52 protein-coding genes and 1 tRNA gene (2 of these 53 cut by a window edge) are annotated in these 57,671 nt (G+C 36.9%); 35 read left to right on the forward strand and 18 right to left on the reverse strand.

Going from position 1 to position 57,671, the window contains the following annotated elements; translation table 11 throughout:
- Nucleotides 1-260, forward strand: the 3' portion of a protein-coding gene (locus tag DEU40_RS00495; RefSeq protein WP_034694983.1) for a GlsB/YeaQ/YmgE family stress response membrane protein. The gene continues 1 nt to the left of window position 1, outside the view; the window shows 260 of its 261 coding nt (coding positions 2-261); the start codon is cut by the window's left edge — 2 of its three bases fall inside, at nucleotides 1-2; the stop codon is at nucleotides 258-260.
- Nucleotides 261-337: 77 nt separating this feature from the next.
- On the opposite strand, the gene sppA is transcribed toward DEU40_RS00495, so the two are convergent.
- Nucleotides 338-2,095: a signal peptide peptidase SppA gene (gene sppA / locus DEU40_RS00500; protein ID WP_110008042.1), complete on the reverse strand. Its 1,758-nt coding sequence runs from the start codon at nucleotides 2,093-2,095 to the stop codon at nucleotides 338-340.
- 20 nt (nucleotides 2,096-2,115) lie between these two features.
- On the opposite strand from sppA, the gene folK reads away from it, so the two are divergent.
- The 6 genes from folK to fmt all read left to right on the forward strand — a co-directional run bounded on the left by folK (nucleotide 2,116) and on the right by fmt (nucleotide 9,975).
- A complete protein-coding gene (gene folK, locus DEU40_RS00505; protein WP_110008043.1) occupies nucleotides 2,116-2,532 on the forward strand; it encodes a 2-amino-4-hydroxy-6-hydroxymethyldihydropteridine diphosphokinase in 417 nt (138 codons plus the stop codon).
- Between the two features lie 17 nt (nucleotides 2,533-2,549).
- Entirely contained in the window at nucleotides 2,550-3,665 is a 1,116-nt protein-coding gene (locus DEU40_RS00510; protein WP_110008044.1) for a flagellar motor protein MotB, read from the forward strand.
- Between the two features lie 53 nt (nucleotides 3,666-3,718).
- Nucleotides 3,719-5,245 (forward strand): OmpA family protein, encoded by a 1,527-nt coding sequence (locus tag DEU40_RS00515; protein WP_110008045.1) that lies wholly within the window; start codon nucleotides 3,719-3,721, stop codon nucleotides 5,243-5,245.
- Nucleotides 5,246-5,454: 209 nt separating this feature from the next.
- Entirely contained in the window at nucleotides 5,455-6,894 is a 1,440-nt protein-coding gene (locus tag DEU40_RS00520; protein ID WP_110008046.1) for an OmpA family protein, read from the forward strand.
- A gap of 78 nt (nucleotides 6,895-6,972) precedes the next feature.
- On the forward strand, nucleotides 6,973-8,880 hold the full coding sequence (locus tag DEU40_RS00525; RefSeq protein ID WP_110008047.1) for an ATP-dependent DNA helicase RecQ: 1,908 nt from the start codon (nucleotides 6,973-6,975) through the stop codon (nucleotides 8,878-8,880).
- Between the two features lie 147 nt (nucleotides 8,881-9,027).
- Nucleotides 9,028-9,975 carry a methionyl-tRNA formyltransferase gene (fmt, locus tag DEU40_RS00530; RefSeq protein ID WP_110008048.1) on the forward strand — a complete coding sequence of 316 codons (948 nt, stop codon included), beginning with the start codon at nucleotides 9,028-9,030 and terminating at the stop codon, nucleotides 9,973-9,975.
- Nucleotides 9,976-10,049: 74 nt separating this feature from the next.
- On the opposite strand, the gene DEU40_RS00535 is transcribed toward fmt, so the two are convergent.
- The 3 genes from DEU40_RS00535 to DEU40_RS00545 form a co-directional block, all read right to left on the reverse strand.
- Nucleotides 10,050-10,631: a Crp/Fnr family transcriptional regulator gene (locus tag DEU40_RS00535; RefSeq protein ID WP_110008049.1), complete on the reverse strand. Its 582-nt coding sequence runs from the start codon at nucleotides 10,629-10,631 to the stop codon at nucleotides 10,050-10,052.
- Between the two features lie 103 nt (nucleotides 10,632-10,734).
- On the reverse strand, nucleotides 10,735-11,856 hold the full coding sequence (gene ribB / locus DEU40_RS00540) for a 3,4-dihydroxy-2-butanone-4-phosphate synthase (protein ID WP_062676210.1): 1,122 nt from the start codon (nucleotides 11,854-11,856) through the stop codon (nucleotides 10,735-10,737).
- 67 nt (nucleotides 11,857-11,923) lie between these two features.
- Complete coding sequence (locus DEU40_RS00545) at nucleotides 11,924-12,928, reverse strand: LLM class flavin-dependent oxidoreductase (protein ID WP_110008050.1); 1,005 nt, start codon at nucleotides 12,926-12,928, stop codon at nucleotides 11,924-11,926.
- Between the two features lie 261 nt (nucleotides 12,929-13,189).
- On the opposite strand from DEU40_RS00545, the gene DEU40_RS00550 reads away from it, so the two are divergent.
- Nucleotides 13,190-14,038, forward strand: coding sequence for a M12 family metallopeptidase (locus DEU40_RS00550; RefSeq protein WP_110008051.1), 849 nt, complete (start codon nucleotides 13,190-13,192; stop codon nucleotides 14,036-14,038).
- Nucleotides 14,039-14,074: 36 nt separating this feature from the next.
- Here DEU40_RS00550 and DEU40_RS00555 read toward each other — a convergent pair whose 3' ends face one another.
- Nucleotides 14,075-16,201, reverse strand: a complete 2,127-nt coding sequence (locus DEU40_RS00555) for a helix-turn-helix domain-containing protein (RefSeq protein ID WP_110008052.1) — start codon at nucleotides 16,199-16,201, stop codon at nucleotides 14,075-14,077.
- Between the two features lie 82 nt (nucleotides 16,202-16,283).
- Between DEU40_RS00555 and DEU40_RS00560 the strand changes: the two genes are divergently transcribed.
- Nucleotides 16,284-16,736: a hypothetical protein gene (locus tag DEU40_RS00560; protein ID WP_110008053.1), complete on the forward strand. Its 453-nt coding sequence runs from the start codon at nucleotides 16,284-16,286 to the stop codon at nucleotides 16,734-16,736.
- 277 nt (nucleotides 16,737-17,013) lie between these two features.
- On the opposite strand, the gene DEU40_RS00565 is transcribed toward DEU40_RS00560, so the two are convergent.
- On the reverse strand, nucleotides 17,014-17,550 hold the full coding sequence (locus DEU40_RS00565; RefSeq protein ID WP_034694954.1) for a gamma carbonic anhydrase family protein: 537 nt from the start codon (nucleotides 17,548-17,550) through the stop codon (nucleotides 17,014-17,016).
- A 162-nt stretch (nucleotides 17,551-17,712) separates the two neighbouring features.
- Between DEU40_RS00565 and DEU40_RS00570 the strand changes: the two genes are divergently transcribed.
- The 3 genes from DEU40_RS00570 to hemH are packed head-to-tail and all read left to right on the forward strand — an operon-like array spanning nucleotide 17,713 to nucleotide 20,173.
- Nucleotides 17,713-18,591 (forward strand): NifU family protein, encoded by an 879-nt coding sequence (locus tag DEU40_RS00570; protein ID WP_110008054.1) that lies wholly within the window; start codon nucleotides 17,713-17,715, stop codon nucleotides 18,589-18,591.
- 10 nt (nucleotides 18,592-18,601) lie between these two features.
- Nucleotides 18,602-19,129: an NADPH-dependent FMN reductase gene (locus DEU40_RS00575; protein WP_110008055.1), complete on the forward strand. Its 528-nt coding sequence runs from the start codon at nucleotides 18,602-18,604 to the stop codon at nucleotides 19,127-19,129.
- 15 nt (nucleotides 19,130-19,144) lie between these two features.
- Nucleotides 19,145-20,173 carry a ferrochelatase gene (gene hemH / locus DEU40_RS00580; protein WP_047434959.1) on the forward strand — a complete coding sequence of 343 codons (1,029 nt, stop codon included), beginning with the start codon at nucleotides 19,145-19,147 and terminating at the stop codon, nucleotides 20,171-20,173.
- Nucleotides 20,174-20,253: 80 nt separating this feature from the next.
- On the opposite strand, the gene DEU40_RS00585 is transcribed toward hemH, so the two are convergent.
- Both DEU40_RS00585 and DEU40_RS00590 read right to left on the reverse strand, forming a co-directional pair.
- Nucleotides 20,254-22,206, reverse strand: coding sequence for a M4 family metallopeptidase (locus tag DEU40_RS00585; RefSeq protein WP_171006336.1), 1,953 nt, complete (start codon nucleotides 22,204-22,206; stop codon nucleotides 20,254-20,256).
- Between the two features lie 352 nt (nucleotides 22,207-22,558).
- Nucleotides 22,559-23,779: a DUF5103 domain-containing protein gene (locus DEU40_RS00590; protein WP_110008057.1), complete on the reverse strand. Its 1,221-nt coding sequence runs from the start codon at nucleotides 23,777-23,779 to the stop codon at nucleotides 22,559-22,561.
- Between the two features lie 70 nt (nucleotides 23,780-23,849).
- Here DEU40_RS00590 and DEU40_RS00595 point away from each other — a divergent pair, with 70 nt between their 5' ends.
- Nucleotides 23,850-24,488, forward strand: coding sequence for an MBL fold metallo-hydrolase (locus DEU40_RS00595; RefSeq protein WP_110008309.1), 639 nt, complete (start codon nucleotides 23,850-23,852; stop codon nucleotides 24,486-24,488).
- Between the two features lie 488 nt (nucleotides 24,489-24,976).
- Here the strand turns inward: DEU40_RS00595 and DEU40_RS00600 are convergent, their stop codons facing one another.
- Genes DEU40_RS00600 through DEU40_RS00610 form a run of 3 tightly spaced genes read right to left on the reverse strand, consistent with a single transcriptional unit; the run spans nucleotide 24,977 to nucleotide 30,143 of the window.
- Nucleotides 24,977-27,406, reverse strand: a complete 2,430-nt coding sequence (locus tag DEU40_RS00600) for a TonB-dependent receptor (protein ID WP_110008310.1) — start codon at nucleotides 27,404-27,406, stop codon at nucleotides 24,977-24,979.
- Nucleotides 27,407-27,429: 23 nt separating this feature from the next.
- Entirely contained in the window at nucleotides 27,430-28,911 is a 1,482-nt protein-coding gene (locus tag DEU40_RS00605; protein ID WP_110008058.1) for a trehalase family glycosidase, read from the reverse strand.
- Nucleotides 28,912-28,913: 2 nt separating this feature from the next.
- Nucleotides 28,914-30,143: an MFS transporter gene (locus tag DEU40_RS00610; RefSeq protein WP_110008059.1), complete on the reverse strand. Its 1,230-nt coding sequence runs from the start codon at nucleotides 30,141-30,143 to the stop codon at nucleotides 28,914-28,916.
- 123 nt (nucleotides 30,144-30,266) lie between these two features.
- Here DEU40_RS00610 and DEU40_RS00615 point away from each other — a divergent pair, with 123 nt between their 5' ends.
- On the forward strand, nucleotides 30,267-31,172 hold the full coding sequence (locus DEU40_RS00615) for an AraC family transcriptional regulator (RefSeq protein ID WP_110008060.1): 906 nt from the start codon (nucleotides 30,267-30,269) through the stop codon (nucleotides 31,170-31,172).
- Nucleotides 31,173-31,421: 249 nt separating this feature from the next.
- Here DEU40_RS00615 and DEU40_RS00620 read toward each other — a convergent pair whose 3' ends face one another.
- Entirely contained in the window at nucleotides 31,422-31,976 is a 555-nt protein-coding gene (locus tag DEU40_RS00620) for a thioredoxin family protein (protein ID WP_110008061.1), read from the reverse strand.
- 291 nt (nucleotides 31,977-32,267) lie between these two features.
- Here DEU40_RS00620 and DEU40_RS00625 point away from each other — a divergent pair, with 291 nt between their 5' ends.
- The 4 genes from DEU40_RS00625 to DEU40_RS00640 all read left to right on the forward strand — a co-directional run bounded on the left by DEU40_RS00625 (nucleotide 32,268) and on the right by DEU40_RS00640 (nucleotide 39,196).
- Nucleotides 32,268-32,864, forward strand: coding sequence for a TetR/AcrR family transcriptional regulator (locus DEU40_RS00625; RefSeq protein WP_034694942.1), 597 nt, complete (start codon nucleotides 32,268-32,270; stop codon nucleotides 32,862-32,864).
- A 365-nt stretch (nucleotides 32,865-33,229) separates the two neighbouring features.
- Nucleotides 33,230-34,390: an efflux RND transporter periplasmic adaptor subunit gene (locus DEU40_RS00630; RefSeq protein WP_110008062.1), complete on the forward strand. Its 1,161-nt coding sequence runs from the start codon at nucleotides 33,230-33,232 to the stop codon at nucleotides 34,388-34,390.
- A 40-nt stretch (nucleotides 34,391-34,430) separates the two neighbouring features.
- Nucleotides 34,431-37,613 (forward strand): efflux RND transporter permease subunit, encoded by a 3,183-nt coding sequence (locus tag DEU40_RS00635; protein WP_110008063.1) that lies wholly within the window; start codon nucleotides 34,431-34,433, stop codon nucleotides 37,611-37,613.
- A gap of 170 nt (nucleotides 37,614-37,783) precedes the next feature.
- Nucleotides 37,784-39,196 (forward strand): efflux transporter outer membrane subunit, encoded by a 1,413-nt coding sequence (locus tag DEU40_RS00640; protein ID WP_062676226.1) that lies wholly within the window; start codon nucleotides 37,784-37,786, stop codon nucleotides 39,194-39,196.
- 233 nt (nucleotides 39,197-39,429) lie between these two features.
- Here DEU40_RS00640 and miaA read toward each other — a convergent pair whose 3' ends face one another.
- A complete protein-coding gene (miaA, locus tag DEU40_RS00645) occupies nucleotides 39,430-40,350 on the reverse strand; it encodes a tRNA (adenosine(37)-N6)-dimethylallyltransferase MiaA (RefSeq protein WP_110008064.1) in 921 nt (306 codons plus the stop codon).
- A gap of 291 nt (nucleotides 40,351-40,641) precedes the next feature.
- Here miaA and DEU40_RS00650 point away from each other — a divergent pair, with 291 nt between their 5' ends.
- From DEU40_RS00650 to DEU40_RS22250, 4 genes are all read left to right on the forward strand, one after another.
- Nucleotides 40,642-41,499 carry a YicC family protein gene (locus DEU40_RS00650; RefSeq protein WP_082798853.1) on the forward strand — a complete coding sequence of 286 codons (858 nt, stop codon included), beginning with the start codon at nucleotides 40,642-40,644 and terminating at the stop codon, nucleotides 41,497-41,499.
- An 82-nt stretch (nucleotides 41,500-41,581) separates the two neighbouring features.
- Nucleotides 41,582-42,145, forward strand: a complete 564-nt coding sequence (gene gmk / locus DEU40_RS00655; protein WP_110008065.1) for a guanylate kinase — start codon at nucleotides 41,582-41,584, stop codon at nucleotides 42,143-42,145.
- Between the two features lie 104 nt (nucleotides 42,146-42,249).
- The gene (gene nadA, locus DEU40_RS00660; protein ID WP_002976710.1) at nucleotides 42,250-43,269 is read left to right on the forward strand and encodes a quinolinate synthase NadA; all 1,020 of its coding nucleotides are present in this window, start codon (nucleotides 42,250-42,252) and stop codon (nucleotides 43,267-43,269) included.
- 51 nt (nucleotides 43,270-43,320) lie between these two features.
- The gene (locus tag DEU40_RS22250; protein ID WP_157885796.1) at nucleotides 43,321-43,482 is read left to right on the forward strand and encodes a bacteriocin-like protein; all 162 of its coding nucleotides are present in this window, start codon (nucleotides 43,321-43,323) and stop codon (nucleotides 43,480-43,482) included.
- Nucleotides 43,483-43,538: 56 nt separating this feature from the next.
- Here the strand turns inward: DEU40_RS22250 and DEU40_RS00665 are convergent, their stop codons facing one another.
- The 4 genes from DEU40_RS00665 to DEU40_RS00675 are packed head-to-tail and all read right to left on the reverse strand — an operon-like array spanning nucleotide 43,539 to nucleotide 44,421.
- The gene (locus DEU40_RS00665; RefSeq protein WP_110008066.1) at nucleotides 43,539-43,748 is read right to left on the reverse strand and encodes a bacteriocin-like protein; all 210 of its coding nucleotides are present in this window, start codon (nucleotides 43,746-43,748) and stop codon (nucleotides 43,539-43,541) included.
- 24 nt (nucleotides 43,749-43,772) lie between these two features.
- On the reverse strand, nucleotides 43,773-43,970 hold the full coding sequence (locus DEU40_RS00670) for a hypothetical protein (protein ID WP_110008067.1): 198 nt from the start codon (nucleotides 43,968-43,970) through the stop codon (nucleotides 43,773-43,775).
- Nucleotides 43,971-44,009: 39 nt separating this feature from the next.
- Nucleotides 44,010-44,180: a bacteriocin-like protein gene (locus DEU40_RS22255; protein ID WP_157885797.1), complete on the reverse strand. Its 171-nt coding sequence runs from the start codon at nucleotides 44,178-44,180 to the stop codon at nucleotides 44,010-44,012.
- A 46-nt stretch (nucleotides 44,181-44,226) separates the two neighbouring features.
- On the reverse strand, nucleotides 44,227-44,421 hold the full coding sequence (locus DEU40_RS00675; RefSeq protein WP_110008068.1) for a bacteriocin-like protein: 195 nt from the start codon (nucleotides 44,419-44,421) through the stop codon (nucleotides 44,227-44,229).
- A 335-nt stretch (nucleotides 44,422-44,756) separates the two neighbouring features.
- Here DEU40_RS00675 and thrA point away from each other — a divergent pair, with 335 nt between their 5' ends.
- The 10 genes from thrA (at nucleotide 44,757) to DEU40_RS22745 (ending at nucleotide 53,741) form a co-directional block, all read left to right on the forward strand.
- Nucleotides 44,757-47,204 carry a bifunctional aspartate kinase/homoserine dehydrogenase I gene (thrA, locus tag DEU40_RS00685; protein ID WP_110008070.1) on the forward strand — a complete coding sequence of 816 codons (2,448 nt, stop codon included), beginning with the start codon at nucleotides 44,757-44,759 and terminating at the stop codon, nucleotides 47,202-47,204.
- Between the two features lie 10 nt (nucleotides 47,205-47,214).
- On the forward strand, nucleotides 47,215-48,141 hold the full coding sequence (locus DEU40_RS00690; protein WP_110008071.1) for a homoserine kinase: 927 nt from the start codon (nucleotides 47,215-47,217) through the stop codon (nucleotides 48,139-48,141).
- A 15-nt stretch (nucleotides 48,142-48,156) separates the two neighbouring features.
- Entirely contained in the window at nucleotides 48,157-49,461 is a 1,305-nt protein-coding gene (gene thrC / locus DEU40_RS00695) for a threonine synthase (RefSeq protein WP_110008072.1), read from the forward strand.
- Nucleotides 49,462-49,465: 4 nt separating this feature from the next.
- Nucleotides 49,466-49,834 carry a dihydroneopterin aldolase gene (folB, locus tag DEU40_RS00700; protein WP_110008073.1) on the forward strand — a complete coding sequence of 123 codons (369 nt, stop codon included), beginning with the start codon at nucleotides 49,466-49,468 and terminating at the stop codon, nucleotides 49,832-49,834.
- Between the two features lie 34 nt (nucleotides 49,835-49,868).
- Nucleotides 49,869-51,233, forward strand: a complete 1,365-nt coding sequence (locus tag DEU40_RS00705; protein ID WP_110008311.1) for a DUF4403 family protein — start codon at nucleotides 49,869-49,871, stop codon at nucleotides 51,231-51,233.
- 42 nt (nucleotides 51,234-51,275) lie between these two features.
- Nucleotides 51,276-51,785 carry an RDD family protein gene (locus DEU40_RS00710; RefSeq protein WP_110008074.1) on the forward strand — a complete coding sequence of 170 codons (510 nt, stop codon included), beginning with the start codon at nucleotides 51,276-51,278 and terminating at the stop codon, nucleotides 51,783-51,785.
- 58 nt (nucleotides 51,786-51,843) lie between these two features.
- A tRNA-Cys gene (locus tag DEU40_RS00715) sits at nucleotides 51,844-51,914 on the forward strand.
- An 88-nt stretch (nucleotides 51,915-52,002) separates the two neighbouring features.
- On the forward strand, nucleotides 52,003-52,446 hold the full coding sequence (locus DEU40_RS00720; protein WP_110008075.1) for a CPBP family intramembrane glutamic endopeptidase: 444 nt from the start codon (nucleotides 52,003-52,005) through the stop codon (nucleotides 52,444-52,446).
- Nucleotides 52,447-52,993: 547 nt separating this feature from the next.
- Nucleotides 52,994-53,221, forward strand: a complete 228-nt coding sequence (locus tag DEU40_RS00725) for a glutathione synthase (RefSeq protein WP_110008076.1) — start codon at nucleotides 52,994-52,996, stop codon at nucleotides 53,219-53,221.
- Nucleotides 53,222-53,618: 397 nt separating this feature from the next.
- Complete coding sequence (locus tag DEU40_RS22745) at nucleotides 53,619-53,741, forward strand: hypothetical protein (RefSeq protein WP_262510390.1); 123 nt, start codon at nucleotides 53,619-53,621, stop codon at nucleotides 53,739-53,741.
- 133 nt (nucleotides 53,742-53,874) lie between these two features.
- Here the strand turns inward: DEU40_RS22745 and DEU40_RS00730 are convergent, their stop codons facing one another.
- Nucleotides 53,875-54,315 carry a hypothetical protein gene (locus DEU40_RS00730; protein WP_110008077.1) on the reverse strand — a complete coding sequence of 147 codons (441 nt, stop codon included), beginning with the start codon at nucleotides 54,313-54,315 and terminating at the stop codon, nucleotides 53,875-53,877.
- A gap of 242 nt (nucleotides 54,316-54,557) precedes the next feature.
- On the opposite strand from DEU40_RS00730, the gene DEU40_RS00735 reads away from it, so the two are divergent.
- The 3 genes in view from DEU40_RS00735 to aroC are tightly spaced (at most 55 nt apart) and all read left to right on the forward strand, a layout consistent with a single transcriptional unit that may run on beyond the window.
- On the forward strand, nucleotides 54,558-55,106 hold the full coding sequence (locus DEU40_RS00735) for a glycine zipper domain-containing protein (RefSeq protein ID WP_110008078.1): 549 nt from the start codon (nucleotides 54,558-54,560) through the stop codon (nucleotides 55,104-55,106).
- A gap of 55 nt (nucleotides 55,107-55,161) precedes the next feature.
- Nucleotides 55,162-56,796, forward strand: a complete 1,635-nt coding sequence (locus DEU40_RS00740; protein ID WP_228406416.1) for an LIC_10190 family membrane protein — start codon at nucleotides 55,162-55,164, stop codon at nucleotides 56,794-56,796.
- Nucleotides 56,797-56,846: 50 nt separating this feature from the next.
- Nucleotides 56,847-57,671, forward strand: the 5' portion of a protein-coding gene (gene aroC, locus DEU40_RS00745) for a chorismate synthase (protein ID WP_110008079.1). The gene runs 246 nt beyond the window's last position; the window shows 825 of its 1,071 coding nt (coding positions 1-825); the start codon lies at nucleotides 56,847-56,849; the stop codon falls past the right edge of the window.

Consider the following 57,671-nt stretch of genomic DNA (forward strand, 5'->3'; position numbering starts at 1 on the left):
TGGGAATTATTACATGGATCTTATTCGGTCTTATTGCAGGTGCTATCGCTAAAATGATCATGCCTGGAACTCAGGGAGGAGGATGGCTTATCACTATCATCCTTGGAATTCTGGGAGCATTTGTAGGAGGAGCTATAGGAGTTTACGTTTTACACTGGGGTGATGTCACTTCATTCTGGAATCCGAGAAGCTGGATTCTCTCCATCGGAGGCGCTTTAATCATTCTCTGGATTTATGGAATGGCCACAAAGAAAAGCTGATAGTAACGCTGATAAAAAATAAAATCCCGGATCTGAAATTTCAGGTCCGGGATTTTTGTATACAATATAAAATTTAGTTAGTTGTTGATTCTGATCTGATAAGGCATTTCCATTTTCACCTCAGACTGTAGTTTTTTGTTTGTGATCTGCTGTAAAATCTCATAGTTGGACTTCCCTATCTTATTTTTAATAATTCTTGCCGAAACATCTTCCTCATTCAGGTCTTTAAAGATTTGTTCGAACGGGGTCATTCTCTTAGGGAAAGCCTCTACGTGGTAAGATTTCATTCCTGCTTTCTGAGCGGCAAATTTCACAGCATCAGCTAAAGTACCCAATTCATCCACCAATCCAATTTGCTTGGCACGAACACCACTCCATACTCTACCGCCTCCTACATTATCAATCTGCTCAAAAGTTTTCTTTCTGTTCTGAGTTACAAAATGTACAAATCTCTTATAGGTACCTTCCACACTTCTTGTCATCATATTGACTCCGTAAGGGGTCACTCCGTTTAATCCGGAATAATACATAGAGTTGGCATTGGTAGAAACAATATCCGCACGAATTCCGTTTTTAGCAGCAATATCTTTATAGTAAGGCATCACCCCGAACACTCCGATAGAACCGGTAAGTGTATTAGGCTCTGAATAAATTTTATCTGCAGCCATTGCTACATAATATCCTCCTGATGCTGCATAGTCTCCAAAAGAAACGATCAGTGGCTTTTTCTTTTTCAGCTGCTGTAATTCAAATAAAATTTCATCTGAAGCATTGGCACTTCCTCCCGGAGAGTTGATTCTGAACACAACCGCTTTCACTTTATCATCCTCCTGAAGTTTTTTGATGTACTTCACATATTTCTCGGAATGAATATCATTGTATTCATCTCCGTTATTAATAGATCCCGAAGCATAAAGTACAGCGATCTTTTCACCGGATTTATCTTCATCTGCATAAGAATTGATATAGCTTGTCAAAGAAATCTTGTTCAGCTTTTCTTTATCTTTTACATTAAGCTTCGCTTTCAGAAGATCTTCATATTCGGATTTCTGGATCAGCTTATCCGCAAGTTTATATTGTAAACTCTGCTCAGGAATCATTCCGTATAAGCTGTCTGTAATTGTTCTGAACTGAGCAGTATCAATTTTTCTTGAAGCAGCCATTTTATTGGATGTATTTTTCCAAAGATCATTCAAAAGAGTACTTAACTGTTCTTTATTTTCAGGAGAAATATCATTTCTTAAAAAGGGTTCTACCGCAGACTTGAATTTACCGTGACGGATTACTTCGATTCCGATTCCGTATTTATCTGCAAAATCTTTGAAGAAAGTAACCTCAGTAGAAAGACCTTTTAATTCGATCATTCCTGCCGGATGCAGATAATATTGATCAGCAACAGATCCTAAATAATAAGCAGACTGTGATACTCCGTTTCCATAAGCGTATACAAACTTTCCGCTTTTTTTGAAATCCTCAATTGCATTTCTTAGATCATCAATCTGCGTAAGGCCTGCAGACAAGTCATCAGCTTCTATACTGATTCCTTTAATATTATCATCAGTTTTTGCTTTGTTGATAGCCTCTAATGCATCATATATAAGAATACTTTTATTTTGGGCGCCTATCCCGAATAATCCCATCTCTTCTTCGGTAGGACTATCGATGATATTGGTCTTTAAATTAATCGTAAGAACTGAGTTCTTTTTCACCGCCACCGACTTATCATTCCCCATTGCACTGAACACAAGCATCATGATGAAAAAGATGAAAAATAGAGCGCAAAGTATGATAATTGCGACTATATTTGCCAAAACATTTTTGAAGAAACTTCTCATAAATCAATCAATTTTCTAATATGTCGCAGCATAAGGTCGTTTTGTTACTGGGAAGTAACTTAGGAGAGCAAAAAAAAAATGTAGAGCTTGCATTAAAAAAAATCAGTGAAGCCGGAAATTACATTTCACAAACCAGCGAATTTTTAATGTCTGACCCTGTAGAGTTTGCCAGTTCCAATATTTTTTGTAATATTGCAGCAATAATATTCACACATCTTTCACCCATTCAACTGCTTGATTGTATTAAGAATATAGAAGTTGAGATGGGAAGAATTAATGATTCAAAAGTATCCGGAGGTTACAAAGACAGGATAATTGATATTGATATCATTAAGTATAATGAGTTGAATTTTAAATCAGAAAGATTAGAAATCCCTCATAAAAAACATCTTTTTGAAAGGGATTTTTCCAGGATATTATTAAAAGATTTTATTTAAAACATAAAACATATTGTATGAAATTAGGTTTATTATTATTGGCTACGTCATTGCCAATTGCAGCTTTCGCACAGAACAGCGGCACAACAGTAAACTCTTCCACAGAGTACCCTAATACATTCTCCTCAGGTTCCGCTAATGTAAAACCCTTTGACAATAAATCCAGACGTTTCAGAGACTGGTCTATTTCTGTTGGAGGAGGTCCTGCATTTATGGTACACTCCGATTTAAAATCTATCCGCAAGGATAAGACTAATTGGGGATACAATGCTTACGTAAGCGTGGACAAACAAATCACACATGCATTCGGGCTAAGCCTTATGTATATGAGAGGAGAAACAAAACAGACAGCCCAGCTTCCTGGTGCTGAAGGTGTAAAATCAGGAATAGCTACTGCAACAACACAGTTTGACAACATCTCTTTATTGGGGGATATCAACTTCTCGAACTTATTCAGAAGAGTAGATAACCACTCTCCATACAGATGGGCTTTCCATGGATATATGGGTATCGGACTTCAAGGGTTCAGAACATCACTGCATGATAACGACGAATTCAGATGGAGCAATACGCCAAGAAGAACTCCTTTATTCATTAAACAGGACATTGATATCAACTCTATCTTCTATCAGGGAGGTGTGGGAATCAAGTACAATGTTTCAAAACTTATTGACGTTGAGGCAAGAACCATGTACATTATCAGTGGTGATGATGAATTCGATGGCGGCGGATGGGCAGATCCTAATGATTATGATCCTTCCACTCCAGGTTCAAAATATAACATGTTAAATTCCAGAAGATCTGATAATGCCTGGACAGTAAGTTTAGGAGTATCTTTCAAACTAGGAAAGCATGAATCTCATCTGGCATGGCATGACCCGCTTCAGGAAGCTTACTACAGAACCAGCGTTCTTGAAAATGCAAGTACAGACCTTGTTGTCTGCGAAAAAGGAGATGCAGACAATGACGGAGTATGTGATGACTGGGACAGACAGCTTGATACTCCTGCAGGAGCAAGAGTAGATGGAGCCGGAGTTGCTTTGGATATGGATCTTGATGGAGTTATTGACCTTTACGATAAGTGCGTAACTGTACCAGGACCTGTTGAAAATAACGGATGCCCGATTAAATAATTAAAACAGCCTTACAATTCTTTTTCAAAAAAGAAATCAAATAATAATACACGATGAAATTAAGTTTAGCAATTGTTGCATTAGCTTTGGCAATTCCTTCTGCCGCTTATGCACAAGACTCAACAGCAGTTTCCAATGGAAAATATCCCAATACATTTTCCTCAGGATCTGCCAATGTTACACCATTTACCAACCAATCCAAGAGATTTAATGATTGGTCTGTTTCAGTAGGAGCAGGTGTTCCGCTTCTGCAGTCAGCAGATTTAACCTCTATCAAAAATGGTAATGGTAAAAACCTTTTTGGCTATTCAGCGTATGTAAGTATTGATAAAGCGATTACCCATGCTTTTGGGATCAATTTACAGTATGACAGAGGTGAAACCAGACAAGGATGGTTCAATACTAAAAATGCAGCACCGGATGCAACAGCAGTAGGAGCAAGAACTCAGTATGACGCGATCTCTATCTTAGGAGATATTAACTTCTCAAACCTGTTAAGAAGAGTTGACAACCATTCTCCTTACAGATGGGCACTTCACGGATATGCAGGTATCGGTACTATTGCGTACAGAGCATATCAGAAAGACGGAAGCAACAGACAGAGATTGATGACTGAAATCAAACCTTTCGAATTAGGTTCTATGTTCTTCCAAGCTGGTACAGGTCTGAAGTTCAAAGTGAACAGAAGAATCGATATTGAAGGTAGATTAATGTATGTAGTAACCGGTGATGATGAATTTGACGGTGGAGGTGATGCTTACAGCGCTATCAACAAGCGTTCTGAGCAGGTTTCAGACAACTTCTTTAATGCTACTTTAGGTCTTTCTTTCAAACTAGGTAAGCACGAGTCTCACGTAATGTGGCATGACCCGCTTCAGGAAATCTATTATAAACTTGATGTACTGGCTAACAAAAACCAGGATATTGAAGTATGTAAAAAAGGTGATGCTGATAACGACGGAGTATGCGACGATTGGGACAGACAGCTTGATACTCCTGCAGGGGCAAGAGTGGACGGTGCCGGAGTTGCACTTGATACTGACTTAGACGGTGTAATTGACCTTTACGATAAGTGTGTAACTGTTCCGGGACCTGTTGAAAACAACGGATGTCCAGTTGTTAAAGATAATAAGCAAACTGCTGTAGAAGTAGAGAAAACCCTTAAAGATATTTATTTCAACTTTAATAAAGCAACCATCAGACCTGAATCTAATGAGAAACTGGATCTGGCTGCTTCAATTATCAAAGAAAACGGAGGTAATTACCTGTTAACAGGACATACCGATATCAAAGGAAATGCAGCATATAACCTTAGATTGTCTAAAGAAAGAGCAGCAGCTGTAGTTGGAGCTCTGGAAAACAGAGGCATCAATGAAAATGTGCTGAAATCAAGAGGAGTAGGTTCTGCTGAAGCTACTATCCCTGCATCAGCTTCAGATGCTGAAAGAATGGCGGACAGAAAAGTTACTGTAAGATTTATAGAAAGTTCAGAATGGGATTCTATCAAAAAGAAAGACTATGAAGATGCTCCTGTAAAAAAAACAGTCAAAAAAGCTCCCGCTAAGAAAAAGAAGAAATAATTTCAAATACTTCATAAACCGAAAAGAATTGTTCTTTTCGGTTTATTTTTTTTCTACTACGAATTTTTTTACATACCTTTATCATTATTTTCAGGACAATTGTACAAACACATTAGTAATCAGTACGTTTGTTTTGAAAAAAATTAACACAATATCACTTTTTAGCGTAAAAAATCATTTAAAATAACTTAACTTAAAAAAATAACACTATGAAATTAAGTTTAGCAATTGTTGCATTAGCTTTGGCAATTCCTTCTGCCACGTATGCACAAGACTCAACGGCAGTTTCAAAAGGAGAATATCCTAATACATTTTCTTCGGGATCTGCTAATGTTTCCCCATTCACCAATCAATCTAAAAGATTTAACGATTGGTCTATTTCTGCCGGGGTGGGTGTTCCACTTCTCCAGTCTGCGGATTTAACCTCTATCAAAAATGGTAACGGTAAAAACCTTTTTGGCTATTCAGCGTATGTAAGTATTGATAAAGCGATTACCCATGCTTTTGGGATCAATTTACAGTATGACAGAGGTGAAACCAGACAAGGATGGTTCAATACTAAAAATTCAGCACCGGATGCAACAGCAGTAGGAGCAAGAACTCAGTATGACGCGATCTCTATCTTAGGAGATATTAACTTCTCAAACCTGTTAAGAAGAGTTGACAACCATTCTCCTTACAGATGGGCACTTCACGGATATGCTGGTATCGGTACTATTGCGTACAGAGCATATCAGAAAGATGGTAATAACAGACAGAGATTAATGACAGAAATCAAACCTTTCGAATTAGGCTCTATGTTCATGCAGGCTGGTACAGGTCTTAAATTCAAAGTGAACAGAAGAATCGATATTGAAGGTAGATTAATGTATGTAGTAACCGGAGATGATGAATTTGACGGTGGAGGTGATAAATACAGCGCTATCAACAAGCGTTCTGAGCAGGTTTCAGACAACTTCTTCAACGCTACTTTAGGTCTTTCTGTTAAACTTGGAAAACACGAATCTCACTTAATGTGGCATGATCCGCTTCAGGAAATCTATTATAAACTTGATGTACTGGCTAACAAAAACCAGGATATTGAAGTATGTAAAAAAGGTGATGCTGATAACGACGGAGTATGCGACGATTGGGACAGACAGCTTGATACTCCTGCAGGGGCAAGAGTGGACGGTGCCGGAGTTGCGCTTGATACTGACTTAGACGGTGTAATTGACCTTTACGATAAGTGTGTAACTGTTCCGGGACCTGTTGAAAATAACGGATGTCCTGTAGCTACAACAGGACCTGTAGTAGAAACAGAAACTAAATTGGAAGGAATTGAGTTTGACCTGAATTCTGACAGAATTTTACCTTCAAATACTCCAATTTTAAATAATGCAGTAAACTATATTAATTCTTCAAATGGTTCTTACAATGTAATCGGAGCTACAGATACAAGAGGTACTGATGCTTACAACCAGAAACTATCTGAAAGAAGAGCAAACAACGTTAAGAACTATCTGATCAAAAACGGTGTTCAGACAGGTAAACTACAGGCTATAGGAAAAGGTGAAAAAGACCTTAAATATCCTGAATGTGAACCGGCAACGAAGTGCCCTGAATGGAAAAACAGAGCCAACAGAAGAGTATACTTCGAAGCTAAATAATAAACATATTGATATATTATATGAAAGTCACGCCCTGCGTGACTTTTTTTGTCCTAATTCTTTCCTTATTTTTACAACATGATTTCTCCGCAGGATTTTCAAAAGCTAAAATATGATACTCTTAAGTATTTCTGGGGTTATACCGACTTCAGAGATTCTCAGGAAGAAATTATCAATGCTGTTATTAATGAAAAAGATACCCTGGTTCTCTTACCTACAGGAGCAGGAAAGTCTTTATGCTATCAACTACCAGCCTTACTGAAAGAAGGAACCTGCCTTGTTGTTTCTCCTTTGCTGGCATTGATGAAAGACCAGGTGAATCAGCTTAAAGCCCGCGGTATAGAAGCAGAATATCTTTCCTCCGAATTGGATGAATATGATGCTGAAACCATTTATGACCGCTGTAAAGAAGGGCTTACCAAGCTGCTCTATGTTTCTCCTGAAAGGCTTACCAATACTCAGTTTATTCAAAATATGGAAGAAATACAGCTCTCCTTCATTGCCGTTGATGAAGCGCACTGTATTTCAGAATGGGGACAGGATTTCAGGCCCAGCTATCAGAATATAAAAGGATTCAGAAGTAATAACCCTGAGATCCCATGTCTTGCACTGACTGCAACTGCAACTCCGAAAGTGCTGGAAGAAATTAAAAATAAACTGGAACTGAAAAATCCTTTTGTTTTTCAAAAGAGTTTTAAAAGAGAGAACATTAAAATTTTCACAGATGAAGTATCTGATAAATTTCAGCGTGTTTTTGATATTCTAAAATACAGCAATGATTCCGGAATTGTTTATGTAAGAACAAGAAGAGAAGCTGAACTGCTGGCAGAATTTCTAAAGAAAAATCAACTGAAAAATGTAGATTATTTTCATGCCGGCCTCACAACCAAAGAAAAGAATGCAAGACAGAATCTTTGGAATAACAGTGACAATCATGTCCTTATTTCTACCAATGCCTTTGGAATGGGTATTGACAAAGATAATGTCCGTTTTGTCATTCATTATTCTCCCGCTGCATCCCTTGAAAACTATTATCAGGAAATCGGAAGGGCCGGAAGAGATGGCAAAGACAGTTTTGCTTTCATGCTCTGGAACAAACAGGAAATATTGAATTTTGATCAGGTTTTAAAAAACCAGACTCCCAACAAAGCTGAGTTTTTGAAAATAGTTAGTTATCTCTACTCTATTTTTCAGGTAGCTGAATTTGAACTTCCGGAAAAGACATTTCAACTGAATCATCTCACTATACAGAATTTTACAAAACTATCGAAGGCCAAGATCAACAATGTCCTCAATTTTCTGCACAACCAGGAAATTGTCTACTACAATGATAACAAGAGTCTGTCTTCGCTCGAACTTTTTATTAAAGCAGATGAGATTGACCAGTTGCCACAAAAAGATGGCCATTTCATAGAACTCCTTTTCCGTACCCTATCAGGAATTACTACGCATAAAGTCATGTTCAGCGAACAGCAGGTCAGCAACAAAATCAATATCAGTGTTCCTTTAATTAAGGAACGTCTGAAAGAGCTTCAGCAAAAGAATTACCTTGAATATATCGACGGAGCATTAGCCAGCATTAAATTCCTGAAACCCCGTGATGAAAGAGCTGTGAACAGCGCTTACTGGAAATTATTTGAACATATTCAGAGGAATAAAATCCAGAAATGGGAAGAGATGAAGTTTTACGTAGAAAATAACGACTACTGTAAAATGAAACTAATTCTTGCTTACTTTGGTGAAAAAAATTCAAAAAACTGTGGACAGTGCTCTGTCTGCGAAAAAAATAAGCAGTCTATCTTTGGGAAAAATATTTCCCAGCAGATCATTAATTTATTAGCTAAAAAATCGGCTACTATTGAAGAACTGTCTATCCAGCTCAGCTATCATTCCAAAGAAAATATACTGGAGAATCTGATTTTTCTTTTGGATTCAGGAAAGGTAAGAATGCTGAATTTCAGAACGTATGCGCTGAATCATGAGTAATGAGTAATATGCAATGAGCAATGAGCAATGATTGATAAATATTATGACCCTCAACCTGCCTAAATCTCAAAGCTCATACTCTAAAACTCTCCTACCTTCAAACCCTGATATTTTCCGACTCTCAGATCAAAAACTTATCTTTGCAGTATGAAATCATTGAAAGTCGTTTTTTTAGGAACTCCTGAGTTTGCAAAAACCTCTTTGGAGGCCATCCACCAATCCCACCATCAGGTAGTAGGTGTTGTAACTGTAGCTGATAAGGCAAGCGGACGCGGACAGAAAATTCACCAGTCACCGGTAAAAATCTATGCAGAAGAAAATAATATTCCTGTTTTTCAGCCAGAAAAGTTGAGAAACCCTGAATTCCTGGAAGAACTTAGGAAACTGGATGCTGATGTTTTTGTAGTGGTTGCCTTCAGAATGATGCCTAAAGTGCTTTTTGAGATGCCTAAAATGGGAACGTTCAATCTTCATGCTTCACTGCTTCCTGATTACAGAGGTGCTGCACCCATCAATTATGCTGTAATCAATGGAGAAGAAAAAACCGGAGCAACTACATTCTTTATTAATGAAAAAATTGACGAAGGAAATATTCTTCTTCAACAGGAAATGGAAATTTTACCGGATGAAAATGCCGGAAGCCTTCATGACCGACTCATGGAAATGGGCTCAGGCCTTGTGGTTAAGACATTGGACGGTCTTGCTGAAAATGCTATTGAAGAAAAACCTCAGCCCCATGTAGAACACCCTAAAAATGCTTATAAAATTTTCAAGGAAGATACGAGGATTAATTGGGAACAGCCTTCAAAAACTATTCATCAGTTTATTCTGGGAATGTCTCCTTATCCTGCAGCCTTCACTACTTTAAAGATTGACAACGAAGAAAAAGGACTAAAAATATTCGGGGGTAAGTTTGAACTTGTTGACCACGGAAAACCAGCCGGAACGCTGGATATTTCAAAAAATGAATTTAAAATTTACACTCAGGATGGGATCTACTACCCTCTTGAACTTCAACTGGAAGGTAAAAAAAGAATGATGGTAAAAGATTTCCTGAATGGCTTCCGAAACTTTGACGGAATTACATTAAGCTAAAATAGACTATTATCAAACATAGAAAAGTCCCGAAAGCATGTACCAATAAACTTTCGGGACTTTTTTTTCAGTCATCAGCTTTTACTGACAATTTTCTTTCGGATTCTGCTTATAAATTCCGGAGTTACTCCCAGATATGCTGCAATCTGAATATTTGTTAAACGGTTGGCTGTCTGCGGATAATCTTTTAAAAACTCAACATAGCGTTCATCTGAAGGTTTGCTTAGATTATCAATAATTCTACGCTGTAGGGCAATAATTGATTTTTGAAATTTAAGCCTCATTAATCTTTCAATCTCCGGCATTTCAGCATACAGTTTTTCTTTGTCTTTTTTGGGAATAAGAAGAATTTCACTATCCTCAAGCGCCTGAATATTGAGTTTTGAGGGAATACGTTTCACAAAACTATCAATATCGGAGATCCACCAGTTTTCAATTCCAAAATACAATATCTGTTCAGCTGCATTATGATGGGTATGAAAAACTTTAAAACATCCGCTTACTACAAACCCTTCAAATTCGCAAATCTCTCCTTCTTTTAAGAGGAATTCTTTTTTCTTTATTTTCCTTAAACTGAAAGCACTGCAGTATTTCTCCAGCTTTTCGTCTGAAATTTCAATATATCCCCGGATGTGTTTTTTTAAAGATTCAGTCATGGTTTAAAAATAAAAAAAGGTTTAGAAAAATCCTAAACCTTATAACTTTGTATTACAAACAGTCAATTAATGTGAAAAGAATTCACTATTGACCATTCATTTTTTATAGTTGTACCATCTCCGTAACCTCTACATCATAGCCTCCAACCTGAGGTTTGATATTAGGGTTTTGAGTGATTACTTTAAATTTGTTGATTCCTAAATTCTTAAGGATCTGCGTTCCGATTCCATAATCTCTGTAATTGTACGCCAGTGTAGGATGCTGCTCCTGGCCGTCCTGATAGTTCAGGAACTGTTGAAGCTTTCTCAATGTATTTTCAGAGTTGGAAACGTTGTTGATAAAAATAATAGCTCCTTTTCCAGCCTCATTAACCATATTGGTTACTTTTTCCAACAGAGGTTTCTCCCCATTATTTAATCTTGTCAATACATCGAAATAAGAATCTGAAGACTGTACTCTTACCAACACAGGCTCATCTACTGTCCATGCTCCTTTTGTCAATGCAAAGTGGATCTGGTCATTGGAAGTTTCTCTGAAAGCATAAAAATCAAAATCACCATAATGCGTTTTTACTTTTTTCTCTTCAAGTCTTTCTACAAGATTTCCTTTTTTAAGCTGATAATGGATCAGGTCTTCAATAGAAACGATCTTCATATCGTGTTTTTGTGCAAAAGCATGAAGTTCAGGCAGACGGGACATTGTACCATCTTCATTCATGATCTCGCAGATCACACCTCCTTCTTTCAATCCTGCTAAATTCGTAAGATCGATGGCCGCTTCAGTATGTCCGGCTCTTTTCAATACACCTCCTTTTCTTGCACGAAGCGGGAAAATGTGGCCAGGTCTCATAAAATCTGTAGGCTTGGATTTTTCATCCATCAATGCTAAAATTGTTTTTGCTCTGTCACTTGCAGAAATTCCGGTAGATGTTCCGTTACCCAGAAGGTCAACCGATACGGTGAAAGCAGTCTCCTTAGGATCGCTGCTTCTGCTTACCATCACTTCAAGTCCAAGCTCATCACATCTTTTTTCAGGAAGCGGCATACAGATCAGCCCTCTTCCGTGAAGAGCCATAAAATTGATAATTTCCGGCGTTGTCAGTTCTGCCGCGCAAAGAAAATCACCTTCATTTTCTCTGTCTTCATCATCTACTACTATGATTATTTTACCATTTCTAAGGTCTTCGATAGCCTCCGGAATAGTATTTAATTTAATATCTGACATTTTACTTTTTATTTGTGCAAAGATACTCATAAAAATAAGCATCTGCCAATTAATTATGAATGGTTTATTACGCTTTGGATAAAGAGTCTGCAGCCGCTCTGAAAATCTCGTAAGATCTCAATCTTTTCTGATGGTCGTAGATATGTGAATTGATCATCAACTCATCTACCTGGAACCTTTCCTGGAAATCTTTAAGTTTTTCCTGAATTTCGGCCTGATCTCCGATAAAAGTATATCTCAGTTTCTGTAAAACCATAGATTTTTCCATTGGCGACCAGATTTCATCCATATCATCCACGGGTGGAGCAAAAGGTTTTCTGTCGTTTCTTACAATATTGATGAATGCCTGGAATAAAGTAGTGGAAATTTTATGAGCTTCCTCAGAAGTTTCAGCCGCTACCCCATTAACACAGGCAATGATATAAGGTTTATCCAGATATTTTGACGGTTCAAAATGTTCTCTGTATATTTTAAAAGCCATTTCCATCTGCTCAGGTGCAAAATGTCCCGCAAATGCATAAGGCAGCCCTAGTTCTGCAGCCAGCCATGCACTGTCTGTACTTGACCCCAGAATATATAGTGGAATATCCAATCCTTCTCCCGGAATGGAACGAACCATCGCCTCTGAATTTTCTTTCGAAAAATATCTTTGAAGTTCGAGGATCTGTCTTGGAAACTGTTCATTGATGATGGCTGGATTCCTTCCCAACGCTTGTGCTGTCAAGCCATCTGTTCCCGGAGCTCTTCCTAATCCAAGATCAATTCTTCCGGGAAACAGAGATTCCAGTGTTCCGAACTGTTCTGCAATGATCAGAGAACTGTGGTTAGGAAGCATAATTCCTCCTGAACCTACTCTGATTGTTTTCGTTCCATTGGCAATGAAACCAATTAAAACAGAGGTTGCTGAACTGGCAATACTTTCCATGTTGTGGTGTTCCGCCAGCCAGAATCTTTTATAATTTAAATTTTCAGCGTGATTAGCTAGTGATAAGCTGTCCTGAAAAGTATCATGAATGCTTTTACCTTGCTTTACCGGTGCAAGATCTAAAACAGAAATTTCAAAATTTTTCATGTTATGATGTTAATTTTTCTTTAATCTGAAAAACAAGGCAAATTTAAAACATAAAAACTGCATTAGTTACTTTTTGTAATTAATAAAAACAATTGATCAGTTCAGGGAAAAACTATTGGAATAAAATTTTTGTTTACTTGATTTTATCTATGAGATTTTAAAATTTAAATAACTCTATTAAAAACATATTTTAACGAAAACAATTCAACGAAAAGAGATATATTGATTATATTCGTATACCAAATTTTTAAAAACATTAATATGATCAAAAAACAAAACAGCCTGTTTTATAAACAGATGCTGACAGGAAAAACAGTCTTGATGAGTATTCTTATGACTGCCACATTTTCATCATGTAGTAAAAACAATGAGGAAATTACTTCTGAAGCCCAAACCAATGCCCTCAATACTGATCTCGTCAAAAAAGGACAATTGAATGGCCAGGAAATTACCTATGAAAGAAAAAACGGAATGAATTTTTTCCAGGGAGATATTGTTCTTACCGATAAACAATTATCAGAAGGTAATGAAGTTAATAAAGGCGGTGCCAGTTATTCAAGATGGCCTAATGGTAAAATTTATTATACTATTGCCGGCAATATGGGTTCCATCAATGTTAATAAAATCAATTCTGCCATCAGCGAGTACAATAATAAAACGAATACACAGTGGATCTACCGTACCAACCAGGCTAATTATGTTGAATTTATTTTCGGAAGCTCATCAGGATCTGATGGCTGGGCTCACATCGGGTATCAGGGTGGGAAACAAACCATTTCTTTGGATCAGTATATTTCTGTAGGATCAGTTATTCATGAAATGGGGCACACGGTAGGACTTTATCATGAACATACGCGTAAAGACAGAGATCAATACGTAAAAATCCTGTGGAACAATATTCAAAGCGGACAGTCTTATAATTTCAATATCTATAATTCCGGAACAGATATAGGTCCGTTTAATATTAATTCGGTGATGATGTACTGGCCGACCTCATATTCCAGAAACGGGCTGCCTACGATTACCAGAGCTGACAACAGCAATTTTACTTATACCAGAACCGGATTTACGACCGGAGATATCAATACCATCAATGCGATGTATCCTTAAATTTTTAAGAATCGTCTCTCCATAAAAAAAGAACTCCTACGAGTTCTTTTCTTTTTTATAATTATAATGATTAATTAAAATCCTGATTTCGTTAAATTCAAAATGGCTTGGCAATGCATTCTTCCACTCGGTTAATGTTTCATGTGGATTTTTATAGAATTCATCTTCAAAAGCCTTAATCTTATCCGAAGTAATAACTCGGGAAATATCCAGCAATCCCTGTTCGGCAAATTTGGCAAGATGCCCAATAACAGTTTCTTTCACCAGCCCTCTTTCCAAGGCAATTTCTCCGATCGTTTTTCCTTGCTCAAACAACTGGAAGGTTAAAACCTGAGAAGGAACTTTAGCAATTTTCAGATTGATTTCCTTATCATTCTTTTCATCTAAAAGTTTCGTTTCAAGCAGGTGAATATCTCTCAGGCTGTTCAGATATTCTTCAATGTCTTCCAGCCAGCTTTTAAATTCTTCGTTGTATTGTTTCAATCCTTTTGCACCTTTTATCTCAGCATAAAACTCTTTCAAAGGATCGAATATTTTATTTCTGGTTTCTGTAAAAAAGAAATTAACCGCACCTTTTGATTTGCTTTCAATTTCGGACCATTCTTCTTTCTGTTCAATAAAATTATTGACTTTCTGGAAAATGATTCGTTCTAATTTTTCAAAAATTTTCCCCAGGTTGACCGCTTCATGTTTCAACTGAAGATAAAGCTGTTTGGTTTTAACGTGGTCTATATTTTTGGTGACAATGGAAAGGTTATTCCACTCCTCTACTTCTTTCAAAAACCATGTACAGTCTAATGTTCGCAATACTTTTCTGATGCTGTAATCATATTTTTCCTGATTCAGAATCGCCTCCACATGATCATTGGCAATAGTATCGGTGTGGAAATGCAGAATCCTGTTATCTTTGAAAATAACTTCGGGAGTAATTTTTGATTTTAAAACAATGCCCTCCAGAGTTCTGCAGCGGGATAAAGCCACATACACCTGACCGGCAGTAAAACTTTTCCCGGCATCAATAATCACTTTATCAAACGTTAATCCCTGGCTTTTGTGAATCGTAACCGCCCATGCTAATTTGATCGGAAACTGCTCGAAACTTCCCAACACTTCCTCTTTGATATTTTTATCCGTATCAAGGAAATATTTTTTCTGTTCCCAGGTTTCCCTTTTTACCACAATTTCTCTTTCACTTTCATCCAGAACAACACGGATTTCATTCTCATCCAACCCGATAATCTCACCCAGTTTTCCGTTAAAATATTTCTTTTCTCCGGAAATATCATTTCGGATAAACATGATCTGAGCTCCAATTTTCAGTTCCAGAAACTGGTCATTTGGAAATTGATTTTCTTTAAAGTCTCCTACCAGTTTAGCTTCATAAATCTGAGGATCTACTTTAATTTCTGCCAGTTTTTCCTGATTGATCTCGTCTGCCATTTTGTTGTGAGAACACAGATATACATAAGACTCTTTTCCCATATCAAAGTCAGGATCATACCTTTCATTGAGATGATCAAAATCTATATTATCCACATCGCCGTCACGGATGGCATTCAGAATTTCCAGAAAATCTTCATCAGATTGTCTGTATACTTTTGTAAGCTCAATGGTGACGATTGGAATTTCCTTAATGGCATGGCTGTCAAAAAAGAAAGGTGAGTTGTAATACATTTTGAGGATATGCTCATCCCTTACCACCGGAGGAAGTTGATACAAATCTCCGATAAAGAGCATCTGTACCCCTCCGAATCTCTGATTATTCCTTCTGATGAATCTCAAAGAAAAATCCATCATATCCAGAACATCAGCCCTCAGCATCGAAACCTCATCGATAATGATGATCTCAACCTCTCTCAGAAGTTTGAGTTTATCTTTACGGTATTTGAAATGAGGCATCAGATCGGCAATATTATTGGCCAAACTGGTATCTATCCTTTCTGTAGTAGGAAGAAAGGTTCTCAACGGCAGCCCAAACATGGAATGGATGGTTACTCCTCCTGCATTAATGGCAGCAATTCCCGTGGGAGCCACTACAATATGCTTTTTCTTGGTACGCCTTACAAAATCATTAAGAAATGTTGTCTTTCCTGTTCCGGCTTTCCCCGTTAAAAAAACACTTCTGTTCGTATATTCTATTAAGTCAAAAAAATGATTATTCATCTTCGTCAAAAATACGGAAATGAATTTGAATTTCTTACCTTGGCATAAGTTTTGAAAATTCTTAAAAAGAAAAAAGTTTATTGTGAAAAAATTATTCTTTCATATCCCGGCAATAGTATTGTGTACTACATTAACTTTAGTTTCGTGTAATACATCAAAGAATGCCAATACCAATCTTCCTGTTGATATTGCAGACAGACCTGCTGACGAAGACAGTCAGAAATATGAACAGGCACAGCTGGACAGATTAAAAGCTTCTATTGAATCTGAAGTATCAGGAGAAAAATGTACGGATGCCAACGACTGGGCGTTTGCTCCTATGGGATCAAAAGCCTGCGGCGGACCTCAGCAATACATTGCCTATCCTAAGAAAAAAGAAGAAACTTTCTTACAAAGAGTGAATGAGTATACGGATAAAGTGAAAGCTTTTAATGAAAAGTATAATATTACGTCTGACTGTATGATGATCGAGCCACCTACATCACTCAAATGTATCAATGGTAAGATCAGACTTATCACACCGGACAATAATTAACAATAAAGCAAAGGTTCTATATCAAATCGAAAAAGCTCTGTTTCAGAACAGAGCTTTTATATTTATTTTTAAATAGATCAATCGTGAATTTTACTTCGCAAGTGAATGATGAATTTTTGCAATCCAAAAAAACTGACAAGCGCAGCGAATTGACCATTGACCTTTCACTATTTTATAGTTAATAAGTGAATTTGCTTCGCAAGTGAATGGTGAAGTTTTGCAATCCCAAAAAACTGACAAGCGCAGCGAATTGACTATTCACTATTCACCTGACATCCTAAAATTGATGATCCTTCACATTCTCCTTATACCATGATGAATATTTCACATAGTTATCTGCAATTCTGTTCACTTCTCCTTCCAGCAACTGGGCATTGATATCTTTGATTTTTCTTGCAGGAACTCCTCCCCAGACTTCTCCGGATTTAATATGTGTTCCCTGAGTCACTACAGAACCTGCTCCTACAATGGAGTTTTCTTCTACAAGGCAATCATCCATCACAATAGCTCCCATTCCGATCAATACATTATCTTTAATGGTACATCCATGAACAATCGCGTTATGTCCGATGGAAACATTGTTCCCGATATTCAAAGGATATTTCTGATAGGTACAGTGCAGCATTGCATTATCCTGAACATTCACCTTGTCTCCCATTTTGATGTAATGAACATCTCCTCTGATTACTGCATTATACCAGACACTACAGTCTTTTCCCATTGTGACATCGCCAATAATAGTTGCCGTTTCTGCTAAAAAAGTATTCTCTCCGATCTGTGGTGCTTTTCCTAAAAGCTGTTTTATTAGTGCCATAATATTAATTTGAAAATGTGAAAATGTGCCCAATTGGGAATTAAAATATACTATCATTTCTGATATCTAACTTCTAAATTACAGTGATAGCAAAAATCTAACTCTCAATTTTCAGCTTCTAACTTCTAATGCGTATTTTTGTATCTCAAATTTAACGAAAAAATGCGTACCGTACTTATAGAACCAACTGAAAACCCAAAAGTGATGAAATTTGTAGCAGATTACAATCTTATCCCCGGGTCTTTGGAACTGGACAGAAATTCAGATATTTCAGAAATTCCTCTGGCACAGGAACTTTTCAATTATCCGTTTGTGGAAAGAGTTTTCATTACCGCTAATTTTGTAGCTGTGGCAAAACAGGATACCATAGAATGGGAACATGTTGCTGAAAGTCTGAAAAATGTAATTGAGGATGAATTACTGGCCAACCCGAGAATTTATCTTCAGAAGAAAAAAGAAATGTATCAGATCTATGCTGAAATGACTCCGAATCCCAACGTAATGAAGTTTGTTTCAAGCAAACTGCTGATGGATGGTTTCGTGGAAGTAAAATCGAAAAAAGCGGCTGAAGAAGTTCCTTTGGCACAGGCTATCTTTAAAGAGTTTGATTTTGCAACGGAAGTTTTCATTTCGGACAACTTTGTAGCTGTTACGAGAGATAATTCTGTAGAATGGCACCAGGTGATGATGACTGTTCGTGCACTTATTGCCGAATATCTTCAGAACGGAGGTGAAATTTCAAAAATCGAACCTCAGAAACACGAAAATCCTGTAGAGAAAATTATCAACAGAGATTATACAGAGGATGAGCAGAAAATTTCTGACATTTTAAATGAATACGTAGCTCCTGCCGTAGAAAATGATGGTGGAAAAATTTCTCTGATGGAATACGATCAGGAAAATAAAACAGCAAAAATGCTTTTACAGGGTGCATGCTCCGGCTGCCCAAGCTCTACTGCTACTTTGAAAAACGGAATTGAAAATATCTTAAAACAATTCGTTCCGGACTTAGTAGAAAGAGTGGAAGCTGTAAACGGATAAAACTGCCGAAATGCCTCCCGGAAATAAAATTGTCGTGATTATTGGAAGTGCTTCGGCAAATTCCAGCAATCAGAAACTGATGGAACAGGTGTTGAAAAAGACAGACAACACAGATTTTCAGCTATATGCTGACCTTTCTGTTCTTCCGCATTTTGATACTGCATTAACTGATGATGATACTCCGGAAGAAGTTCTGAAAATCAGAGAAGCCATAAACAATTCAGCAGGGGTGATATTTTCTACACCGGAATATATTTTCAGTATCCCTGGGAGATTAAAAAATCTGTTGGAATGGTGTGTTTCCACAACGGTATTTTCGGAAAAACCTGTTGCTGTGATCACGGCTTCTGCCAGCGGAGAAAAAGGACACGAAGAATTGTTAATGATCTTAAAAACTCTTGGAGCTGTAACAGATGATAAACATCAGGTATTAATAAAAGGGATAAAAGGCAAATTTGACGGCAATGGCTTACTGGAAAGTAATACCTTTGCCAAAGTATCAAAATTAGTAACAGATTTTAGAACCTCTGTTTCATAATTAAAATTTAGAATATTGAATAAGAAAGGAATTTTACTAGTCAACCTCGGATCACCGAGATCAACTTCTGTAAACGACGTAAAGGAATATCTTGATGAATTTCTGATGGATGAAAGGGTGATTGATTACCGTTGGATCTTTCGTGCACTTCTTGTACAGGGAATCATTCTGAAAACAAGACCTGCAAAATCTGCTGAAGCGTATAAAACAGTCTGGACAGATAAAGGTTCTCCACTGATTGTCATTACTGAACAGATTCAGAAAAAGCTTCAGAAAGTAGTAGACGTTCCTGTGGAAATCGGAATGAGATATGCACAACCAAGCATTGAAACCGGAATTCAGAAACTGGTTGATCAGGGAATCACTGAAATTGTTCTTTTTCCACTATATCCTCAATATGCGATGAGCACCACGGAAACGGTTATTGAAAAGGCCGAAGAGGTAAGAAAAAAGAAGTTTCCCGGTATAAAAATTAATTATATTCAGCCTTTTTATAACAGAGATATTTATATCAATTGTCTTGCAGAAAGTATTAAAGAGAAGCTTCCTGAAAATTTCGATGCATTGCAGTTTTCTTACCATGGTGTTCCGGAAAGACATATTTATAAAACAGATCCTACAAAGACCTGTAACCTTAATGACTGTTGTTCCAGAGATGATAATCCAAGTCATCAGTTCTGCTACCGTCACCAATGTTATAAAACAACGCAGCTTGTTATTGACAAACTGAATTTACCTAAAGAAAAAACGATTGTTTCTTTCCAGTCAAGATTAGGAAAAGATAAATGGATTGAGCCATATACCGACGAAACATTGGAAACAATTGGTAAAAAAGGGATCAAAAACCTGGCCATTGTATGTCCGGCTTTCGTTTCTGACTGTCTTGAAACCCTGGAAGAAATTTCTGTGGAAGGGAAAGAACAGTTCATGCACGGCGGTGGTGAAAATTTCCATTATATCCCGTGTCTGAATGATGAAGACCGATGGATTGAAGTGGTAAAAACACTTTGTGAAGAAAAACTGAATGATTTCTATTTGGTATAATTTTTTTACTCAAAATATACAAAAGGCCGCAAGAATTAACTTGCGGCCTTTTCATTGAATATATTAAAGATTTGATTTGGTTATTTTTTAATCAGGTTTCCTGCTTTCTCTCCGTTTACCAGTACAATATATACTCCCGGAAGAATATTAGAAGGAAGCTGAATGTTCAGTTTATTTACCCCATCAGTAATTTCAACTTTCTCAGAAATTTCTTTTTTACCTGTAAGGCTTACCAGTTCTACAATTCCTTTTCCTGATTTTCCTTCAAAGTTGATGGTGAATCTGTCTGTTGCAGGATTCGGGCTTATCGTGTACAGCGCTGTATCTGCGGTTGCCATTTTTCCTGCCGGAGAAGTTCCTCCTCCTACACCTACAGCATTCCATGCATTTTTAACCTGAGTCACTTCATTGCTGGTTGCTCCGTATAAATCAGTAGCTGCCTGAATAGAATAGGTTCTTGCACTCGCATAGGTTGAAGAAGACGTCAGATAAGTTGTCAATGTTCTGTACGCAATAGCTCCAGCCTTATCAAGTCCTATTGCGGAAACATTGTAAGCAAAACCTTTATCGTTCGTACCTGATCCTCCTGTTACTAACAGATAATACCAGAAGTTAAGGACACCTGAATTGGTATGAACCCCGCAATAATCATTAGATTGGCTTGGAGTAACGCAACCTGAAGTTGTGGTAGTTTTCCAGTAAGTTCCCATATAGGTATCCGGCTGGCTGTATGCGTTAGGGTTAGCCATATTCCTGATTACATAATTGAAATCTTCTCCCAGTGTCCAGCTTGCCTGTGTAGGTCTTGCCCAACGCTCAATGGTATTTCCGAAGATATCGGAGAAGCCTTCGTTCAGTGCTCCCGGTTCTCTCTGATACACAAGATTAGCTGTTTTAGAAGTCAAACCATGTGTGATTTCATGACCGCAAACATCAAGTGCTGTCAATGGTTTTCCTCCGTTTGTTGTGGAACTTCCATCTCCATAGGTCATTCTGGAACCATCCCAAAATGCATTGAAATAGTTGGTAGAATAGTGAACATAGGATTTAATAGCAAAGTTATTATTATCAATACTCTTACGTCCGTATTTTGTATAGAAGTAATCCACTGTCATTTCTGCTCCCCAATGGGCATCTGTAGCGTATTGATCTTTATTGGTATTGACATTATTCCAGTTGTTGTCCGTATCTGTAAAGTCTACTGCAGAAGCATAGCTTGTTCCTTTTTTCAAGTTATAAGTTTCTACTGAAGTTCCGCCATTTCTTCCTGTTTCTCTTAACCGGTAGCTTCCGTTATAAGAATCTGTAGTGATGCTGCGGGTTCCGCTATATCCTGTAACGGCTGTTCCCGGCGTGTTCACTTCGTGAATAATAGCATCTACTCCCAGTACTTTTCCATTTTTAGCATCCACAAAAACATATTGTCTGCTTAATGGTTTTTCTGCATAGATATCAAATTTATAGGCTAGCCTTAAATCACTCAGCTTGTCATCATCAGGATTTGAATAATAAACCAATTCACCTTTTGGAGTATAGCTTGCATTGGGATCACCGGTTTCTTTTTTAAGAAAATCTTCTTCTTCTTTATTTTTCCATTTATAGGATTCTGCTCCTACAAATGACAAAGCGCTCTGTAAAGCAGCATTTTCAGCAAGACTGGCTGTTTTGTCAAGTCCTTTCGGAACTTTAATAACCCATTTTCCTGATTGTCCTACAATTTTACCGTCTTTTGTCTGTACCGCCATCATTCCGTATTCTACAGGAATATCATTAACGGTCTGTTGAAATCTTTGAGTTTCAAAGCCTAATGCATCTTTTTCTAACCCTAGTTTACGAGCCTGCCCTGGAGAAAGCCTCTGAGAAGCTTCGTCAAATAAAACAGGGGCTCCCTGATAGGAAGGGGCATTTTTTTCAAATCTCATAAATTCAGCATGTAATCCGCTTTTTCCCGGAACTAATTTTGATGGTGTGTTTTGCCCAAAGACAAAAGAGCATGCAGCAACGCTTGCTACTAAGATAAATTTCGTTTTCATATTAATAATGGTTGATTGTGGTGACGAATTTATAAACTTTTCACAATAAAACAACATTATCAATAAATAAAATCTAATTGATATTATAAATCAGTAAATAAAACATAATGATGATTTTAAAACAAAGAAAATTATTTAAATATAATTTTTCTGCAATATGAATTTTATGTTAAAAAATTTAACTAAAATCAATTTTTTGTGAATTATTATTTTTCACTATGCAGTGCATTATAATGTAAAAAATTAATCCTAATCTAGGTCTGGAGGATAAATTCTGTTCAATAGAATCAAAAAAAAGGAACCATCTTAACAGACAGTCCCATTTTATATGATATTTTTATCGTATTACTACCTACCTCTTGTTGGCAATTGGTGTTCTGAATTCCCCATATCCCATCAAACCATCATAATTTCTTCCGAAAGGTGCATAATAAAGAAAAGCCTGATAGAGGTTTTCTGTCTGCCAGAAGTTACCGTTTATTTCTCCAAAGTTCAGAGAGCCATTCCCTTCTTTTGTTGCCAATACATAGTTATAAAAACCTTGTTTCAGGAATATTTTCGCGACATACTGTTTGGTGGATGCGTCATACTGCATTTGATTTTCCTTGCTGGGTTTAAAATTATTAAATCCTCCCAGTACATAAATTTCTTTATCCACAGGATCGGAATCCAGATAGAAGTGAACCCATGAGTAGTCAGCTTCTCTTTCTGCGTCTCTCTCTCTTCCCAAGTCGTTTCTTCTGTAGTACCAGGCTCCATTCACATCCGGCTGATACTGATAATTTAAAGGAAACGCCCATACCGGATGAAGATAAGTCTGGTTCACATCATCTTTTATTTCAGCAGCACGCACCATATCCGCGGCCATATTCATATTTTTATTATCGAAATAATAAAACTCATTATCCCCAGGAAAAACAAGATTCATCTGCTGAAATAAAACCTGATTTCCTAAAACACTGCTCGGTTTAAGATTGGATATCACCATATTCGGGTTGTTATTCTGCATCACATTCATGGTAATTGAATTAACATTGGAAGAAATATCTCCGCCTTTCGGAGAAACATTCACTTCTACCCTCTGGTTAACGTTGGGATTTTTCGCATCCGCAAATCTTGAAATATTTAACCCCACAGACGTTACATCTTCTACCAGATAAAATCTCTTTTTGAACAGAGGCTGGTCTGCCGAATCTTTGTAAACAATCAGTTCATAATTCCCTGAGACTTTCAGCTGGATTTTATCATTCGGGAAAACAAGTTTATAGTGGGTATAAGCCTGTAATGTATTGAAAGAATACTGAAACTGATCCAGCAGTGCATTCATACTTCCGGTAGCAAATTCTGTAAAAAACAGATTATCTTCATTCCAGTTTCTGTCGTAATGTTTGAAGGTATACCTGTAGATCTGACTGCCGTTTGTAAGATCATCAAAGCCTAAAACCAATTGTTCACCAATTTTAATGACAGGGGTTTCATCATTGGTCTGAGGGTTGAACAGCTGAATACTTTGGATATTTTGTCCAAAAACCAGTCCGCCCAAAGAAAGTAAGAGTATTCGCAAAGTTTTCATTATGACGAAGATAACGAAAAATAGCCATTTTCTTAATAATATCGTATTTTTGAATAAAAAATATTCTCATATGTTTCAGATTCAAGGTTTCGTATTCAACTTTGCGAGTGAAAATACTTACATCGTCTATAACGAAAATAAAAATGCCTGGTTAATCGATCCGGGAAATATGAATGCTCAGGAGACTCAGGCTATAGATAATTTTATTACTGAAAAAGGACTGAAGATTCAGAAAATTCTTTTAACCCATGCTCATATTGATCATGTTTTGGGACTTCAGTGGGCTTTTGACAAATTCAATGTTCCTGTGAATATGCATCAGGAAGACCAGGAAGTTCTGGATATGCTTCAGGCAAGCGGGATGAGATTCGGAATGCAGATTAATCCGGTAAAAGTGAATGTAGAATATGTGAAGGAAGGTGATGAGCTTGATCTGGATGGAGAAAAATTCAAAATATATCATGTTCCGGGACATTCTCCGGGAAGTGTTGTTTATCATAATGAAAATCAGAAATTCATGATTTCCGGTGATGTTCTTTTTGAAGGAAGTATCGGAAGAACAGATCTGTATAAAGGAAATTATGATCAGCTGATTGAAGGAATTAAATCAAAACTTTTCATTCTGGATAATGATACCCAGGTTTTCTCAGGACATGGAAATCCTACATCGATTGGTTTTGAGAAACAGTATAATCCTTTTTTGAAGTAAACAATCTATTTAAACTCATGCAGATAACGCAGATTCCTTCGAGATGAAATGATTTAAGTTTATTAAAAAATACTCATATAGCTAATCATTAAGAAGGATTTAAGTAATAAAGAATAGTTAAGATGAATCATTCTGATTTTTAAGCATAAAGCGCTGCTTATCTTAATACTCTCAAATGCTTAATGATAAACCTTTTTGTTTCAAAAAATAAAATTTAATCTTCATTAACAGGTCGCTCCTACGGAGCTTTATTTTACGGTGATCTTATTATTTTTCTATTAACAGTTGATCCCGACCAGCTCCAGTAGGAGATAACTGTTAATATACGTATATGTTTTAACATTAGAGCTCCGGAGGACCGACCTGTTAATCCATGCCATAAATATTGATATTTCCAATGTATTTAGACTTTTTATCGGACAGTAATGATAAAAAATACAAAACCGTCAGAAAATTCTGACGGTTTTGCTGTTATAAAGAAATAGAATTTAGAAATCCAATGTGATTGATGCTCTGGCAGCAGCTCCCATAATAGGTCTGGCCATGATGATTCCGTCTCCATTAGGCGATCCTGCTCTTGGATCTCCTTCTGTAATCCCGATGGTGTTAAAGATATTGGTACCGTCAACGGCAAAGCGTATTCTTCCTAACTGGTAAGACATTCCCGCTCCAAATTCTGTGAAAGAAGGCAACGTCTGTACATTCTTCTCATCCTGGAAGCGTTTTCCATAATAATTCATACTTACATAGGCTCTCCATGATTTGGTAATATTCACAGCTGGTGAAATATTGAAGAAAAATTTAGGCATCCTTCTTACTACATTTCCTTCAAGAACACTTCCGGCCTCAAGGTTTTTATACTTTGGACTCTGAATGGTTCCGTTGAATGTTACTTCTACAATATTATTGAATAAACGGGCGAAACCTTCCACTTCAACTCCATAGTTTTGTGTATTGGCAAAGGTATTTTCAGATTTCCCATCAGAGAAAACATCCGTAAATGACAGGTTCTTCAAGGTAGAATAGAACGGAATCACTGCTATATCAAAAGTACGCGAGTAATATTTATACCCAACCTCCAATTGGTTTGTTGTCACTGATTTTAAAGGTTTATCAGGGGTTGGATTGGAGAAATAATTGTAGTACGCTTCTTCATTCGGAGATCTGAAACCATTGGAGAAACGGGCGTATACTGCATTTTCTCTATTGATTTTATAATTCGCTGCTAATGTAAAAGATACTTTATCCACATTATAGTTCCAGTAGGTGTATTTATTTCCCAATACACTCATGTTATCATCAGCCGTTGTCGTGTTGAAACCATGAGTTCCATCAGTGGTTAACCCTGAATTATTTAAATTCGCACTTGTTGTATTGGCAAAATTCCCTTTGTAATAATCGTGGCTGTAACGAAGACCACCATTTACACTTAATGCATCGGTAATATTATAATCCAGGTTTACATACAGATCATTCAAACTTCCCTGAGTCTGGGTATCTCTCTGCAAAAATGTCATATTGGTAACCCCGTTATATGTTTTGGAATATCCAATATCTGAAGGACTTAAAGAAGTATCTACCAGATTCAGTAATTCAGGTCTGTCCGTTGCTGTAGTCAGAATATTACTCCAGTTCCAGTATTGGTGTGATTTCCAGTTGGATTTATAAAAACCTGCTGTAACATTTCCTTTATCAAATTTATAGTTGAACTGTAAATCGTTGACAAAGTTATTCATCTGCTTATCAATTGCCCAGAAGCCAAGCTTTTGTACATATTGAGGATCAACCATTCTTCCATTGCTTACCAATGAGTACTGATAGTTGTTTCCGGTAATTCCGTTACTCTTAGCAAAATCGGCTGCCGTCTGCGGTCCGCCTGCAGGAAAAATTCCTGTATAGTTCATATTGATATTGGTGTATCTGGTTTTGTTTAAAACCGTGAAATTATTTCCAAGATCATACTTAAACTCAGCCCCCACTGCATCTACTTTCGGATGGATTCCATCTTCAAGATTTCTGTTGAAAAATCCACCTCCGGCCTGTGGAATATTCAGCTGACTGATGGCTCTGTAACTGTATGTTCCGTAATTAGGATCAAATCCCTGGAATCCTTTCAGTTTATTTCCGTTCTGGATTAAAGGAATCGGAAGGAAGAATGTATTTCTGTCATCCAGTTTTTTGTAATATACTTTTACATAGCCTTTATCAAAGACATATTTCAGATTCATTCTGATCTGTCCGCCGTTATTGGCTTTAAAACCCGTCTTTCTGATCCCGTCATCTGTTCTGTAAAAACCACCGACATTGAAAAACAATTTATCCTGCACCAAAGCGCCTCCTACATTCACATCAGTACGCATCAATCCATAAGTACTTGTTTCCAGCTTTGCTGTACCTCTGAAATCATTGGTTCCTTCTCTGGTAATAAAGTTGATCAACCCTCCGGGAGAATTGGTTGCATAAATAGATCCGGAACCTCCTCTCAACGCTTCCATACGGTTGACAGAATTGTCTACACGGAAAAAATTATCTGCATTGGCAAACTGAAGCGCCCCATCTTCAAAAACGGGAAGACCATCTTCCTGTACCTGTACAAATTCATAAGCTCCTGCAGAAGGAATCCCTCTTGCAAAAAGGTTGTTTCCTACCTCACCTCCTGAAGTTTCCACCGCAAATCCCGGAACTCGCTGTAATAAAGCCGCAGCACTGATCGGGTTTTGTTTCTGGATTTCTTTGGAGCTAAATGTGGAAATCGCTGTACTGGATTCTATTTTTTTCTTCGGATTTGAGTTTCCTGTAATGACAATCTGATCGATGGAGGAAACTTTTGCAGAATCCTGCGGTGTTTCCTGGGCATAAGCATTATTAAAATATAACGTAGCTGTTGCGGCGATTAAAAAGATTGATTTTTTTTTCATAGCCATATTCTTTTATTGTTAGTTCAGTTTTGTTGTAATTGTAAATACACTCCATTGGTCCAACCGAATCCGTCCTGATTGGGGTATTCCCCGCCGCCTGCTATTGTTTCTGTGTCTAATGCATTGTATTTTTCCATCAGTTTCCCGGTATTTTTGTAGACCCTTTCTACATTGGAACACCAGTTGTTTTTAATTTTTTCTGCCAGTTCATCAAAGCCGTAATTTTTCATTGCTTTAAAGCCCAGCCATTGATAAGGAGCCCATGCATTGGGAAGATCCCACTGCTGACCCGAGTTTTTAGTTGTGGTAACAAGACCACCCTGGTAAAGAAACTTTTCAGCAACAACTTTAGCAACAGCCTCAGCCTGCTCCTGATTTGCAATACCCAGAAATAAAGGGTAAAGAGCAGCAATATGTTCAGACGGTGTTTTTGTGTTTTTTTTTGTGTGATAATCTTTATAATTGTTAGTATTTCCATCCCAGAAATATTTATTGATCATCTGTCTTCGGCTTGCTGCTCTTTCTGAAAAATAATTTTCTTTTTCACTCAGATTTTGAAGTGCTGAAGATTTCGCCAAAGTCATTTCCAAATGCCATAAAAGGCAGTTCAGGTCAACCTGTGCAAGGTTCAGCGTTTCTATCGTCTGTATATTTTCTCCGTCTGCAAACCATCTGCTGGAAAAATCCCAGCCTGATTCACAGGCGCTTCTTATATTTCTGTAAAATTCTTCTCCTGAAGCCGTCTCCTGATCTTCAATATCGATCAGGTAACTTTCGGGACGTGGTGCATTTTCTGCATCGTAATAACGGTTCAGGATATCTCCGTTTATTGTTTTCACTACTCTTTTTACGCTGGAATTGTTTTCAAGCCCATCTTCACCATCCATCCAGAAAGCATATTCTTTCTCCATAGTTTCGTGGTATTGTGTATAAATTCCTTCATTATGCGTTGTTTCAAAAAGGAGATCAACCATCAATGAAAAATAAGGAGGCTGCGATCTGCTCAGGAAATGAGTTCTGCTCGCATTCGGAACAAATCCTACATTTTGGATCAGATAAGAACAGTTTTCAATAATATTTTCCATCATTTCTACCCTTCCGGAAACCTGCAATCCAAGCATAATAAAGTAGCTGTCCCAATAGAAAAACTCATTGAAACGACCTCCCGGAACGATATAGGGTTTTGGTAATTTTAAAAGCGTTCCTTTTTCTTCATACGCTGTACGGGTTAACTCATCCCATAGTTTTTCAATATGCTCACCAATGGGAAGCTGATCTTGTCTCTGAACAGAAACTCTTGCTCCTAAAAAGTCAAAATGAGTCATCACAAAATCCTTCAGATCAAAACCTTCTGCATCTTTTGATTGTTCATAATCCTCATTGATCTCTGCAATAGGAAAAAGAGGAACTGCATCCGTCATCATTTTCTGATCTTCAAAAATTTCAGATCTCTGTACATTGTCAAACAGTCTTTGAATTTCGTTTATATAAAGCTGATTACTCATTGTTATTTTTTAGGATTAATTTTTAATTTATTCATGAACACTGCCGAAGTGATCAGTAATGAAAGCGGAATCAGGGAAAGGTAAAATGCCTGCTGCCCGCTGAACTCCTGAAACACAAAACCGGTAATGATAGAACCTATCGTTCCCCCGATTGCTGAGAACACAACAATCAGCCCTGACATCGCACTGTGCAGATATTTCGGGATTGATGCCAGAATTACAGAATTGATACTCGGATAAATCGGTGCCAGCAAACCTCCCATCAAAGGAAATAAATAAACAACCAAAGGCGCATTCATCCAGTTTGTATTTGTATCAATATGAATATCATGAGTCAAAGGCAAAACCAGCAATAAACTGACGGCAAAACCTATCACACAGAAAGCAACTACATAAATCCAGCTGAATTTTTTGGAAAAGAATCCCGATAAAAATCTTCCCAACGCAAAAGCTCCTGCTAAAACCGCTCCCGCCTGGATACTCATAGAGGTAGGCACTTTTAAAATTTCTTTATAAAAAGTAGGTGTCCAGGTTTGAAAACTCTGCTCTACCAATACAAAAAGGAAAGCGCATAATAAAAAGCATAATACTTTTTTATAGCTGAATAAGCTTACACTATTTTTTAAGTCTCCCAAGAGATCTGTTTTCTCACTTTTAGCTTCCTGCTCGTTCAGTTTTGAAAAGAACAGAAATAAAAAAGACAAACTTGAAAGTCCTCCCAGCACCCAATACACATTCAGCCATTCTGTAGATTTCGGATTATGATCATCCATATATAAGCTGAATAAAACATTCCCTGCCAATACTCCGATCATGAAAAATCCTTCCAGAAATCCCATAAAACTGGAATGTTCCTTATCTGTTTCCGTTACCAGTCCGATAGAAGTAAAAACCGATATTTTGATCAATGAAAAAGAAACCCCTACTGTGGCAAATAATAACTTGAATACCCAGAAGGCATTCGTAAACGGCATTACAAAACACATACAGCTTACCAGCAGCAAGGCGATCAGCATCGATCTTTTGATTCCTATTTTCGGAAGAAATGAAGCCAGAATGAAAGAACATATGGCAATAGGAAGATCTTTGAAGCCTTCCAAAACACTGGCCGACGATTTTGAAATCCCAAAATTCTGCTGTACCTGTAGAATGACTGTTCCTACAGAATTCATAAGAATGGCGAAGACAAAATAGTTTAAAAATAAAGCGGCCTTGATGTTAAGATTTTTCATTCAGGTGATTTCTTGCTGGCTAAGATAGAAGCATTTCTGTTAACGATAATTTAACACAGTAAATCAATATTTGAACTATATTAATATATTTAGTATTTTTAGTGAATAAATATGATTAATTAGATGAAAGTTACTTTTGAAAGGGTAATCCCTAATGAAAAGAGCTCATTCCGCACCATTCATAATAATTCTCCCATTTCAGAATTCAAATGGGAGTATCATTATCATCCCGAAATTGAGCTGGTATGTGTTATTTCCGGGAGTGGGACACGCCATGTGGGCTATCATAAAAGTAATTATACGAATGGAGATCTGGTGTTAATCGGATCTAATATTCCCCACTCCGGATTCGGTCTGAATTCTATTGATCCGCATGAAGAAATTGTCCTTCAGTTTAAAGAAGAAATTCTTCAGTTTCCCCAGCAGGAAGTGGAAGCAAGATCTATCAAAAACCTTTTGGAACTTTCAAAATATGGGATTCATTTTCATCAAAAAGTAAAAAAGGTGATGCTTCCCAAACTGAAACTGATGCTGGAATCTGAAGGGTATAAAAGATATTTATTATTGCTTGAAATTCTTTTTGAACTTTCAAAATGTGAGGATTATGATCTTTTAAATAAGGAAATCATGCCCTACACTATTATTTCAAAAAATAAAACCCGTCTTGAGAATATCTTCACTTACGTAGAACATCATTACGACAAGGAAATTGATATTGAAGAAGTAGCAAAACTAGCTAACCTGACTTTACCCGCTTTCTGTAATTTCTTTAAAAAAGCCACCCAGATTACGTTTACAGAATTTGTGAACCGATACAGAATCAATAAGGCATGCCTACTGATGGCACAGGACAAATCGATATCAGAATGCAGCTATCAATGTGGTTTTAATAATGTGACCTACTTTAACAGGATGTTTAAAAAATATACGGGCAAGACTCCTTCAGAGTTCATCAGGAATTATTCTCATAATAAAGTGAATGTGGATCTGAAGGTTGAAAAGGAGGTCAAAGCCAAAGTAAGTTTTTAATAATTTACTTGATTCTTGTCAACAATTCTTGTGGTTATTCTAAATGCTTTGTTTGTCCATTCCGTAGGAATCTAGGCTTACCCATTGGGATTTCGCTGTAGGTTACGATAAAACCCAAGTAAAGTTGAGACTCCTGCGGAGTGACAACTGTGTGGATAATAGGTGAACTATGTTGCAAGAAACAAAAAAGCCACTCCAAAAGAGCAGCTTCGTATTATTCAATAAAACCAGTAATTAAATAACCAGCAATTATTTCCATTTAATATTGCATCCCATGCTAGGTCTCTGGATTTCTTCCTGAGGTTCTCCAGCCAAAAGATTTTCAAAAGCAATAATCAGATCTTCTCCGGTTACATCTTTATTATTTCCTGGTCTTGAATCATCCATCTGGCCTCTGTATACAAGGTCAAGCTTATCATCAAAGAAATAAAAATCCGGTGTACAAGCCGCATCGTAAGCTTTTGCTACTGCCTGGCTTTCATCAAACAGATAAGGGAAATCAAATCTTCTTTGAATCTGGAATTCGATCATTTTTTCCGGAGAATCTGCCGGATATTTTTCAATATCGTTAGCATTGATAGCGATGAATTCAATTCCGCGCTCGTTATAATCTTCGTACAATTCATTGATCTTGTCAATTACATGAAGAACAAACGGACAGTGGTTGCACATAAAGATCACCAAAGTACCTTTTTCTCCTTTCAGCTCTTCCAAAGACTGAAGTTCATTCGTTTTTGATGGGTTAGGAAGTTCAAAAAACGGAGCTTTTGTTCCTAATGCCAACATATTTGAGGGAGTATTCATATCCTTATTTCTTTACAGGCAAAGATAATTATTTCTTTTGTTAATTAGGAAGAAGACATTTTCATTTTTAATAAAGTAAGGAAGCCGGAAGAGATAAGGTTGTTAGCCCTCAAAAATAGTTATAGTCAAATTCTATTAACCTTAAAAATAACTTCCAGCTCCCATTCTTCCAGCTTCCAGCCTTTAATTAATTTTATTTAAAAGTAGGCGAACCCATAAAACTCACAATATCCTTTGGAACTTATATCAAAAAGTTTGTAGTTTTGCTAACGCTGTTAGTAAATAAAAATCATGGGTCTACATGAACGCCGTCAACGAGAAAAAGAATCCATCCGTGCAAATATCTTGCAGGCTGCTTTTACGTTGGCTAAAACTGAAGGCTGGGGTTCGCTTTCTATGCGTAAGATAGCAGATGCTATTGAGTATAGTGCTCCCGTTGTATATGATTATTTTGAAAATAAAGAAGCTATTCTATTTGAAATTTCTTTAGATGGCTTTCATAAGTTACATATAGAATTATTAAAAGCTCAGCAGAAACACGACACTCCGGAAGAGCAGCTTGTTGCTATTGTGGATGCGTACTGGAACTTTGCTTTTAAAAATAAGGAATATTACCAGCTGATGTTTGGTCTTGGAATGCAATGCTGTGGAAAAGGGCAGATGAAAAAAGAATTCTCATCATTTCAGGAACTTATCTATGAATGTACTTATGAGATTATAAAGAAAAACGGATCCAATCCGGACAATGCCTGCCATATGTCCCACGCTCTGTTTTCTGCCGTTCACGGTATGATCTCTATAATGATGATGCGTACAGCTGATATCCCTTCAACGATGAATAAAACGACTTTGGACGAAACTGTTTCGGCTTTTATTAAGTCTTTATAGATTTTTTTTGAATTAAAAATTAACACCGTTAGGAAAATTAACACTGAATTAATATAGATTATTCTGTTATTCCTGATTAAAAAATGAAATCACTTATGAAGCAATATATAAGATTCAGCTGTTAAAAGTAATCATTTTTTGCTTACAAATTAACACTGTTAGTAAAATTAACACACCTTACACCAACATTATACACTTCAATACATTAAAAAAATTTCAATTATGGAAACAATCGACCTCATCGGACATTAAAAATTCTGTAATTTTTTTTGAACAAATTATTAACACTGTTAGGAAAAAATACAGCATTTATCAAAACATTTTTTACTTACCTCTAACACTTCATTAAAAAAATTAAACCAACAATGAAATTACCTGGAAAAACAAGGTTTATTGTACTTATTGCAAGTATAATTCTTTTACAGAGCTGCACAAAAGCCGCAGAAGGAACCAATGCCGCACCTCCAGCTCCAGAACTTCCGGTTTATACCGTTATCACTTCACCCGCTACTACATATCAGGAATTCCCAACTGCATTGGAAGGGAAAAACAACGTAGAAATCAGATCTCAGGTAGATGGATACCTGGACAGAATCTATGTAGAAGAAGGAGCATATGTAAGAGCAGGACAACCGTTATTTAAAATAGACTCAAGAAGCTATGGCGAACAGATGAATATGGCTCAGGCTAATCTTCAGGCTGCCAATGCCAATATCCAAAAAGCAAGAGTGGAAGTAGACAGACTTCAGCCGCTGGTGGCTGCCAAAGTAGTTTCTGATGTACAGCTTAAAACTGCAAAAGCCAATTATGAAGCCGCTGTTGCTGCCGCAGCTCAGGCCAGAGCATCTGTAGGAAGCGCCAGAATCAACGTAGGATTTACAACCATTACAGCTCCTGTAAGCGGTTATATTGGAAGAATTCCTTACAAAAAAGGAAGTCTGATCTCCAGAACAGATCCAAATCCATTGACATTATTATCTGATATCAGCGAAATCTATGCGTATTTCTCTTTAAGCGAACTTGATTTCATTGCTTTCCAGAATAAATATCCGGGAGCAAGCTTAGAAGAAAAACTGAAAAATATGCCCATGGTAGATCTTGTGATTGCCGACAACAGTACTTACCCTGAAAAAGGAAGATTAAGCATTGTAGACGGACAGTTTGACAAAACTACGGGAGCCATCAGTGTACGTGCCGTTTTCCCTAATGCCAACGGAACTTTAAGAACCGGAAATACAGGAAGAGTGCGTATGCCACAGCTGATTTCTAATGCAGTCGTAATTCCCCAGGAATCAACCTTCGAAATTCAAGATAAAACCTATGTCTATGTAATGGGTAAAGACCAGAAGGTAACCGGGAGACCGATCAAAATATCAGGAAAAACGGATAGCTATTATTTTATTTCTGAAGGGCTTGCGCCTGGAGAAAAAATTGTATTCACGGGAATTGGAAACCTGAAAGACGGTGCTTCCATCAAGCCGAAAAATATTTCTTCGGACAGCTTGTTAAAAGCAAAACCATTATAGTTCTTTCCGAATACAGAAGACTTAAAAAAATAAACTTCTTATGTTAAAACAATTTATAGAAAGACCGGTCCTTTCAACGGTCATCTCCATAATACTCTTATTATTGGGAGCTTTGTCTCTCTTTAATTTACCGATTGCCCTTTTCCCGGACATCGCTCCACCAAGCGTTCAGGTTACGGCATTCTATCCTGGAGCCAATGCTGAAGTGGTAGCCCGTTCAGTAGCCACTCCTATTGAAGAAGCGGTAAACGGAGTTGAGAACATGACGTATATGACCTCAAACTCCAGTAACGACGGTACCATGACCCTGAGTGTTTTCTTCAAACAGGGTGCCGATGCAGACAATGCAGCAGTAAACGTACAGAACCGTGTATCGAAAGCGATGAGCCAGCTGCCTCAGGAAGTGGTACAAGCCGGGATCTCAACCCAGAAGGTTCAGAACAGTATGATTATGTTCATGGGACTGACCAGTGAAGATGCGAAACAATACGATGAATTATTTCTTCAAAACTACCTGAAAATCAACGTTATTCCACAGATACAGCGTATTCCGGGGGTAGCACAGGCTCAGGTATTCGGGACAAGGGATTATTCCATGAGAATCTGGCTGAAACCGGATCGTCTGGCGGCTAATAATCTTTCGCCTCAGGAAGTTTTGGGAGCTATTAAAGACCACAACCTTGAAGCAGCTCCGGGCCGTCTTGGACAGGGAAGTAAGGAAACCTACGAGTATATCCTTAAATATAAAGGAAAACTGAATAAGGGTGAAGACTATGAAAACATCGCCATCAAAGCCAACAGTGATGGATCTTTCTTAAGATTAAAAGATGTTGCAAGAGTAGAATTCGGTTCTTATACCTATACTGCGACCAACAGAGTAGACGGAAAACCCGTTGCCGGATTTGCGATACTGCAGACCGCAGGTTCTAATGCCAACGAAATCCTGACCGAAATTGAAAAGCAGGTGAAAGTAATGGAAACCACACTTCCAAAAGGAGTGAAGCCAATCATCATGTACAACTCTAAAGACTTCCTGGATGCTTCTATTCATCAGGTTGTGGAAACACTTGTTATCGCTTTCATCTTGGTATTTATTGTAGTATTTATTTTCCTTCAGGATTTCAGATCTACCTTAATTCCTGCTATTGCCGTACCCGTTGCGATTATAGGAACCTTCTTCTTCCTGCAGTTATTTGGTTTCAGTATCAATATGCTTACCTTATTTGCATTGGTACTCGCCATTGGTATTGTAGTGGATGATGCCATTGTGGTGGTGGAAGCCGTCCATTCTAAAATGGAACAGACGGGAATGCCTGTAGAGCATGCTACGATGCACTCGATGAGTGAAATTTCAGGAGCCATTATTTCCATTACACTGGTAATGTGTGCCGTGTTTATTCCGGTTGGATTTATGCAGGGACCTGCAGGAGTTTTCTACAGACAGTTTGCTTTCACATTGGCGATTGCGATTTTAATTTCAGCGATTAATGCATTAACATTGAGCCCTGCATTATGTGCGATGTTCTTAAATGATCCTCAGGGAGACCATGGAGAGCACGGTCATAAAAAAGGTTTTGGAGCAAGGTTCTTCAATGCTTTCAATGCGAGCTTCAACAGCATGACCAGAAAATATATTTACAGCCTTAAGTTTTTAATTAAAAACAAATGGGTGGCGATAGGAGGTCTTGTTATCATCACAGCAGCAAGTGTATTTTTAATCAAGAAAGCGCCGTCAGGATTCATTCCTACGGAAGACCAGGGATTCGTATTATATGCAGTGAATACTCCTCCGGGAAGTTCACTGGAAAGAACCCACAGAGCTACGGCTCAAATTGATCAAATCATTAATGGTGAAAAAGCAACCAACCACCTTTGGGTAGCGGACGGGATGAACTTCATCAGTAATGCCAACGCGTCTCCCTATTCTGCAGGTTTCATTAAGCTTAAAGATTATGACAAGCGTGGTGAAATGAAAGATCCTGATCAGATTGCAGCAACGTTGACAGGTAAGGTAAGTCAGGTGAAAGATGCCAACGCATTCTTCTTCAACTTCCCTACTGTACAAGGTTTCGGTAACGTTTCCGGATTTGAATTCATGCTTCAGGACAAAACGAATGGTTCTTTTGAACAGTTGGGAACAACCACTCAGCAGTTTATCGGAGAGCTTATGAAAAGACCTGAAATTGCTTTCGCCTTTACAACATATGCGGCAGGAAACCCTCAGTATACTATTGATGTGGATACTGATAAAGCTAACCAGCTGGGCGTTTCTGTAACAGAACTGATGCAGACCATGCAGATTTATTTCGGAAGTAGCTTTGTATCGGATTTCAACAGATTCGGAAAGTATTACAGAGTAATGGCTCAGGCCGATATTCCTTACCGTACGGATGTTAATTCACTGGAAGGAATCTATGTTAAAAATAAATCAGGAGAAATGGTTCCTGCCAAAACTCTGGTAACGTTAAAAAGATCTTTCGGTCCTGAAACGGTAACAAGAAATAACCTTTTCAACGCAGTAACCATTAACGGAACTCCGAAACCCGGTTACAGTACCGGAGATGCCATCAAAGCGGTAGAAGAAGTTGCCCAGCAGTCACTTCCAAGAGGATACGGATATGAGTGGACAGGGATTACCCGTGAAGAAATTAAAACAAGCGGACAAACTGCCTTTATTTTCTTCTTAAGTATTCTATTCGTTTACTTCTTACTGGCCGCACAGTATGAAAGTTATATCCTTCCGTTTGCGATTATTCTTACCATTCCAACAGGGATTTTCGGAGTATTTGCCTTCACAGGACTAGCTGGAATTGATAACAATATTTACGTTCAGGTAGGATTGATCATGCTTGTAGGATTATTAGCGAAGAATGCCATCCTGATTGTGGAATTTGCCGTACAGAGAAGAAAAGCCGGTAAAACATTGATTGAATCTGCCCTTCAGGCATCAAGATTACGTTTAAGACCGATCTTAATGACCTCTTTTGCCTTCATCGTGGGAATGCTTCCATTGGTATGGACACAAGGTGCTTCTTCAAAAGGAAACCACTCTATCGGTTACAGTACCGTAGGAGGAATGCTTACAGGAGTAATCTTCGGGATCTTTATTATTCCGGTAATGTATGTAGTGTTCCAGTACCTGCATGAAAAAATGCCAAGCAGAAAAAAGAAAAGACTTCTGAAAAAACAAATGGAGGAAGAACTTTTAGCTGCTAGTCACTAATAAAAAAATGAATGACAAAAACTTAGAGAAAAGTTTAAGATCATAGGTTTACCTATTTACCTGCCTGTTCTTAATGGTTTAAAAAACTAACTATTTTCTCCTACTAAAGAAATTTTTTGCATCAACAGAAACCTCTCTAAGTTTTGTCTTCAATTAAAAGTTTAAAAACTATGAAACGAGTAAAAAATATTATTCTAACATTTGTGCTGGCCATCGGCTCTGTTTCGTGTGTGTCTAAACTGGCATACACGGAGCCTGAGCTTCCACTTCCGGAAAAGTTCCAGTACACTGCCACTGCAGACACAGCCAGTATAGCCAATCTGGAGTGGAAACAGTTTTTCAGTGACCCTATTTTACAGGGACTGATTGAAAAAGGAATTAAAAATAATTATGATCTTCAGATTGCCTTAAAGCAGGTGGCTGCTTCACAGGAAAAACTGAAACAGGCAAAATATATGCAGTATCCGGATGTTGGGTTCGGAGTAAGCGGACAGATTTCAAGACCATCCAAAAACAGCATGAACGGGCAAAGCTTAAATTTATTTTTAGGCTCGAGCCATGTTGAGGATTATAACGCAGCCTTCAACCTTTCATGGGAAGCTGACATCTGGGGAAAAATCAAAAACCAGCAGGAAGTTTCAAGAATGCAGTATCTTCAGACGTATGAAGGTTCAAAAGCAGTTCAGACTCAGGTGGTGGCAGCTATTGCACAAGGGTATTATAATTTGTTAATGCTTGACAGACAATTGGCTATTGCAAAATCCAACCTGGAACTGACCAGCAATACCCTATTAATGACCCAAAAAATGTGGGAAAGCGGCGATAATACTTCTTTGGGAGTTCAACAGGCCGCAGCACAGAAACAGGCTACCGAACTTCTGATAGCCCAGCTGGAGCAGAATATTGCCATCCAGGAAAATGCACTGAGTATTCTGGTTGGAGAACTTCCCAATAAAGTCGACAGAACCATTGAAATGTCTGATACTTCATTGCCTCAAAACATTACGGCAGGACTTCCGGCAGCTATGGTAAGCAGAAGACCGGACGTTCGTCAGCAGGAACTGGTTTTATTAGAATCTAATGCGATGGTAGGAATTGCTCAGGCGAATATGTATCCGGCATTGAAAATTACTGCGAATGGTGGAGTAAATTCATTCAAATTTGATAACTGGTTCCAGATTCCGGCTTCGTTATTCGGATCGGTTTTAGGGGGAATTACCCAGCCTATTTTCCAGAAAAGACAATTGAAAACAGATCTGGAAGTAGCCAAAATTCAAAGAGAAAAAAATGTTCTTGCATTCCGTCAATCAGTATTAAATGCTGTGGGAGAAATTTCTGATGCCTTGGTTTCCAATGAAAACTTAAAAGTTCAGGAACAAAAAGCGACAGAACAGGCAACTACATTAAAAGATGGAATTAAAAGTGCACAACTTCTTTACAAAGGAGGTTCAGCCAATTACCTGGAAGTGATTACAGCACAGGGGAATTCCCTACAGGCAGAGTTGAATCTGGCTTCCATAAAAAGACAGAGATTAAGCAGCATTGTAGATTTATACAGAGCTTTAGGCGGCGGTTGGAAGTAGTAAATTAAATTATATTTGTTTTAAGATGCGGTTCTTTTCAGAGCCGCATTTTTTGTATTGTTTCTGTTTATTTACAATATGAATTTAAACTTGGATTCCTAAGGAATGACACAGTGTATGGATAAATGAAGCGTCCGGTTTGTCATTCTGAATGGAACAAAGTGGAATGAAGAATCTTTAAAAACAATCGATGAGATTCTTCCTTCGTCAGAATGACAAACTAAGTGCTTAATTTATTCCTGAAATTGCTCAGCAATCCATTTTAACAGAGCCTCAAAGTCTTCCTGAGAATATCCTAATTGCAAATAATGAATATCATCCGCTTTCCTGTACCAGGTCAGCTGGCGTTTCGCATACCTGCGGCTGTTCTTTTTAATTTCCGAAACCGCAAAATCAAGATCCCATTCTCCATCAAAATATTTGAACAGTTCAGCGTAACCTACAGTATTCAAAGCTGTCAACCCTTTGAATTTCTCAAGACTTTTCACCTCATCCAGCAGTCCATTCTCCATCATGATATCCACTCTGCGGTTAATTCTGTCATATAATTCTTCCCTTGGAGCTTCTATCCCGATTCTGATGACATTAAAATCTCTTCCATTTTGAGACACTGAAATATGTTCAGAATATTTTTTATCCGTCTGCCAGATAATATCAATAGCTCTCAACAGCCTGCGGTGATTGTGAATATCCACTACATTGAAATATTCAGGATCCAGTTCTTTTAAAATCTCCTGAAGTTTTTCTATTCCCTCCTGCTCCATCATATTTTGAAGCTTCTCCTGGTTTTCAGCATTGGCTTCCGGAAGATCGTGGAGACCTTCTATCACCGCTTTTTCATACATCATGCTTCCTCCAACAAGAATTACCGTGTCATGAGCAGCAAAAAGTTCATTAAGTTTTTGAAGCGCATCTTCTTCATACTGCCCGATAGAATAATACTCTTCCACTGAAAGATTTCCGATAAAATGATGAGGTGCCTGCGCCAGTTCTTCTTCCGAAGGAGCTGCCGTTCCTATTTTCATTTCTTTAAAAAACTGGCGGGAATCACAGGAAATAATCTCCGTATTGAAATGTTTCGCCAAATCAATTGCCAATCTCGTTTTTCCAATTCCGGTGGGTCCTACTACAGAAATTAAATTTTTCTTTTTCACAGCGCTAATTTACGAAAACGAGCTCATTTGAATTTTTATTTTTAAACACAAAAAAGCTACGGATTGTTTTGAACCATTAAGAATATTTAAGTTGTTAAGTTTAATTAAGAAAAAATCAAATAGATTTCTTTTAAGCACTATGCTAAAAGCGAAGCTCATCTTAATATTCTTAACATCTTCATTAAAATTTTAATGGTTATTTAAAATTGAATGATCAGATTGTATACGTTGGAATTTCATTGTATCACATTATACACTTAATTGTTTATCTTTGTAGAACAATAAAAAACTATGATTTTATCAATGACCGGATTCGGTAGAGCCGAAGATGTTTTTGAAGGAAAAAAAATTACTATTGATATTAAATCTCTGAACAGCAAGAGCTTTGATTTAAATATTAAAATTCCTTTACGTTATAAAGAAAAAGAATTTGAAATCAGAAAAATTCTTAACGATAGAATTATCCGTGGAAAAGTAGACTGCTACGTTAATATTGAGAATCTTGAAGAGTCCAACGATGTAAAAATCAATAAAAACTTAATTGACTCTTATATTAACGAACTTAAAAACATAGCTTCTGACGGTCCCAATTTCGAATACCTTAAAATGGCAGTAAGACTTCCTGATGCCATCACTTCAAGACCTGACGAATTAACGGAAGGTGAATGGGAAGCTCTGGCTAAGATTGTCAATAATGCCGTAGACAGATTCGAAGAATTCAGAAGAACTGAGGGTGGTATCTTACACGAAGAACTCAACAGAAATATTCAGAATATCGACAAATATCTTAGCGAAGTGATTCCTTTTGAAGAAGAAAGAATTGTAAGCGTGAAAGAACGTTATCAGAAATCTTTGAAAGAATTTGAAAATGTTGATGAAACACGTTTCTATCAGGAAATGGCCTATTTCACTGAAAAACTTGATATTTCTGAAGAAAAGGTAAGACTTGCCCAGCACCTGAAATATTATAAAGAAGTAATGGACAATGAGTCTTTCAACGGAAAAAAACTGGGATTTATTTCTCAGGAAATCGGAAGAGAAATCAATACACTGGGTTCTAAAGCCAATCACGCAGAAATCCAGAAACTGGTGGTGATGATGAAAGACGACCTTGAAAAAATTAAAGAACAAACGTTAAACGTATTGTAATGATAGATACGGGGTACGAGATGCGTGGTTGTTCTAAGAATAGATCACCAAACTCGAAACCCGTAACCCGAAACCCAAAAAAATGGATAAAGTAATTATATTTTCAGCACCATCAGGGAGCGGAAAAACTACATTGGTAAAGCATTCACTGGAGACATTTCCTGAACTGGCATTTTCAATCTCATGTACTACAAGACAGCCAAGAGGAAGTGAAGTACATGCCGTAGATTATCATTTTCTGACACCGGAGGAGTTCAGACAGAAAATTTCCGAAGATGCTTTTGTAGAATATGAAGAAGTTTATACTGACAAATATTACGGTACTTTAAAATCTGAAGTAGAAAAAATCTGGAATCAGGGAAAAGTTGTTATTTTTGATGTAGATGTAAAAGGAGGCATTTCATTAAAAAAATACTTCGGTGAAAAAGCGTTGTCTATTTTTATAGAACCGCCTTCCATTGAAGAATTGGAACGAAGATTGATCTCCAGAAACACAGATGATGCAGAAACCATAAAAACCCGTGTCGCAAAGGCAGAAGAAGAAATGACCTACGCCAGCGGGTTTGACAAGATCGTGATTAATGAAGATCTTGATGCAGCTAAAAAAGAAATAGAAAGTTTAATAAAAAGTTTTATCAGTAATTAATGGCTGGAAGATGGAAGAAGGAGGATGGGAGTAAAATACTACACTCAAAATCTAACTTCTAATTTCTAACCTCTAGCTTCTGATCATAAAAAATTGAGGTTGATATGAGTACCGAAACATTAGAAAAAGCTAAATCTGCAATTCCTGTCAGAGGATTTCTGGATATAAAAGATATTGCTATTCCTCAGGGTGAAGAATTGGTGAAGGCCATTCTCAAACTGAAAGAAGAAAAAAATGCGGTTATTCTTGCCCATTATTACCAGCCCGGAGAAATTCAGGACATCGCAGATTTCCTTGGAGATTCTTTACAGTTGGCAAGACAGGCTAAAGATACCAATGCTGACATGATTGTATTCTGTGGAGTACATTTCATGGCAGAAGCCGCTAAAATTCTGAATCCAACTAAAAAAGTAGTTCTTCCTGATACCATGGCCGGATGCTCTCTGGCAGATGGATGTTCAGGAGAAGGACTGAGAAAAATGCGAGAGCAGCACCCGAATGCTTTAATTGCTACTTACATCAACTGTAATGCTGAAACTAAAGCTGAAAGTGATATTATCGTTACAAGTTCAAACGCTGAAACAGTGATTGAAGCACTTCCGAAAGACAGACCGATCATTTTTGCACCTGACAAAAACCTGGGAAGATATCTTTCTAAGAAAACAGGCCGCGATATGATCCTTTGGGATGGAAGCTGTGTGGTACACGAAGCATTTTCAATGGAAAGAATTGCCCAGCAATTGGCAGACAACCCGGATGCAAAACTAATTGCACACCCTGAAAGCGAAGAAGCGGTATTGAAATTAGCTCATTTCATCGGCTCTACTTCTGCGCTTTTAAATTATGTAGAAAAAGATGACTGCCAGAAATTCATCATCGCTACTGAGGAAGGTATTCTTCATGAAATGAAAAAACGTGCACCTCACAAAGAACTGATTCCTGCATTGGTTTTCGACGAAAGCTGTAACTGTTCAGAATGTTTTTATATGAAGCGTAATACAATGGAAAAATTGTATCTATGTATGAAATATGAACTTCCGGAAATTCTTATCGACGAAGAATTAAGATTAAAAGCATTAAAGCCTATTGAAGCAATGCTTGATCTTTCCAAAAGCATAAAATAATTTTTTTATCACGAATATTTATTATATTTAAAACTTAAACTAATAATAAATATGAAAAATCTAAAAAAATTAGACAGAAGAAGTCTTAAAAATGTAAACGGAGGAAGTAACATATGTAACTTAAACTGCGAAATACATGAAACCTGCGGAGCAGGATGCAATGGAGAATTGATCTGCGTACCCAGAGGAATGTATATTCCGGATAACTGTTAAAAAAATAAAGCACTGTAAAAACAGTGCTTTTTTATTGTTCTGAAACAGGTCTTGTGCTAAGAAACACCTCCGTCTACGCATTCCATACTTACCAGAACACACATCTTACAATAATCAGGCAGTCCCTGATAAGCAGAACATGGATACTGATATTCAGGTCCATCTCCAAACGTAGCATTCTGAGGACACCCTGCACATCTGGACGGACCAGCTGCCCCATTTAATTTTTCAAGTTCTTTTCTGTTTAATTTCTTTAAATTTTTCATAGTTGTTTTAATTTTTAATACGTTTTAAGATTCTGAAATAAGACAACTTCCTGGAACTGATGGATCATAAGGGAAAAGATAAAGACAAACTTTACGTCCTTTAAGATCTGTACATACAGCACACCCTTTTGGTCCGCAATCGAGGTCAACTGCACAGCTGTCTCCTGTACCTCCGATAATAGATCTTAAGCTATCTCTGTTTAATTTTTTTGAATTTTTCATAGTACTTTATTTTTTAAATTGAGTTTAGTCTATTCAATACTACAGCATTGGTGCATAGCAGGTTCCTCCCGGCTTCAGCCAGCATCCCCAATTCCCGCCTCCGCGGAAACAAACAAACTGCTCGCCTCCACAGGCTTCAATCTGAATATCAGTGAAACCACCTTTGATGTTCTTCTTGTCTTCTCTTGATAATTTTTTAATTGTTTTCATATGGTAATAATTTTGGTATTCTGTAACAATAAATTGATCATTTGAATCAGTAAGGTCCGAAGCATTCAAAGCTTACCAGAACTCTTCCTTTACAGCATTCCGGTAAAGCATGATAATCGGCACATGACCTTGGCTCGCCTGGTCCGTATGGACCGGCAGGACAATTCTCAAAACAGTTATTCACATTTCCTCCACTGATTGACTTCAGATTCAGGCGGTTTAATTTCTTTAAATTTTTCATAGTTATTTCGTTATTAGTTAATATCATAAATGTAACATTTTTAATCAATTACACCAAAATATATCTCATAAAAAGGAAATATATTTTATTATGTTAAAAACTTGTCTGTTTCAAAATAATTTGTACATTTGTTCTGTTACAATGAATTTTTTAAGAAACATATCTGATATTTCTGCTCTGAAGTCACTTATTTCAGGCGTATCTTCTGTTTCTACATTTGGCACTACAACAATTACCCCATAACGGGGTAGATTTTCACATATTATTCCCGGTACCCGTACTCTTTTTTTCAAAGAGTAACCACTTCTTTTTATCCAACTTCAAAAAAATAATTGATGAAAGTTTTAAAATTCGGCGGAACATCAGTCGCCCATTCTCAGAATATCTTACTGATGGAAAAAATCGTAAAAAGAGAATCTTTAAAAAGTAAAGTTGTTGTTATTGTATCAGCTCTTCACGGAGTTACAGATCAACTGATCAAAGCAGCAGAACAGGCTTCTGTAAATGATGAAAATTACAGTCAGGCCATTCAGAACCTTGAAGAAAAACATATCAGTCTGGTGAAAGAACTTTTCCCAATCGCAGAACAAAGCTCATGGCTGAGTTTTGTAAAAAGACATTTCAACGATATCGAGGATCTCTGCAACGGAATTGCTGTTCTTGGGGAATTGACAGACAGAATTAAAGATAAAATTGCTTCTTACGGAGAATTCCTTTCCTCAAAAATTATAGCTGCAAGATTACAACATGAGGGATTGGACTGCGTCTGGATGAACTCTGCAGAACTGATCAGAACAGACAGTAATTTTACCCATGCAAAAGTAGATTTTAAATCCACCGATCATAATATTGCCCGTTTTCTGAATGAAAATCAGAACCACATTATCGTAGGACCAGGTTTTATAGCGAAGGACGAGAAAAATAACGCCACCACATTAGGGAGAGGCGGATCAGATTACACCGCATCTATTATTGCAGCGGCTATTGATGCAGAAGAACTCCAGATCTGGACCGATGTAAGCGGGATGATGACTGCTGATCCCCGTCTGGTCTCCAATGCTAAACCTATTTCAGAAATATCTTATCATGAAGCGATGGAACTGTCACATTTTGGGGCTAAAGTGCTCTACCCGCCTTCCATTCAGCCTGTCATGGTAAAAAATATAAACCTGCATATCAAAAATACTTTTGATCCCGATGCAGAGGGAACTCTGATTTCTCATCAACTACAATCTTCAGAAGATGAAAAACAGATTGCAGTAGGAATCTCCAATATGAACAGTATTGCCCTGCTTACACTGGAAGGCAGCGGAATGGTAGGAATACCCGGAATTTCAGCTAAATTATTTCAGTGTTTAAGCCATGAAAAGATCAATGTAATCCTTATAACACAAGGTTCTTCAGAGCATTCCATCACCATTGCAATTGAAGAAAAAGAAGCTTTACGTGCCGAGCATGCAATCAACTCTTCTTTTGCGGATGATATTAATCTGAAAAGAGTGTACGCGGTGAAAATTGAGACCGGACTTTCTATTGTAGCTCTGGTCGGAGAAAGTATGAAAAGCAGAAGCGGCGTAAGTGCCAAAATGTTCGGATGTCTGGGAAATAACGGAGTTAATATTAGAGCCATAGCACAAGGGTCTTCGGAAAGAAATATCAGTATTGTGATTTCAGAAAAAGACAGTAAAAAAGCGGTAAATGTGCTTCACGAAGATTTTTTCGAATCTGAAATAAAACAAATTCATCTTTACATCTGTGGAACAGGAAATGTAGGTTCAAAACTGATCCAGCAGATTTATGACCAAAATGATTATCTAAAAGAAAACTTTCTGATCAACCTGAGAATTGCAGGAATCTCCAACAGCCGGCATATGATGTTTTCAGATCAGGGAATATCACAGGAAAATTATCTTAACTGGAATCAGCAGGGTGAAAAAGCCTCTGCCAGGGAATTTGCTGATGAAATTATCTACAGAAACCTTAGGAATTCTGTTTTCGTTGATGTAACTGCAAGTCCTGAGGTTCCTGAAGTATATGAAAGCTTATTAAAAAGAAGTGTGGATATTGTTGCCTGTAATAAAATTGCAGCTTCTTCTGATTTTAGAAAGTATAAAACCTTAAAAAATACCGCCAGAAACCACAACTGCAGTTTTTATTTTGAAACCAATGTAGGGGCAGGGCTTCCGGTAATAGGAACTATCAACGACCTCATCAAAAGCGGAGACCAGATTCAATCCATTAAAGCTGTACTGAGTGGAACATTGAATTTTGTGTTTAATGAGTATGACGGAAACAGAACTTTTTCTGAAGTGGTAGCCCAGGCTCAGAAGGAAGGATACACAGAGCCGGATCCAAGGCTTGATCTTTCGGGAACAGATGTAGCAAGAAAAATTTTAATTCTGGCCAGAGAGGCAGGATATCCGCTTCAGTTTGAAGACATTGAAAATAGAGGTTTTCTGCCTGAAGAATGTATGGAAGGAAGCGTTGAAAACTTTTATGAGAAACTCACAGTATATGAAGACCATTTTAAAAACTTATTAAACAATGCTAAAAACGAAGGTAAAATATTAAAATACGTAGCAGAATTTGAAGACGGAAAAGCCAGAGTAGGTTTACAGCATATTGCTCCGGACAGCGATCTGTTTCATCTGTATGGCAAAGACAATATTGTCATTTTCAAAACGCTGAGATATTCCGAACAGCCTTTGGTGGTAAAAGGAGCCGGTGCCGGAGCTGATGTAACAGCAAGTGGAGTTTTTGCAGATATTATCCGTTCTATTTAAAAATACAAATATGAAAAAAGTAAAATTAAAAGTACCCGCCACTGTAGCCAACCTGGTTTGCGGATTTGATATTTTAGGAATGGCAGTTCATGATCCTTATGATGAAATGGAATTCAGATTATTGGAAACTCCTGATATTATTATACATCATACAGACTCTTTCGGGCTGCCTGAAGAACCGTCCAAAAATGTTGCAGGCATCGTCTTGTTGAAAATTCAGGAACATTTTAATCTGAAAAATGGTTTTGAAGTCATTATTCATAAACATATAAAGCCTGGAAGCGGGCTCGGCTCCAGTGCGGCAAGTGCCGCCGGAGCCGCCTTCGGAGCCAATGTCTTATTAGGAAACAAATTGTCAAAGGAAGAAATGGTTCATTTTGCCATGTTTGGAGAAGAACTGGCTTCGGGAGTACGCCATGCAGACAATATCGCGCCATGCATCTATGGTGGAATTACGCTGGTAAAATCTACCAACCCGATTGATATTATTCCGCTGAACAGCCCTGATTTGTTTGTAACAGCAGTACATCCGCAGGTAGAAGTTAAAACTTCGGATGCCAGACAGATTTTAAAGAAAAATATCAGTTTGAAAAGCGCTGTGGAGCAATGGGGAAATATTGCAGGGCTGATAGCTGGAATTGAGAAAAATGATTTCCCGTTAATTGGAAGAAGTCTTAACGACGTCATCATAGAACCTGTCCGCAGTATCCTGATTCCGAAGTTTGACGAAATCAAAGAAAAAAGCTTACAGATAGGATCTTTGGGAGGAGGAATTTCCGGATCAGGACCTTCCATTTTCATGCTGTCAGAACAAAAAGAAACGGCAGAAAAAATTGCTCAGATGATGGAGTCAGTGTATAATGAAATTGAAATAGAAAGTTTTGTCTATGTTTCAAAAATAAATCCGGCAGGAATTCAGATTGTTGAAGAAAATTAACCTTAAAAAACAGAAATGAAATATTATAATTTAAAAGACCATCTTGAAAAAATTGATTTCAGAGAAGCAACAATAAAAGGTCAGGGAAAAGAAAAAGGATTATTTTTTCCGGAAAACATTCCGCAATTTGATCAGGAATTTATTCAAAATCTTCATCAGTATTCCAATGAAGAAATTGCGTACCAGTGTATGAAAGATTTTATGGGTGATGAAATTCCTTCTGAAATCTTAAAGGAAATTGTTACTGAAACAGTCAGTTTTGATATCCCTTTGGTTAAGATCAATGAACAAATCTCTATATTGGAATTATTTCATGGTCCCACCCTAGCTTTTAAAGATATCGGAGCCAGATTCATGAGCCGCTGCCTTTCCTATTTTTTGAAAGACCGGAATAAAAAAGTTACTGTTCTGGTGGCAACTTCTGGAGATACGGGAGGAGCTGTTGCCCATGGATTTTATAAAATTCCGCAAATCAATGTAGTTATTCTGTATCCTAAAAACAGAGTCAGTCCAGTGCAGGAAAAACAATTGACAGCATTAGGCGAAAATATTTCAGCGCTGGAAGTCAACGGAAGTTTTGATGACTGTCAGAATCTTGTCAAACAGGCTTTTGCAGATGAAGAAATCAACAGTCAGTTATTTTTGACCTCTGCTAATTCTATCAATGTTGCAAGATGGCTTCCTCAGCAGATTTATTATTTAATAGCTTTAAAACAATGGATACAGGAGCATAAGGAACAACCTGTAATCTGTGTACCCAGCGGAAATTTCGGAAATATCTGTGCCGGGCTTCTGGCTCATGTCAGAGGTTTGCCTGTCAGCCATTTTATTGCCGCCTGTAATGCCAACCAGGTAGTTCCTGATTATTTTAAAACTCAGAATTACCAGCCACAAAAAGCCATTACCACTCTATCCAATGCTATGGATGTGGGAAATCCAAGTAATTTTGTACGAATTCTGGAGCTTTTTGGGAATCAGTTTGAATTGGTAAAAAATAAAATTTCAGCTTATTCCATTGATGATGAGCAGACTATGAATACTATCTCTCAGATTTATGAGAAATACGGATATGTTCTGGAGCCTCACAGCGCTGTTGCATTGGCCGCAATGGAACAATATCTGCATGAAAACCCTGAACAGAAAGGATTTATTCTGGGGACTGCACATCCTGTAAAATTCCCTGATGCAGTGGAAAAAGCCATTCATACGCAGATTGAAATTCCTGAACCTTTGAAAGAACTTATGGAAAAGGATAAAAAAACTGTAGAAATAAATTCAGATTTTGAAGAATTAAGACGATTTTTGCTTCATAAAATCTGAAGCAATGAGCAAAATATATCTTGAAGACGTTAGAATATATGCCTACCATGGTGTACTTCCCGAAGAAAATATCATCGGTACCTATTATATTCTGAACGTAGAACTTCATACCGATCTGTGGAAAGCCGCAGAATCTGATGATTTGCATGACACAATAAGCTATGCAGACATCAATGATATTCTTCATGGCGAGATGAAAATAAAATCCAGATTACTGGAACATGTTGCCGGGAGAATGATTACAAAAATTCACAACAGCTTTCCACAGATTGATTATATTAAATTAAAAATCACCAAAACAGCTCCTCCAATGCAGGGAGAAATGAAAGGCGCCAGCATTGAGCTTGAAAAAAGCTTTAAGCCGGAAAATTAAAATTCATATTTTCGTTGATAAAAAAACATTCAAATTGAAATTCGTTACAATATTATTTTTAGCAGCAGGAATCAGCGTTTTTAGCCAGACCACCGTTGATAATCAGCTGGCAGCCTATAACTTTCCGAAGATAAAATCCAGTATTACAATGCCTGTGACCATTCCTCTTTCGGAACTTAGCAATATGATCAATGCTTCTGTGAAAGATCTCGTTTATCAGGATGATTCTTATACAGACAATAACAATGACCAGTTCAAGGTAAAAGTTTGGAAAACAAGACCTATCCGCCTTGTAGGTGGAACCAGTCAGAACCTGCTGATTGAAGTTCCTTTAAAAATATGGGCAGAAAAAGGAATTGGTACATTGGGAGTTTATACCTATCAGAATACAACCTTCGAAACGGTAATGTCTTTCAATACCACCGTTACTTTTAAAAATAACTGGACCATTACGACGAATACCCGTCCGAACGGTTTCAGATGGGTTACAAAACCCGTTCTGGACTACGGAAGAATCCAGATTCCTATTACTTCCATTGTTGAAAAAAGCCTAAAAGAACAACAGGAAAAATTCTGTAAGACAATTGATCAGCAAATGGCTGCACAGTTGAATTTCCAACAATATGCCTTAATGGCCTGGAATACTTTTCTGCAGCCCTTCAATATTTCTGAGGAATATAATACCTGGCTGAAAGTAAGTCCGGTGGGAGTTAATATCACTCCTTTGAAGTTCTATGGAAATCAGATCAACGCTACTCTTGGTGTTGATATCTTTTCGGAAACTTTCACAGGAAATAAACCTGCAGCTTCTTCACCGGTGACCAGCGTTGCCAATTTTAATACAACGCCGTCAGTTGCAGATCGATTTATTTTGCAGACCACTGCTAATATTCCTTTTACTGAGGCAAGTAGTATGGCAAGAAAAACTTTCCTGAATAAGGAGTTTGATGTGCGTGATTCTAAAGTAAAAGTAACCGACATCAGGGTATACGGTGTTGATGACAGAGTAGTTATTGAAGCGCAGACTGATGGCTATATAAAAGGGACTTCCATTATTTCAGGAATCCCGGTATATGACGAAACGAAAAGGAAAATTGTTTTGTCACAAACAAAATTCAAGCTGAAAACAACCAATATTCTGCAGAAAACGGCTTCCCTTCTGTTTCAGGGAAAAATTGTAAAAATGATTGAGGAAGAATATGGTATCCCCACGCAGGAGCTGGAAGAAATTTCAAGGAAAAGTATTGAAGAAGCTTTTAATAAAGAGTATTATAAAGGATTAAAAATGAACGGAAGAGTTTTCAATCTTAAGCCCAGTAAAATTCTACTTAGCAGTACAGGAATTACCGCCGTTATTGATACAAATGCTTCGTTAAAATTGATTGTGAACGGATTCTAAAATTTTAAACTCAAAAACTAAACCAAAAACTAATAACCGACCATGAGAAAATATTTAGTAGTTGTAGATCGAAACAAAGCTGAAAAGCTGACCAGATTTGCTAATTTTTTTATTGACAGACTTGTCATCTCAGTTTTTTTTCTTGCTTTGGGCTTTACTGCTTCTTTACTGTACAACCTAGCCAATATTGACTTTCTGATCAAGATTGTTTATAAGATGTCAGAAATCAATAGGTTTCTTGATATACTGATAACCTCTCTTATCTACTTTATGTACACTTTTCTGATAGAATATTTTACCAAAGGAAGATCGATCGGCAAGTATATTACCGGAACAAAAGTCATTTGTATTGATGGAACAGAACCTACTTTCAATGATTATTTGGTTCGCAATATTTCGAGAATTGTTCCTTTTGATACATTTTCCTTCTTAGGTGAAAATGGCTGGCATGATAAATGGAGTGAAACAAGAGTAATAAACATCAAAAATTATCAGGCTGAAATTCAAGCAAAAAGCGAAATTGAGAATCTTGGAAAGAAAGAAATTGCTTAAAAACTTTTGTTCATAAAGAAATTTTACTATATTTGCACACCTCAAAAATGGTAAAAATGGTACTTTGGCCGAGCGGCTAGGCAGTGGTCTGCAACACCATCTACAGCGGTTCGAATCCGCTAGGTACCTCAGAAAAAACCTCTAAGTTATTTAGAGGTTTTTTTGTTTTTATATTTTTACGATTTTTAAATATTCCATTTTTTTCAACAATATTATTATGAAAAAGCTGATCACCTTCTTTCTGATTTCTTTTGTCTTAGCAGTTTTAAACGGATATTTTTTTAATTATATTAATGACACCTACTTACATTTTGATGTCAATTATAATAAGTCTCAAAATATCTCAAAAAATGAATTAAACTTTATTGCCCTATTCGTTGCTCCTTTTATTGAAACTTTTATATTTCAGTATCTCCCTTACCTGATTTTAAGCAAATGGATAAAGCTCAATAATAACGCATTTTGCATCATCATTATGAGTATTATTTTTGCATCAATGCATTATTATAACTGGCTCTATATTGTGATGACATTTTTTGGAGGCATTATTTTAAATAACCTTTATATTTATTACCACAAGCAGATTCCTCACTACAGTTTTATTCTAACAGTACTCTTCCACATGTTGTTCAATCTTTATGGTTTTTTGTTTATCATGTAACTTTCCTTTGTTAAAAAAACAAGCTCTTCCCGATCAAAGAAGAGCTTGGTAAATAATGCAAAAAGTAATGATGGATAAAAAATTATCTTTTTCAAAGATAAAGGGATACATCAACCTGAGTTTATGAGCAGCGTCATATCAGATCAAAAAAAAATCCCCGGAAATTCCGAGGATAAAAACTAATAACCATGAAAACTCAAATTAAACATGAGTTACATTTCTATATTGAAAAATCGTGCCAAGAATAACAATTTTGAGAAAAAAAGTTAATTTCTTACTGCAGCACCATTTTAATCAATTCAGTATTTTAAACCGATTTTACTGATACTTTAAAAATCACTTCATAATTACTTCTAATAATTTCAGATAAATATAACGGTCTGGCAAAAGTATTAAAAAAAAAGTAATTTACATTTTAATAAAATAAAATTTACATTTATGACATAAAAAAAAATTAAAATAACTTACCCGGCTATAAAAATATTTTTTGTCACAAATTGGCATACTTTATTCTTTATTTAAACCAACCCAGTAAAATTTAAATGTCATGTCACAAAAAAACTTTAATAAAGAAGATTTCACAAAAATCAAAGATGGGGAATATCAGTTGGAGTATACAATAAGTGAAATAGTTAAAGGGGCAGATCTTATCGTGGAAAGAATGACAGAAAATGGAAACTATGAAATGATTCAGCCTCAGTTACGAAAATCAAATGACAAAATATCAATCATTTGGGACAGTCCGTTCGACGGTAGAATTCTATTTGATGTATAAGGGCAATTCAGAAATGTTCATCATATAGAAAAAGCCCCCAGAAATGGAGGCCTCAAAAAACACAAATGATGAAAAAAAATTTTATATCAGAGATAAAAATTATTTTATCTATTAATTCTTAGTCAAAGATATACCACTCTTTTTTTTTATTTTATGATTATACTCATAAAATTTTTAATTCTTTTAAGTAGGGATTTTTCCGAGCCTTTCAAATATTTCTCAAAAAGAGACAATAATTAAAATCTGTAATACTCTGTTTTCTTATAACTGGGAGAACAGCATTTCTTTAGATGAAAACGCATCATAAAAATATCATGTTTTGCACAATTATCATATTCGCTAAGTCATATAAAGCATAAAAAGAAACGGCCTCCGCAAGGAGGCCTAAAAAACACAAATGATGAAAAAAATCTATTTAGAAAAATCCAAACAGAATATTGTGGAATCATTCAAAAATGGTCATTATATTGTTACATTTTCTAAGCAGAAAACACTATACAATACCGGAACAGAAGAATGAATACTTTCTATAAGAATCAAACTGCATCTGAAGATCAATTAAACACCAAAACAGGGTGAAATTATTTAGTAAACTAAAAGATCTTCATCTGTGGAACGGGTAAATTTAGTTAAATATTTATTTGCTCACAAGACTATTCCTCCCAAATGATTGGAATATACACTGTAACATATCCATCAGCATCTACATGGGCATCAGAAACCGTTGCAACGACAGTTCCATAACCTACCCAGCCTCCCTGGCCCTGCGTAGCAGAAAAATTATAGGTTCCTGCAGGAAGGCCATCATAATATTGTGGAACAGATTGAAATCCGCCACCGTAATAGGTATCATACACTTCTCCTGTAGCTATATTCTCAGCAAGAAAACTTCCTACATCATAATTTCCAGAAAGAATTTTGGTTCCGTTTTTTGAGAGAAGACCGTACCGGATCTTATAGGTCTGAGTTTTTGGCGTTTCACCGGTTATTCCTGAACTACCTTTATAGGGCTGGGCTATTTCTCTGGAGGAAAACGATGTGGCAACAGTAAGCAATGTAATCACTGCTGATACTGTAAAGATTGATTTTTTCATATTAAAACGAATTTGGTATTCAAAAATACTCAACTTATATGAATTTAATAAAAACTATTAATGAAATAAAATTTAAAAATATTCCTGAAACCCTGCATTAACAATATAAAATTCATCATTATTCAAAATCATTTTCCTTTTAACTATTAATTTTAACACTCGTTAACTAAAATTTGGCTCTATAATTGAAAATACAACTAAAATTAAAAGTCAATTGACTTTATTGTATTAAAATTTGAATTATGAGAAAGATAGTATTAGCAGGTTTTTTATCCGTCTTTTTAATGACGGCCTGCAAGAAAGATGACCGTGTTGCAGAAAAGTCGCTGGAAGCACAGAAACTTGAGTTTCAGGCCAGACAACTTGAAATAGAAAAACAAAAACTGGCTATTGAAAAAGAAAAAATGGTGTACGAAGCCCAGAAAAAAGCAGACAGTATATCAGAAAGCAAAAAATCAAGAGCTGCTGCTGAAAATAATTCAAAACCACAGGTGATCAGAGAAACACGAACAGTATATAGAGACAGAAGCTCAAACTCTGGTTCAGGCAGCAACGGAAGCTATGCCGATAACGGAAGTGGTACTTCACAGGGAACCACACAGAAAAAAGGATGGAGTAAGGCTGCCAAAGGAACTGTTATTGGTACCGTAGGTGGAGCAGCTGTCGGAGCGATAGTGGCTAAGAAAAACAGAGGCCTTGGTGCTGTCATAGGTGGTGTTGTAGGAGGTGCTACAGGATATACTATTGGTAGATCACAGGATAGAAAAGACGGACGAGTACAACCCCGTTAATAAATATTTTAATGATAAAATACAAAGATTGCTTACTTTTAAGCAATCTTTTTTTATGATACTGATTCTGTTTTCATCCATTTTCATCATTCCTGTCCTGATGGGCTGGGGAAAGATCATGGAAAATATATGGGGAGTTCTGTTTCAGGGAATTTCAGGGAAAATTTTATCCGGAATCCTGGGATTAAGTCTGATATGGACAGTTATCTCATTTTTCACTCCCTTGAATATCAATATAGAAATACCTTCCATACTCTCAGGGCTATTCTTTTTCTTTAAAAACAAACTTTATCAGAATTTCTATAAGCTTACAAAAAAAGATTTTAAAGTATTAAGTGTAAGTTCTCTGGTTATTATATTCGCAGGTTCTTTTTATCCTTATATATTGGATCATTTCGGATATTATATTCCTACGTTGAAATGGCTCACAGAATATGGTCTGGTAAAGGGAATTTCTAATGTAGACCTCACCTTAGGGCAAATGTCTGTCTGGCATATCTTTCAGGCTGGGTTTTCTAATTTCTCTGACCCTTTCTTTAGAATCAATACCGTGCTGCTTATCATCTACAGTATTTATAGTATTGAAAAGAAAAACTGGATACATCTATGTTTCCTACCGGTATTACTGCTGTTTTCACAGTCTCCAAGCCCTGATCTTCCTGTTATTATTTTTTCATTGATTATTTTAAATGAGATCATGACAGGGAACAGAAATTCCACTTTCCTTTTTACATTTTCAGTATTTGTTTTTGCCATAAAACCAACCATGATATGGCTGCCTGTATTGACATTCCTAAGTTCAGTTTTTATTTTTAAAACCCATTTCAAATCCTTCTTTTCAGGAATAATCATTTTACTGCTTTTCTTCATTAAAAATATCTGGACATTTGGATACCCGGTTTTTCCGATAGCAATAGGCGATATAGGAGTAGCCTGGAAGCCTGATCCGGAGGTTTTAAAAATCTCCTCACAATTTGCCATTATGAAAACGTATGATATGCAGTACACGTATGAAGAAATCCAGAAATTTTCAACTGCAGATTATATCAGAAACTGGTTTTCTCTGGAAGGAATCAAATCCAAAATCAACATTCTTTTTGTTTTGAGCTTAGTCATTTTCACTGTCTTTACCTTAGTAAAAAAGAAAAAGCTCACCACCCTGATCTGTCTTTCATTATTGATAAAGAGTATATTAGTTCTTATTTTTTCAGCCCAATACAGATTTTTCACAGATGTCTTTTTCGTGATATTCTTTGTTATTTTCCATGAATATTTTGATCAGAAAAAAGCTGTTATTGTTTTCTCAATTTTAAGCGTATTTTTTATTTCCATTTTATCTTTCCCGGAATTTATCCAGAGATATCTTCCAAGTTTCAGATCCGGAAACTTCATGAAAGGATTTGAAAAAGAACAGATATACAAGCCTGCAACGTATGAATATCAGCAGTTTCATACATTTAAGGTAGGAAATTTTAAATTTAATATGGTTCACCATTATCCTTATAGTTTTGACACACCGCTTCCGGCCATCACTCCGGCTTATTTTTTCGATAATGTAAAGGCCGGTATTTTTCCACAACTCTCGGATAAAAATGATATCAAAAAAGGATTTATCAGGAAAAAGATGACCTCAGAAGAAAAAGAGGAAGTCCAAAAGGTTATCAATACTATCGAAAACACTGATAAATAGAACAAATCCAGAAACTTTATTATCTGAAGAAAAAAAGGTAATTTTGTATCATGTTCAACACATTAGGTAATCTTCTTAGTCTTACAACATTTGGAGAAAGTCACGGAGTGGCTTATGGCGGTATCATCAATAATTTTCCGGCAGGTTTAGCGGTAGATCTCGATAAAGTTCAGTATGAACTGAACCGAAGAAAACCTGGCCAGTCGGCAATCGTTACACAAAGAAAGGAAAGCGACACGGTAAAGTTTCTTTCCGGAATCTTTGATGGCAAAACAACAGGTACGCCCATCGGTTTTATCATTGAAAATGAAAATCAGAAATCTAAAGATTATGATCACATAGCTGGCGCATATCGTCCAAGCCATGCTGATTATACTTATGACCAGAAATTTGGTTTCAGGGATCATCGTGGCGGCGGAAAATCTTCTGCAAGAGAAACAATGAACTGGGTAGTGGCAGGAGCCCTTGCCAAACAACTTTTACCCAACATTGAAATCAATGCTTACGTTTCTTCCGTAGGTGATATTTTCTGTGAAAAGCCTTATCAGGCTTTAGACTTCTCCCAAACAGAGAGCAATGATGTTCGTTGTCCGGATACTGAAACGGCAGAAAAGATGATTGCAAGAATCAAGGAGATCAAAAAAGAAGGAAACACAATCGGAGGAACCATCACCTGTGTGATTAAAAATGTTCCTGTAGGAATAGGTGAACCCATATTTTCAAAGCTTCAGGCTGAACTGGCAAAAGCAATGCTGAACATCAATGCCTGCAAAGGATTTGAATATGGAAGTGGTTTCTGTGGTGCTAAAATGACAGGAAAAGAACATAATGATGCTTTCAATACAGATTTTACAACAAAATCTAACCTTTCAGGA

This window comes from Chryseobacterium sp. AG844 (genome assembly GCF_003182335.1).
GTDB lineage: Bacteria > Bacteroidota > Bacteroidia > Flavobacteriales > Weeksellaceae > Chryseobacterium > Chryseobacterium cupriresistens.

Bases quoted from the DNA above. Each gene is read 5' to 3' on its own strand.
- sppA (WP_110008042.1), bottom strand. From the start codon at position 2,095: ATGAGAAGTTTCTTCAAAAATGTTTTGGCAAATATAGTCGCAATTATC.
- folK (WP_110008043.1), top strand. From the start codon at position 2,116: ATGTCGCAGCATAAGGTCGTTTTGTTACTGGGAAGTAACTTAGGAGAG.
- DEU40_RS00510 (WP_110008044.1), top strand. From the start codon at position 2,550: ATGAAATTAGGTTTATTATTATTGGCTACGTCATTGCCAATTGCAGCT.
- DEU40_RS00515 (WP_110008045.1), top strand. From the start codon at position 3,719: ATGAAATTAAGTTTAGCAATTGTTGCATTAGCTTTGGCAATTCCTTCT.
- DEU40_RS00520 (WP_110008046.1), top strand. From the start codon at position 5,455: ATGAAATTAAGTTTAGCAATTGTTGCATTAGCTTTGGCAATTCCTTCT.
- DEU40_RS00525 (WP_110008047.1), top strand. From the start codon at position 6,973: ATGATTTCTCCGCAGGATTTTCAAAAGCTAAAATATGATACTCTTAAG.
- fmt (WP_110008048.1), top strand. From the start codon at position 9,028: ATGAAATCATTGAAAGTCGTTTTTTTAGGAACTCCTGAGTTTGCAAAA.
- DEU40_RS00535 (WP_110008049.1), bottom strand. From the start codon at position 10,631: ATGACTGAATCTTTAAAAAAACACATCCGGGGATATATTGAAATTTCA.
- ribB (WP_062676210.1), bottom strand. From the start codon at position 11,856: ATGTCAGATATTAAATTAAATACTATTCCGGAGGCTATCGAAGACCTT.
- DEU40_RS00545 (WP_110008050.1), bottom strand. From the start codon at position 12,928: ATGAAAAATTTTGAAATTTCTGTTTTAGATCTTGCACCGGTAAAGCAA.
- DEU40_RS00550 (WP_110008051.1), top strand. From the start codon at position 13,190: ATGATCAAAAAACAAAACAGCCTGTTTTATAAACAGATGCTGACAGGA.
- DEU40_RS00555 (WP_110008052.1), bottom strand. From the start codon at position 16,201: ATGAATAATCATTTTTTTGACTTAATAGAATATACGAACAGAAGTGTT.
- DEU40_RS00565 (WP_034694954.1), bottom strand. From the start codon at position 17,550: ATGGCACTAATAAAACAGCTTTTAGGAAAAGCACCACAGATCGGAGAG.
- DEU40_RS00570 (WP_110008054.1), top strand. From the start codon at position 17,713: ATGCGTACCGTACTTATAGAACCAACTGAAAACCCAAAAGTGATGAAA.
- DEU40_RS00575 (WP_110008055.1), top strand. From the start codon at position 18,602: ATGCCTCCCGGAAATAAAATTGTCGTGATTATTGGAAGTGCTTCGGCA.
- DEU40_RS00585 (WP_171006336.1), bottom strand. From the start codon at position 22,206: ATGAAAACGAAATTTATCTTAGTAGCAAGCGTTGCTGCATGCTCTTTT.
- DEU40_RS00590 (WP_110008057.1), bottom strand. From the start codon at position 23,779: ATGAAAACTTTGCGAATACTCTTACTTTCTTTGGGCGGACTGGTTTTT.
- DEU40_RS00595 (WP_110008309.1), top strand. From the start codon at position 23,850: ATGTTTCAGATTCAAGGTTTCGTATTCAACTTTGCGAGTGAAAATACT.
- DEU40_RS00600 (WP_110008310.1), bottom strand. From the start codon at position 27,406: ATGAAAAAAAAATCAATCTTTTTAATCGCCGCAACAGCTACGTTATAT.
- DEU40_RS00605 (WP_110008058.1), bottom strand. From the start codon at position 28,911: ATGAGTAATCAGCTTTATATAAACGAAATTCAAAGACTGTTTGACAAT.
- DEU40_RS00610 (WP_110008059.1), bottom strand. From the start codon at position 30,143: ATGAAAAATCTTAACATCAAGGCCGCTTTATTTTTAAACTATTTTGTC.
- DEU40_RS00615 (WP_110008060.1), top strand. From the start codon at position 30,267: ATGAAAGTTACTTTTGAAAGGGTAATCCCTAATGAAAAGAGCTCATTC.
- DEU40_RS00620 (WP_110008061.1), bottom strand. From the start codon at position 31,976: ATGAATACTCCCTCAAATATGTTGGCATTAGGAACAAAAGCTCCGTTT.
- DEU40_RS00625 (WP_034694942.1), top strand. From the start codon at position 32,268: ATGGGTCTACATGAACGCCGTCAACGAGAAAAAGAATCCATCCGTGCA.
- DEU40_RS00630 (WP_110008062.1), top strand. From the start codon at position 33,230: ATGAAATTACCTGGAAAAACAAGGTTTATTGTACTTATTGCAAGTATA.
- DEU40_RS00635 (WP_110008063.1), top strand. From the start codon at position 34,431: ATGTTAAAACAATTTATAGAAAGACCGGTCCTTTCAACGGTCATCTCC.
- DEU40_RS00640 (WP_062676226.1), top strand. From the start codon at position 37,784: ATGAAACGAGTAAAAAATATTATTCTAACATTTGTGCTGGCCATCGGC.
- DEU40_RS00650 (WP_082798853.1), top strand. From the start codon at position 40,642: ATGATTTTATCAATGACCGGATTCGGTAGAGCCGAAGATGTTTTTGAA.
- gmk (WP_110008065.1), top strand. From the start codon at position 41,582: ATGGATAAAGTAATTATATTTTCAGCACCATCAGGGAGCGGAAAAACT.
- nadA (WP_002976710.1), top strand. From the start codon at position 42,250: ATGAGTACCGAAACATTAGAAAAAGCTAAATCTGCAATTCCTGTCAGA.
- DEU40_RS22250 (WP_157885796.1), top strand. From the start codon at position 43,321: ATGAAAAATCTAAAAAAATTAGACAGAAGAAGTCTTAAAAATGTAAAC.
- DEU40_RS00665 (WP_110008066.1), bottom strand. From the start codon at position 43,748: ATGAAAAATTTAAAGAAATTAAACAGAAAAGAACTTGAAAAATTAAAT.
- DEU40_RS00670 (WP_110008067.1), bottom strand. From the start codon at position 43,970: ATGAAAAATTCAAAAAAATTAAACAGAGATAGCTTAAGATCTATTATC.
- DEU40_RS22255 (WP_157885797.1), bottom strand. From the start codon at position 44,180: ATGAAAACAATTAAAAAATTATCAAGAGAAGACAAGAAGAACATCAAA.
- DEU40_RS00675 (WP_110008068.1), bottom strand. From the start codon at position 44,421: ATGAAAAATTTAAAGAAATTAAACCGCCTGAATCTGAAGTCAATCAGT.
- thrA (WP_110008070.1), top strand. From the start codon at position 44,757: ATGAAAGTTTTAAAATTCGGCGGAACATCAGTCGCCCATTCTCAGAAT.
- DEU40_RS00690 (WP_110008071.1), top strand. From the start codon at position 47,215: ATGAAAAAAGTAAAATTAAAAGTACCCGCCACTGTAGCCAACCTGGTT.
- thrC (WP_110008072.1), top strand. From the start codon at position 48,157: ATGAAATATTATAATTTAAAAGACCATCTTGAAAAAATTGATTTCAGA.
- folB (WP_110008073.1), top strand. From the start codon at position 49,466: ATGAGCAAAATATATCTTGAAGACGTTAGAATATATGCCTACCATGGT.
- DEU40_RS00710 (WP_110008074.1), top strand. From the start codon at position 51,276: ATGAGAAAATATTTAGTAGTTGTAGATCGAAACAAAGCTGAAAAGCTG.
- DEU40_RS00720 (WP_110008075.1), top strand. From the start codon at position 52,003: ATGAAAAAGCTGATCACCTTCTTTCTGATTTCTTTTGTCTTAGCAGTT.
- DEU40_RS00725 (WP_110008076.1), top strand. From the start codon at position 52,994: ATGTCACAAAAAAACTTTAATAAAGAAGATTTCACAAAAATCAAAGAT.
- DEU40_RS22745 (WP_262510390.1), top strand. From the start codon at position 53,619: ATGATGAAAAAAATCTATTTAGAAAAATCCAAACAGAATATTGTGGAA.
- DEU40_RS00730 (WP_110008077.1), bottom strand. From the start codon at position 54,315: ATGAAAAAATCAATCTTTACAGTATCAGCAGTGATTACATTGCTTACT.
- DEU40_RS00735 (WP_110008078.1), top strand. From the start codon at position 54,558: ATGAGAAAGATAGTATTAGCAGGTTTTTTATCCGTCTTTTTAATGACG.
- DEU40_RS00740 (WP_228406416.1), top strand. From the start codon at position 55,162: ATGATACTGATTCTGTTTTCATCCATTTTCATCATTCCTGTCCTGATG.